This is a genomic window from Pseudomonas sp. P7759 (assembly GCF_013386445.1).
In the GTDB taxonomy this organism is placed as follows: domain Bacteria; phylum Pseudomonadota; class Gammaproteobacteria; order Pseudomonadales; family Pseudomonadaceae; genus Aquipseudomonas; species Aquipseudomonas azotoformans_A.
On the sequence record NZ_JACART010000037.1, the window covers coordinates 1 to 57,671 of the forward strand.

General features: G+C 60.0%; 49 protein-coding genes (1 of these 49 running past the window's edge). 28 read left to right on the forward strand and 21 right to left on the reverse strand.

Annotation, left to right across the window (positions count from 1 at the left end; all coding sequences use genetic code 11):
* Positions 1-62 precede the first annotated feature (62 nt).
* From cysG to HX823_RS23205, 7 genes are read right to left on the reverse strand one after another with little or no spacing between them, the layout of a single operon-like run.
* Complete coding sequence (cysG, locus tag HX823_RS23175) at positions 63-1,457, reverse strand: siroheme synthase CysG (protein WP_177076917.1); 1,395 nt, start codon at positions 1,455-1,457, stop codon at positions 63-65.
* Positions 1,458-2,738: a serine--tRNA ligase gene (gene serS / locus HX823_RS23180; protein WP_177076919.1), complete on the reverse strand. Its 1,281-nt coding sequence runs from the start codon at positions 2,736-2,738 to the stop codon at positions 1,458-1,460.
* A gap of 16 nt (positions 2,739-2,754) precedes the next feature.
* Positions 2,755-3,129 carry a fluoride efflux transporter CrcB gene (crcB, locus tag HX823_RS23185; protein ID WP_012724934.1) on the reverse strand — a complete coding sequence of 125 codons (375 nt, stop codon included), beginning with the start codon at positions 3,127-3,129 and terminating at the stop codon, positions 2,755-2,757.
* Complete coding sequence (locus tag HX823_RS23190) at positions 3,129-4,451, reverse strand: replication-associated recombination protein A (RefSeq protein ID WP_016975526.1); 1,323 nt, start codon at positions 4,449-4,451, stop codon at positions 3,129-3,131. Before HX823_RS23190 ends, crcB begins: the two co-directional genes overlap by 1 nt.
* Positions 4,452-4,461: 10 nt before the next feature.
* Complete coding sequence (gene lolA, locus HX823_RS23195) at positions 4,462-5,085, reverse strand: outer membrane lipoprotein chaperone LolA (protein WP_016975527.1); 624 nt, start codon at positions 5,083-5,085, stop codon at positions 4,462-4,464.
* Between the two features lie 54 nt (positions 5,086-5,139).
* Entirely contained in the window at positions 5,140-7,548 is a 2,409-nt protein-coding gene (locus HX823_RS23200) for a DNA translocase FtsK (RefSeq protein ID WP_033896820.1), read from the reverse strand.
* Complete coding sequence (locus tag HX823_RS23205) at positions 7,523-7,732, reverse strand: hypothetical protein (RefSeq protein ID WP_134743074.1); 210 nt, start codon at positions 7,730-7,732, stop codon at positions 7,523-7,525. The genes HX823_RS23200 and HX823_RS23205 overlap by 26 nt, the downstream gene beginning before the upstream one ends.
* A 311-nt stretch (positions 7,733-8,043) precedes the next feature.
* Here HX823_RS23205 and aat point away from each other — a divergent pair, with 311 nt between their 5' ends.
* The 3 genes from aat (at position 8,044) to infA (ending at position 9,806) form a co-directional block, all read left to right on the forward strand.
* The gene (gene aat, locus HX823_RS23210; protein ID WP_033896821.1) at positions 8,044-8,724 is read left to right on the forward strand and encodes a leucyl/phenylalanyl-tRNA--protein transferase; all 681 of its coding nucleotides are present in this window, start codon (positions 8,044-8,046) and stop codon (positions 8,722-8,724) included.
* A gap of 55 nt (positions 8,725-8,779) precedes the next feature.
* Positions 8,780-9,487 carry an arginyltransferase gene (locus HX823_RS23215; protein ID WP_016975530.1) on the forward strand — a complete coding sequence of 236 codons (708 nt, stop codon included), beginning with the start codon at positions 8,780-8,782 and terminating at the stop codon, positions 9,485-9,487.
* A gap of 100 nt (positions 9,488-9,587) precedes the next feature.
* On the forward strand, positions 9,588-9,806 hold the full coding sequence (gene infA / locus HX823_RS23220) for a translation initiation factor IF-1 (protein WP_002553999.1): 219 nt from the start codon (positions 9,588-9,590) through the stop codon (positions 9,804-9,806).
* A gap of 126 nt (positions 9,807-9,932) precedes the next feature.
* Here the strand turns inward: infA and clpA are convergent, their stop codons facing one another.
* Both clpA and clpS read right to left on the reverse strand, forming a co-directional pair.
* Positions 9,933-12,203 carry an ATP-dependent Clp protease ATP-binding subunit ClpA gene (gene clpA / locus HX823_RS23225; RefSeq protein ID WP_033896823.1) on the reverse strand — a complete coding sequence of 757 codons (2,271 nt, stop codon included), beginning with the start codon at positions 12,201-12,203 and terminating at the stop codon, positions 9,933-9,935.
* A gap of 29 nt (positions 12,204-12,232) precedes the next feature.
* Positions 12,233-12,601: an ATP-dependent Clp protease adapter ClpS gene (gene clpS, locus HX823_RS23230; protein ID WP_005789091.1), complete on the reverse strand. Its 369-nt coding sequence runs from the start codon at positions 12,599-12,601 to the stop codon at positions 12,233-12,235.
* A gap of 224 nt (positions 12,602-12,825) precedes the next feature.
* On the opposite strand from clpS, the gene cspD reads away from it, so the two are divergent.
* Entirely contained in the window at positions 12,826-13,095 is a 270-nt protein-coding gene (cspD, locus tag HX823_RS23235) for a cold shock domain-containing protein CspD (RefSeq protein WP_235165472.1), read from the forward strand.
* A gap of 63 nt (positions 13,096-13,158) precedes the next feature.
* Here cspD and icd read toward each other — a convergent pair whose 3' ends face one another.
* Positions 13,159-14,415 carry an NADP-dependent isocitrate dehydrogenase gene (gene icd, locus HX823_RS23240; protein ID WP_038847898.1) on the reverse strand — a complete coding sequence of 419 codons (1,257 nt, stop codon included), beginning with the start codon at positions 14,413-14,415 and terminating at the stop codon, positions 13,159-13,161.
* A 493-nt stretch (positions 14,416-14,908) separates the two neighbouring features.
* On the opposite strand from icd, the gene HX823_RS23245 reads away from it, so the two are divergent.
* Entirely contained in the window at positions 14,909-17,134 is a 2,226-nt protein-coding gene (locus HX823_RS23245; protein WP_038847886.1) for an NADP-dependent isocitrate dehydrogenase, read from the forward strand.
* Positions 17,135-17,195: 61 nt separating this feature from the next.
* Here the strand turns inward: HX823_RS23245 and HX823_RS23250 are convergent, their stop codons facing one another.
* The 5 genes from HX823_RS23250 to HX823_RS23270 all read right to left on the reverse strand — a co-directional run bounded on the left by HX823_RS23250 (position 17,196) and on the right by HX823_RS23270 (position 22,837).
* On the reverse strand, positions 17,196-18,074 hold the full coding sequence (locus HX823_RS23250) for a LysR family transcriptional regulator (RefSeq protein WP_177076921.1): 879 nt from the start codon (positions 18,072-18,074) through the stop codon (positions 17,196-17,198).
* 140 nt (positions 18,075-18,214) lie between these two features.
* Complete coding sequence (locus HX823_RS23255) at positions 18,215-19,771, reverse strand: FAD/NAD(P)-binding protein (protein ID WP_177076923.1); 1,557 nt, start codon at positions 19,769-19,771, stop codon at positions 18,215-18,217.
* An 85-nt stretch (positions 19,772-19,856) separates the two neighbouring features.
* Positions 19,857-21,380 carry an acyl CoA:acetate/3-ketoacid CoA transferase gene (locus HX823_RS23260; RefSeq protein ID WP_177076925.1) on the reverse strand — a complete coding sequence of 508 codons (1,524 nt, stop codon included), beginning with the start codon at positions 21,378-21,380 and terminating at the stop codon, positions 19,857-19,859.
* Positions 21,377-21,820 (reverse strand): cupin domain-containing protein, encoded by a 444-nt coding sequence (locus HX823_RS23265; RefSeq protein WP_177076927.1) that lies wholly within the window; start codon positions 21,818-21,820, stop codon positions 21,377-21,379. Before HX823_RS23265 ends, HX823_RS23260 begins: the two co-directional genes overlap by 4 nt.
* A 39-nt stretch (positions 21,821-21,859) precedes the next feature.
* Positions 21,860-22,837 (reverse strand): DMT family transporter, encoded by a 978-nt coding sequence (locus HX823_RS23270; RefSeq protein ID WP_218169980.1) that lies wholly within the window; start codon positions 22,835-22,837, stop codon positions 21,860-21,862.
* Positions 22,838-23,003: 166 nt separating this feature from the next.
* Here HX823_RS23270 and HX823_RS23275 point away from each other — a divergent pair, with 166 nt between their 5' ends.
* The 23 genes from HX823_RS23275 to HX823_RS23385 all read left to right on the forward strand — a co-directional run bounded on the left by HX823_RS23275 (position 23,004) and on the right by HX823_RS23385 (position 47,705).
* Complete coding sequence (locus HX823_RS23275; protein ID WP_177076929.1) at positions 23,004-23,450, forward strand: NUDIX hydrolase; 447 nt, start codon at positions 23,004-23,006, stop codon at positions 23,448-23,450.
* 59 nt (positions 23,451-23,509) lie between these two features.
* Positions 23,510-24,634: a tRNA 2-thiouridine(34) synthase MnmA gene (gene mnmA / locus HX823_RS23280; protein ID WP_033896831.1), complete on the forward strand. Its 1,125-nt coding sequence runs from the start codon at positions 23,510-23,512 to the stop codon at positions 24,632-24,634.
* On the forward strand, positions 24,631-25,254 hold the full coding sequence (hflD, locus tag HX823_RS23285) for a high frequency lysogenization protein HflD (RefSeq protein ID WP_033896832.1): 624 nt from the start codon (positions 24,631-24,633) through the stop codon (positions 25,252-25,254). The genes mnmA and hflD overlap by 4 nt, the downstream gene beginning before the upstream one ends.
* A 125-nt stretch (positions 25,255-25,379) precedes the next feature.
* On the forward strand, positions 25,380-26,750 hold the full coding sequence (purB, locus tag HX823_RS23290) for an adenylosuccinate lyase (RefSeq protein WP_010209589.1): 1,371 nt from the start codon (positions 25,380-25,382) through the stop codon (positions 26,748-26,750).
* Positions 26,751-26,834: 84 nt separating this feature from the next.
* A complete protein-coding gene (locus HX823_RS23295; protein WP_038847892.1) occupies positions 26,835-28,001 on the forward strand; it encodes a cupin domain-containing protein in 1,167 nt (388 codons plus the stop codon).
* Complete coding sequence (locus tag HX823_RS23300; protein WP_177076931.1) at positions 27,994-28,416, forward strand: GNAT family N-acetyltransferase; 423 nt, start codon at positions 27,994-27,996, stop codon at positions 28,414-28,416. The genes HX823_RS23295 and HX823_RS23300 overlap by 8 nt, the downstream gene beginning before the upstream one ends.
* A 219-nt stretch (positions 28,417-28,635) precedes the next feature.
* A complete protein-coding gene (locus HX823_RS23305; protein WP_177076933.1) occupies positions 28,636-29,373 on the forward strand; it encodes a secretin N-terminal domain-containing protein in 738 nt (245 codons plus the stop codon).
* Between the two features lie 491 nt (positions 29,374-29,864).
* Positions 29,865-31,190: an isocitrate lyase gene (aceA, locus tag HX823_RS23310; protein WP_003174717.1), complete on the forward strand. Its 1,326-nt coding sequence runs from the start codon at positions 29,865-29,867 to the stop codon at positions 31,188-31,190.
* Positions 31,191-31,847: 657 nt separating this feature from the next.
* Positions 31,848-32,261, forward strand: a complete 414-nt coding sequence (locus HX823_RS23315; protein ID WP_003219575.1) for an NADH-quinone oxidoreductase subunit A — start codon at positions 31,848-31,850, stop codon at positions 32,259-32,261.
* 10 nt (positions 32,262-32,271) lie between these two features.
* A complete protein-coding gene (locus HX823_RS23320; RefSeq protein WP_016975544.1) occupies positions 32,272-32,946 on the forward strand; it encodes an NADH-quinone oxidoreductase subunit B family protein in 675 nt (224 codons plus the stop codon).
* A 73-nt stretch (positions 32,947-33,019) separates the two neighbouring features.
* On the forward strand, positions 33,020-34,804 hold the full coding sequence (gene nuoC, locus HX823_RS23325) for an NADH-quinone oxidoreductase subunit C/D (protein WP_033896875.1): 1,785 nt from the start codon (positions 33,020-33,022) through the stop codon (positions 34,802-34,804).
* A gap of 2 nt (positions 34,805-34,806) precedes the next feature.
* Positions 34,807-35,304 carry an NADH-quinone oxidoreductase subunit NuoE gene (gene nuoE / locus HX823_RS23330; RefSeq protein ID WP_033896837.1) on the forward strand — a complete coding sequence of 166 codons (498 nt, stop codon included), beginning with the start codon at positions 34,807-34,809 and terminating at the stop codon, positions 35,302-35,304.
* Positions 35,301-36,656 carry an NADH-quinone oxidoreductase subunit NuoF gene (gene nuoF, locus HX823_RS23335; RefSeq protein ID WP_003174722.1) on the forward strand — a complete coding sequence of 452 codons (1,356 nt, stop codon included), beginning with the start codon at positions 35,301-35,303 and terminating at the stop codon, positions 36,654-36,656. The genes nuoE and nuoF overlap by 4 nt, the downstream gene beginning before the upstream one ends.
* A 135-nt stretch (positions 36,657-36,791) precedes the next feature.
* Positions 36,792-39,506, forward strand: a complete 2,715-nt coding sequence (gene nuoG / locus HX823_RS23340; protein WP_177076935.1) for an NADH-quinone oxidoreductase subunit NuoG — start codon at positions 36,792-36,794, stop codon at positions 39,504-39,506.
* Complete coding sequence (gene nuoH / locus HX823_RS23345; protein ID WP_017137518.1) at positions 39,503-40,510, forward strand: NADH-quinone oxidoreductase subunit NuoH; 1,008 nt, start codon at positions 39,503-39,505, stop codon at positions 40,508-40,510. The genes nuoG and nuoH overlap by 4 nt, the downstream gene beginning before the upstream one ends.
* A gap of 11 nt (positions 40,511-40,521) precedes the next feature.
* Positions 40,522-41,070 carry an NADH-quinone oxidoreductase subunit NuoI gene (gene nuoI, locus HX823_RS23350; RefSeq protein WP_003174725.1) on the forward strand — a complete coding sequence of 183 codons (549 nt, stop codon included), beginning with the start codon at positions 40,522-40,524 and terminating at the stop codon, positions 41,068-41,070.
* A gap of 9 nt (positions 41,071-41,079) precedes the next feature.
* On the forward strand, positions 41,080-41,583 hold the full coding sequence (nuoJ, locus tag HX823_RS23355; RefSeq protein ID WP_016974946.1) for an NADH-quinone oxidoreductase subunit J: 504 nt from the start codon (positions 41,080-41,082) through the stop codon (positions 41,581-41,583).
* Between the two features lie 2 nt (positions 41,584-41,585).
* Positions 41,586-41,894, forward strand: coding sequence for an NADH-quinone oxidoreductase subunit NuoK (gene nuoK / locus HX823_RS23360; RefSeq protein WP_003174727.1), 309 nt, complete (start codon positions 41,586-41,588; stop codon positions 41,892-41,894).
* On the forward strand, positions 41,891-43,744 hold the full coding sequence (gene nuoL, locus HX823_RS23365) for an NADH-quinone oxidoreductase subunit L (RefSeq protein WP_038850297.1): 1,854 nt from the start codon (positions 41,891-41,893) through the stop codon (positions 43,742-43,744). The genes nuoK and nuoL overlap by 4 nt, the downstream gene beginning before the upstream one ends.
* Positions 43,745-43,808: 64 nt before the next feature.
* Positions 43,809-45,341: an NADH-quinone oxidoreductase subunit M gene (nuoM, locus tag HX823_RS23370; RefSeq protein ID WP_010209575.1), complete on the forward strand. Its 1,533-nt coding sequence runs from the start codon at positions 43,809-43,811 to the stop codon at positions 45,339-45,341.
* 7 nt (positions 45,342-45,348) lie between these two features.
* Entirely contained in the window at positions 45,349-46,812 is a 1,464-nt protein-coding gene (gene nuoN, locus HX823_RS23375) for an NADH-quinone oxidoreductase subunit NuoN (protein WP_028616809.1), read from the forward strand.
* 238 nt (positions 46,813-47,050) lie between these two features.
* Positions 47,051-47,401, forward strand: a complete 351-nt coding sequence (locus tag HX823_RS23380; RefSeq protein ID WP_038850296.1) for a toxin — start codon at positions 47,051-47,053, stop codon at positions 47,399-47,401.
* Positions 47,391-47,705: a DNA-binding transcriptional regulator gene (locus HX823_RS23385; RefSeq protein ID WP_033896843.1), complete on the forward strand. Its 315-nt coding sequence runs from the start codon at positions 47,391-47,393 to the stop codon at positions 47,703-47,705. Before HX823_RS23380 ends, HX823_RS23385 begins: the two co-directional genes overlap by 11 nt.
* Positions 47,706-47,740: 35 nt before the next feature.
* Here the strand turns inward: HX823_RS23385 and tagF are convergent, their stop codons facing one another.
* The 6 genes in view from tagF to HX823_RS23415 are tightly spaced (at most 27 nt apart) and all read right to left on the reverse strand, a layout consistent with a single transcriptional unit that may run on beyond the window.
* On the reverse strand, positions 47,741-48,286 hold the full coding sequence (gene tagF / locus HX823_RS23390) for a type VI secretion system-associated protein TagF (RefSeq protein ID WP_177076937.1): 546 nt from the start codon (positions 48,284-48,286) through the stop codon (positions 47,741-47,743).
* 9 nt (positions 48,287-48,295) lie between these two features.
* Positions 48,296-51,859, reverse strand: coding sequence for a type VI secretion system membrane subunit TssM (gene tssM, locus HX823_RS23395; RefSeq protein ID WP_177076939.1), 3,564 nt, complete (start codon positions 51,857-51,859; stop codon positions 48,296-48,298).
* A 2-nt stretch (positions 51,860-51,861) separates the two neighbouring features.
* The gene (icmH, locus tag HX823_RS23400) at positions 51,862-53,133 is read right to left on the reverse strand and encodes a type IVB secretion system protein IcmH/DotU (RefSeq protein ID WP_177076941.1); all 1,272 of its coding nucleotides are present in this window, start codon (positions 53,131-53,133) and stop codon (positions 51,862-51,864) included.
* Between the two features lie 15 nt (positions 53,134-53,148).
* Positions 53,149-54,480 carry a type VI secretion system baseplate subunit TssK gene (gene tssK / locus HX823_RS23405; protein ID WP_177076943.1) on the reverse strand — a complete coding sequence of 444 codons (1,332 nt, stop codon included), beginning with the start codon at positions 54,478-54,480 and terminating at the stop codon, positions 53,149-53,151.
* Positions 54,481-54,507: 27 nt separating this feature from the next.
* Positions 54,508-55,926: a type VI secretion system-associated FHA domain protein TagH gene (gene tagH / locus HX823_RS23410; protein WP_177076945.1), complete on the reverse strand. Its 1,419-nt coding sequence runs from the start codon at positions 55,924-55,926 to the stop codon at positions 54,508-54,510.
* 18 nt (positions 55,927-55,944) lie between these two features.
* On the reverse strand, positions 55,945-57,671 hold the 3' portion of the coding sequence (locus tag HX823_RS23415) for a type VI secretion system Vgr family protein (RefSeq protein WP_177076947.1). 235 nt of this gene lie beyond the right edge of the window; the window shows 1,727 of its 1,962 coding nt (coding positions 236-1,962); its start codon lies beyond the right edge, outside the window; it ends in the stop codon at positions 55,945-55,947.

A 57,671-nucleotide genomic window follows, 5' to 3' on the forward strand; every position in this document is an offset into this window, starting at 1 on the left:
CAAGCCCGCTCACCACAGAAAGACAGCTCACCACAGCAAGCCCACCAGCCACAGTAGCGTTGTCAAACTTGGGACTGTGCGCCTTCAAACCACTTGAGCTTCTCGCGCAACACCACCACCTCACCGACGATCACCAGTGTCGGCGCATGCACTTCATGCTCCGCCACCATGCGCGGCAGGTCCGCAAGCGTGCCGGTAAACACGCGCTGGTTGGACGTGGTGCCCTGCTGGATCAACGCTGCAGGGGTATCCGATGCTCGGCCATGCTTGATCAGCTGTTCGCAGATGATCGGCAAACCAATCAAACCCATATAGAACACCAGGGTCTGCGAGGGCCCCACCAGGTCATCCCAGGGCAGGTCCGACGTCCCGTCCTTTAAATGCCCGGTAATGAAACGTACGGACTGCGCATAGTCTCGGTGAGTCAACGGAATCCCGGCATACGCCGCGCAACCGCTGGCCGCCGTGATCCCCGGCACCACCTGGAACGGGATGCCGTGGGCCGCCAATTCCTCGATCTCTTCGCCACCCCGTCCAAAGATGAACGGATCGCCACCCTTGAGGCGCAGCACGCGCTTGCCTTGCTTGGCCAGGTCCACCAGTTGCTGGTTGATCTGGTCTTGCGGCACGGCGTGGTCGGCGCGGCGTTTGCCGACGTATACACGTTCGGCGTCACGGCGGCACAGTTCGAGAATCGCGGGGGCTACGAGGCGGTCATACAGCACCACATCGGCTTGCTGCATCAGCCGCAGTGCACGGAAGGTCAGGAGGTCCGGATCACCCGGGCCTGCGCCCACCAAGTAGACTTCGCCGGGTGCATTCGGCGGCGCGCCGTTGACCTTTTCGATCAACAGGCGCTCGGCTTCAGCACCCTGCCCGGCCAATTGACGGTCGGCAATCGGGCCCTGGAACACGTCTTCCCAAAATGCGCGGCGCTGCTGCACATCCGGGTACAAACCTTTGACCTGAGCACGAAACCGCGCCGCCAACCCGGCCAACTGGCCGTAAGTAGACGGAATCCAGGTTTCCAGCTTGGCGCGGATCAGGCGCGCCAGCACCGGCGCATCGCCGCCGCTGGACACCGCGATCACCAAAGGTGAACGGTCGACAATCGCGGGGAAGATCACGCTGCACAAGGCCGGTGCATCCACCACGTTGACCGGCACGCAACGACGCTTGGCATCGCTGGACACTTGCGCGTTCAACGGCTCATCGTCCGTGGCCGCGATGATCAGGGTGCAGCCGTCGAGGTCCGCCTCCTGATAACCACGCAAAATCAGTTCCCCGCCACTGCCCAGTACCAGTTCACGCAACTGGTCCTCGATCTGGGGAGCAACCACCCGCAGCAACGCACCGGCATCGGCCAGCAGCCGGGATTTGCGCAAGGCAATCTCCCCGCCACCGACGACCAACACACGACTGCCGCGCAGGTTATGAAACAGCGGCAGAAATTCCATTTAGCGGATGACCTCGACGCCCGCCATGTAAGGCTTGAGCACTTCCGGTACGCGGATCGAACCGTCCGCCTGCTGGTAGTTTTCCAGCACCGCCACCAGAGTACGACCTACGGCCAAACCGGAACCGTTGAGGGTGTGCACCAGCTCGGGCTTGCCGGTTTCCGGGTTACGGAAACGCGCTTGCATGCGACGGGCCTGGAAATCACCGCAGTTGGAGCACGACGAAATCTCGCGGTATTTGTCCTGGCTCGGCACCCACACTTCGAGGTCGTAGGTCTTCACGGCGCTGAAGCCCATGTCGCCAGTGCACAGCGCCAGCACCCGGTACGGCAGCTCCAGCAGTTGCAGGACGCGTTCGGCGTTGGCGGTCAGGCCTTCCAGGGCTTCCATGGAAGTCGACGGCTCGACCACCTGTACCATCTCGACCTTGTCGAACTGGTGCTGGCGGATCATGCCGCGGGTGTCACGACCCGAGGCACCGGCTTCGCTGCGGAAGCACGGGCTGTGGGCCACGAACTTCAACGGCAGCTCTTTAGCGTCGAGGATCTCACCAGACACGATGTTGGTCAGCGACACTTCAGCGGTCGGGATCAGGTACAGGTCGGCTTCGCCGTCGCGGCTGATCTTGAACAGGTCTTCTTCGAACTTCGGCAACTGGCTGGTGCCCATCAGCGCCGGCGCCTGCACCAGGTATGGGGTGTAGGCTTCTTCGTAACCATGTTCGCCGGTGTGCAGGTTGATCATGAACTGCGCCAGGGCACGGTGCATGCGCGCGATCGGGCCGCGCAGCAAGGCAAAACGCGCGCCGGACATCTTGGCGGCAGTTTCGAAATCCAGGCCGCCAGTCAATTCGCCCAGGGCAACGTGGTCCTTGATCTCGAAATCAAACGCGGCTGGCGTGCCCCAGCGACGTACTTCGACGTTGCCGTCTTCGTCTTCGCCAATCGGTACCGACTCATGCGGGATGTTGGGGATGCCCAGCAGGATCGAATCCAGCTCGGTCTGGATCTTGTCCAGCTCGACCTTGCCGTCGGACAGCTCGGTGCCCATACGCTCGACATCCGCCATCAGCGGGGCGATGTCTTCGCCGCGCTGCTTGGCCTGACCGATGGATTTGGAACGCGCATTACGCTCAGCCTGCAGTGCTTCGGTGCGGGTCTGGACGGTCTTGCGCTGTTCTTCCAGCGCTTCGATGCGCGCAACATCCAAGGCAAAGCCACGGGATGCCAGGCGGTCCGCTACGTCCTGAAGGTTGCTACGTAACAGTTTGGAATCGAGCATGTCGGTCTCTCGTTTATCAAAGTTTGGTCAAGGACAGGCCGGCCCAGGTGGCGAGCAGCCCGCCGAACACGCTGATGCCCAAGTACCCGAAGGCTATCAGGGCCTGCCCGCTTTCCAGCAGGCGCAGCGTATCCAGTGAAAAGGATGAAAAGGTCGTCAGACCGCCTACAAAGCCGACAATCAAGCCGGCGCGAATTTCAATCGGTACTTCCGGGCGCAACAGGAACCAGCCGTACAAAAGCCCGATGATCAGGCAACCGACCAGGTTGACCGCCAGGGTCGCCGCATAAAAATGCTTCGGCCAGTTGGCGCTGACCCATGTGCCAGCGGCGAAACGCAATAATGTACCAGCGATGCCGGCTGCGGACACGGCAAGAATCGTCTTGAACACTACTTTCTCCGCTGTCTGGGGCTGAGTCGATCGAGTTGGGCGAGATGATTGAGCTTTTCGCCGATCTTCAGCTCCAGGCCACGGGGCACCGGCTGATAGAGCGGGAGTGGCTCAAGGTCATCGGGGAAGTAGTCTTCACCGGCCGCATAGGCGTCCGGTTCATCGTGGGCGTAGCGGTATTCATCTCCGTAGCCTAACTGTTTCATCAGCTTGGTCGGCGCGTTGCGCAGGTGCATCGGCACTTCGAGGGAGCCGTATTCGGCGGCAGCGCGCAGGGCCGACTTGAAGCCCATGTACACCGCGTTGCTTTTCGGCGCACAGGCCAGGTAGGTGATGGCCTGGGCCACCGCCAACTCGCCTTCCGGGCTGCCGAGGCGCTCCTGCACATCCCAGGCGGCGAGGCACAGGCTCAAGGCACGCGGGTCGGCGTTGCCGATGTCTTCGCTGGCCATGCGCACCACACGGCGGGCGAGGTACAGCGGGTCGCAGCCGCCGTCGATCATGCGCGCGAACCAGTACAGCGCGCCGTCCGGGTTGGAGCCGCGCACGGATTTATGCAGCGCCGAAATCTGGTCGTAGAAGGCTTCGCCGCCCTTGTCGAAGCGCCGGCGCGTGTCGCCGAGCAGGCTTTGCAGGAGGTCGACGCCAATCTCGCTGCCGTCTTCGGCCAGGTCGGACGCGTTCTCCACCAGGTTGAGAAAGCGGCGCCCATCGCCATCGGCGGCGGTGAGCAGAATCTTGAAGCCCTCTTCGCTCACACTCAGTTGCCGCTTGCCCAGCCCTTTGTCTTCACTCAGGGCGCGGTGCAGCAGCTTCTGCATCGCTGCTTCGTCCAGGCTTTTGAGCACATAGACCCGCGCCCGCGACAGCAAGGCGTTGTTCAATTCAAACGAAGGGTTTTCCGTGGTGGCGCCGATAAAAATCAGCGTGCCGTCTTCCACATAAGGCAGGAACGCATCCTGCTGCGACTTGTTGAAGCGGTGCACTTCATCGACAAACAGGATGGTGCGCTTGCCATACTGCCCGGCCTGCTGCTTGGCGACTTCCACCGCCTGGCGGATCTCCTTGACCCCCGCCAATACCGCCGAGACCGTTTCGAAGTGCGCATCCGAGACCTTCGCCAGCAGCCGCGCCAGGGTAGTCTTGCCCACCCCCGGCGGCCCCCAGAAAATCATCGAGTGCAGCGCACCCTGCTCCAGGGCTTCGCGCAACGGCTTGCCGCGAGCGAGCAGGTGTTCCTGACCGACGTACTCATCCAGGTTGGTCGAACGCAAGCGCGCGGCCAGGGGCTGGGCAATCGGGTCACTTCGAAACAGGTCCATGGGCAGCGATTTATTCCTGAATCACATCGGCACCCTTGGGGATGTCGAACTTGAACTTGGAGGCAGGCACCGGCTGGTTGGCCTTGACCCCGGAAAACAGGATGTCGGTGCGTTGGCCGACGCTGTCGACCAGGCGCATGTTGTTGATCACGCCATTGCCAAACGACAGGGACAGCGTGTCGAACAGCGTGTCCTTGGATTTCGGCTTGAGGGTGAACTCGATCACGTTGCTGGTTTGCTTGGAGGTGATGTCGAAGCTGTCATTGATCTTCGACACATCACCCGACAGCAGCAGCGCCGGAGTCTGGTTCAGGCGCGGGTCGAGCTTCTTGATGGTGGCTTGTTCCAGGTCCGGGTCCCACAGGGTGACCTTCTGGCCATCAGACACGATGGTCTGCTCAGCCTTGCCTTCGGTGTGCCAGTAGAACAGGCCAGGACGCTGCACGGCCATTTCGCCTGCGGTTTCCTGCAACTGGGTGCCGCCGGCATCCAGGGTCAGCTGGGAGAAGCGCGCGGTCAGGGTCTGGGATTTGTCCAAAAGGTTCTTCAGGCTGGCCACGGAAGCCGGGTCAGCGTGGGCCGAAACAGCGGTCAGGGCCAGAGCTGGCAACAACAGCATGCGGATAAGGCGCATGGGAGTCCTCATTGAGTGTTCAGGGCGTGCCGCGTGTTGCCACGCGGCACGGGATCAGTCGCGCATCTGCCCGGGGGCGATGACTTCACGCGAGCCGTTGGTGTTCATTGCGGTCACGACGCCGGCCATTTCCATGGCTTCGATCATGCGGGCGGCGCGGTTGTAGCCGATTTTCAATTTACGTTGCACCGCGGAAATCGACGCGCGACGGCTTTCCAGCACGAAGGCCACGGCCTCGTCGTACAGCGCGTCAGTTTCAGCATCGTCGTCACCACCGCCGCCGCCGTTTTCAAAGCCGCTGCCGGCTTCTTCGACGCCGTTAAGGATGTCGTCGTTGTACTCGGGTGCGCCACGCAGTTTCCAGGCTTCAACGACACGGTGCACTTCATCATCGGACACGAAGGCGCCGTGGACCCGGATCGGCAGGCTGGTGCCCGGTGGCATGTAGAGCATGTCACCGTGGCCGAGCAGTTGTTCGGCGCCGCCCTGATCGATGATGGTCCGCGAGTCGATCTTGCTCGATACCTGGAACGCCATTCGCGTAGGAATGTTGGCCTTGATCAACCCCGTGATCACGTCCACCGATGGACGCTGGGTGGCGAGGATCAAGTGGATACCGGCGGCACGGGCTTTCTGGGCAATACGTGCGATCAGTTCTTCGACCTTCTTGCCGACGATCATCATCATGTCGGCAAATTCGTCGACCACCACCACGATGGTCGGCAGCTTGGTCAGCTTCGGTGCTTCGTCATGGATGCTTTCGCGCTTGTACAGCGGGTCATCAATGGTCTCGCCACGCTCTTGGGCTTCCTTGATCTTGGCGTTGAAGCCCGACAGGTTACGCACGCCCATCTTCGCCATCAGTTTGTAGCGGCGCTCCATCTCGGCCACGCTCCAGCGCAGGGCGTTGGCGGCGTCCTTCATGTCGGTGACCACCGGGCACAGCAAATGCGGAATGCCTTCGTAGATCGACAGTTCCAACATCTTCGGGTCGATCATGATCAGCTTGGCGTCTTCCGGGCCGGACTTGAACAGGATCGACAGGATCATCGCGTTCACACCCACCGACTTACCGGAACCGGTGGTACCGGCCACCAGCAGGTGAGGCATCTTCGCCAGGTCGGTGATCACCGGCTTGCCGCCGATGTCGTGGCCTAGGGCCAGGGTGACCGGCGATTTGAAGTTGTCGTATTCCGGGGTCGACAGCACCTCGGAGAAGCGCACGATCTGGCGGTCTTCGTTGGGAATCTCGATACCCACGGTGGTCTTGCCGGGGATGACTTCCACCACGCGCACGCTGGTCACGGCCAGAGAACGGGCCAAGTCCTTCGCCAGGTTGGAAATACGGCTGACCTTGACGCCGGCGGCCGGCTGGATTTCGTAACGGGTAATCACCGGGCCGGGATGGATCGAGTCCACCGACACCTCGACGCCGAACTCCTTGAGCTTGATTTCCAGCAGGTGGCCGACGGCCGCCAGGGATTCCGGGGAATAGTTGAGTTGTTTCTTTTCGGCCGGGTCGAGGATCGAGATCGGCGGCAAGGTGCCTTCGACGGCACTGTCGACGAACAGCGGCGCCTGTTTCTCTTTCTGTACACGATGGCTGGGCTCAGGAGCCTTGGGCGGTGCCGGGGCGATCACCGGCGGCACCTGCTTCTCGCGGTCCGACATGTGTTTGCTCAGGGCCTGCTCGCGCTCAATGAGGCGCTCCTTGACCTTGGCCTGTTCGCGCCGGTCCGGCGTGGTCGGGGCCACCACTTCGTTGACGCGGGTGTCCACCTCACGCAGTTGGGCAACCATGCGCTTGCGGTCGACACGAGCCGCCCACCAGCGGTTGGCGGCGCCCTGGAACAGCTCCAGCAGGTCGAGGGTGATCTTGCCGGTCACGTCCATCACCTTGAACCACGACAGGTCGGTGAACACGGTGAGACCGAACAGGAACAAGGCAATGAACATCAGGGTGCTGCCCTGGATGTTCAGGGTCCTGCGTGCCAGATCACCCAGGCTTTCGCCCAACGCCCCGCCCGCGCCCGCCGGCAAGCCGGTCGGTGCATGAAAATGGATATGCGCCAGCGCCGCGCCGGACAGCACCAGAAACACCAGGCCAATCAGACGCCAGGAGAACAACCAACCGCTCCACTGCCACGGCTCATGACGCTGGCGGAAGATCTGCCAGGTCTTGATCGCCAGCAGCAACGGGAAGATATAGGCGAAGTAACCCAGCACCATGAACAGGATATCGGCGCTGTAGGAACCGGCAGGCCCACCGAAGTTCTGCACGTCTTCGATCTTGCTATTGTGGCTCCAGCCCGGATCGTCCTTGCCGTATGTGAGCAAGGCCATCATCAGGAACAGGCACAGGGCGCCGATGGCGATCAGCGCGCCTTCCTTGAGGCGATAATGCAGGTGCTGGCGCCAGGCCGGCACGACTGCTGCTTTAGGTGTTGCGGCGGATTTCTTCAAAACGGGTCTTTTCCTGCGCCTTTAGCGCGTCCATCTGTTGAATGACTGCAAATACTGCCCAATCCGAGCAGCTGAAAAATGAACGTGCGTCGTTGAATCTACTTTTAACATTGGGCGCTTGCTGGATGAAATGACGAAAGCGCCACAATGCCCGCATTGTACGGGTTTGTGCCGGCGATGCCACGCCCCTGCCCTTCACTCGGCAGCATAGCCAATTTAGTGTCACAACATGTTCAATTTGAGCATGCATTGTCTTTGCTGACAAAGGCTTATGCGCTGTTTTTATCAATCCAGGCAAGCTTGGCAAATGGCCTGCATGGCACAGACCCGATTACGACCACGCCGCCGAGGCAGAGTTGCAGAAACACCTGCTCACGCTAATCCACCTCGATAGCCGATTCGGGCTGGCCCGATGGCGCCATGTCGACAATAATCAGCACTGCGCAAGCAGGTGTCATACCTGCCACCCCCTCCCCTTCCGTAAGCCTGGATGCCATGCTGACCTGGTTACAACGCGACTCACTGACATTCCCTCCCCTGGCCAAGGCCATGCGCGAACCCAATGGCCTGCTGGCTGCCGGCGGCGACCTTTCGGCGGAACGCTTGGTACACGCCTATCGCCATGGCTGCTTTCCGTGGTTTTCGGAGGGCCAGCCGATCCTCTGGTGGTCGCCCGACCCGCGCACCGTCATATTCCCCGACGAACTGCATGTCTCCCGCAGCCTGGGCAAGCTGTTGCGCCAACAGCGCTACACCGTGACCTTCGATCAGGACTTTGCCGCCGTCATCCAGGCCTGCGCAGCACCGCGCGCCTATGCCGACGGCACCTGGATCACCGAAAGCATCCAGAGCGCTTACCTGGAGTTGCACCAGCGCGGCTACGCGCATTCGGTCGAGGTGTGGGACGACGGCAAACTGGTGGGTGGCTTGTATGGCTTGGCGATGGGCCAGCTGTTTTTTGGTGAGTCCATGTTCAGCCGCGCCGACAACGCCTCGAAGTTCGGCTTTGCCACGCTGACCCGCCAGCTACAGGAATGGGGTTTTGTATTGATCGACTGCCAGATGCCCAACGATCACCTCCACAGCCTGGGCGCCCGCGCCATATCCCGCAGCGACTTCGCAGGTTTCCTGCGCGACCATCTGGATCAGCCCAGCGCTGGACCGTGGGTTTCCTAGGCGACTTCCGCGCTCCTGGCTTACACTTATTTCAAAGCTTATCCGAGGGTTGATCATGACCGAGTTGGCGCGTTTGAAGTTTTATGCCACTCAACCCCACTCTTGCAGCTATCTGCCCGACGAGCAGGCCACCACACTGTTCCTCGACCCCAGCCAGCCTATGGACGTGCATGTGTATGCCGACCTGTCGGAGATGGGCTTTCGGCGCAGTGGCGATCATCTGTACCGGCCTCATTGCCAGAACTGTAATGCCTGCGTCCCGGCACGTATTCCCGTGGCGCAGTTTCTGCCGGACCGTAACCAGAAACGCATCCTCAAGCGCAATGCCGACCTGACAGTGATGCCGGCCAAGCCACGCTTCACCGAAGAGTATTTCGACCTTTACCAGCGCTACATCGAAGAGCGCCACGCCGACGGCGATATGTTTCCGCCCAGTCGCGACCAATTCTCCACGTTCCTGGTACGCGACCTGCCCTTTTCACGCTTCTATGAATTTCGCGCCGACGGCCGGTTGGTGGCAGTGGCCGTGACCGATTTGCTGCCTAACGGCCTGTCGGCGGTCTACACCTTCTACGAGCCTGCCGAGGAGCGCCGCAGCCTGGGACGCTTTGCAATCCTGTGGCAAATCGGCGAAGCACTGCGCCTGGAACTGGAGGCGGTGTACCTCGGCTACTGGATCAAGAACTGCAAAAAGATGAACTACAAGACCCAATATCGGCCCATAGAACTGCTGATTAATCAAAGATGGGTCGTGCTTAACTAGAACCCCTTGGCTTAAACACCCTTTTTCGGGCACAATGCACGCCGCTTTTGCCTGGCGCAGTTGCACCGGGCCATTCACTGGATACCGAGGGCTTTACTGCATGTCGAAAGAAGACAGCTTCGAAATGGAAGGCACTGTCGTCGACACCCTGCCCAACACCATGTTTCGTGTGGAGTTGGAAAATGGGCACGTCGTAACCGCGCATATCTCCGGCAAGATGCGCAAGAACTACATTCGTATTCTTACCGGTGACAAAGTGCGCGTCGAGCTGACGCCCTATGACTTGAGCAAAGGGCGCATCACTTACCGCGCTCGCTAAGCAAGTCAATACAAGACGCCCGGTTATGCCGGGCGTTTTTGTGTGTGCGCTATTTGACAATCACCACAGTCCCCACAGACAGCAAAAAGGCGCCTTTCGGCGCCTTTGCTTTATTGCAGCTATCGATCAGGCCATTTCAGCCGTGGTTTCGAACTCGAAGGTCAGCTCGCCATCCTTCAGGTCGATATGCACCACGCCGCCATGGTCGGAAAGTTCGCCGAACAGGATCTCTTCGGCCAATGGCCGCTTGATCTTGTCCTGGATCAGACGCGCCATTGGGCGTGCACCCATTGCCGCATCGTAGCCACCCTCGGCGATCCAACTGCGCGCCGCTTCCGTGACATCCAACTGCACGCGCTTGTCTTCCAACTGCGCCTGAAGCTCGGTGAGGAACTTGTCCACCACGCTTTTGATGACCTCATGACTGAGGCGACCAAACTGGATAATGGTGTCCAGACGGTTGCGGAACTCCGGCGTGAAGCTCTTCTTGATCACTTCCATTGCATCGGAAGAGTGATCCTGATGGCTGAAGCCGATCGAAGCCCGCGCGGCCGTTTCGGCACCGGCGTTGGTGGTCATGATCACGATCACATTGCGGAAGTCCGCCTTGCGCCCGTTGTTGTCGGTCAGGGTGCCGTGGTCCATCACCTGCAACAGCAGGTTGAAGACTTCCGGGTGAGCCTTCTCGATTTCATCGAGCAGCAGCACGCAATGCGGTTGCTTGGTGATCGCCTCGGTCAACAGGCCGCCCTGGTCGAAACCGACATAGCCCGGAGGCGCACCGATCAGGCGCGACACGGTGTGGCGCTCCATGTACTCGGACATGTCGAAACGTACCAGCTCAATGCCCATGGCCTTGGCCAACTGCCGCGCCGCTTCGGTCTTGCCGACGCCGGTCGGACCAGCGAACAGGAACGAACCAACCGGCTTGTCCGGCGACTTGAGGCCCGCACGCGACAACTTGATCGCGGTGGACAGCGCATCGATGGCCGCATCCTGACCGAACACGGTCAGCTTGAGGTCACGCTCCAGGTTACGCAGCAGTTCCTTATCGGAACTGTTGACGTGTTTAGGCGGAATGCGTGCGATCTTCGCCACGATGTCCTCGACCTGAGGCACGTCGATGCGCTTCACACGCTTCTCGACCGGCTGCAGGCGCTGGTAGGCACCCGCCTCGTCGATCACGTCGATGGCCTTGTCCGGCATGTGCCGGTCGTTGATGTAGCGCGACGCCAGCTCAGCCGCCGAACGCAGGGCTTCATCGGTGTACTCGATGCCATGGTGCGCTTCGAAACGCCCCTTAAGCCCACGCAGGATGCCGATGGTGTCTTCAACCGAAGGCTCGGACACGTCGACCTTCTGGAAGCGACGCGCCAGGGCACGGTCTTTTTCGAAGATGCCGCGAAACTCCTGGAACGTGGTCGAACCAATGCAACGGATATCACCCGACGACAGCAGCGGCTTGAGCAGGTTGGAGGCGTCCATCACCCCACCGGACGCCGCACCGGCGCCAATGATGGTGTGGATTTCGTCGATGAACAGGATCGCCTGCGGGCGTTTTTTCAGCTCGCCGAGCAGCGCCTTGAAGCGCTTCTCGAAATCGCCACGGTACTTGGTCCCGGCGAGCAACGCGCCGAGGTCCAGGGAGTAGACGACGCTGTTGGCCAGCAGGTCCGGCACCTGGTTGTCCACGATGCGCTTGGCCAGGCCTTCGGCAATCGCGGTTTTACCCACGCCCGCCTCACCCACCAGCAACGGGTTGTTCTTGCGACGACGTGCAAGGATCTGCGCCACGCGCTCAACTTCAAGCTCACGCCCCACCAGCGGATCGATCCGCCCCTGGCGCGCCAGTTCGTTGAGGTTGCTGGCATAGGCATCCAGTGGATTGCCCGAAGAAGAAGACTCACCGCCCTCGTCGTCCTGCATATCCTGCTCACCCTCGGAATGATCGCCGTGCCCAGGCACCTTGGAGATACCGTGGGCGATGTAGTTGACGACATCGATACGGGCAACGCTCTGCTGTTTGAGCAGGAACACTGCCTGGCTTTCCTGTTCGCTGAAAATCGCCACAAGCACATTGGCGCCTGTGACTTCACGCTTACCGGAGCTCTGAACATGGAACACGGCACGCTGGAGCACCCGCTGGAAGCCCAGGGTTGGCTGGGTTTCACGGTCTTCATCGTGGACTGGAATAAGTGGCGTCGTGGAGTCGATAAACTCCTGCAGGTCATGCTTGAGTTTGTCGAGGTTGGCGCCGCACGCACGCAAAACGGTGGCGGCAGCTTCATTGTCCAAAAGTGCCAACAGCAGGTGTTCGACGGTCATGAATTCATGACGCTTCGAACGAGCCTCCTTGAAGGCAAGATTGAGGGTGACTTCGAGCTCGCGGTTTAACATAGCTTCACCTCATACCCAAGTGGTCGGCGTTAACCGTCCTTCTCGATTTCACAGAGTAGCGGATGCTGGCTTTCCCTGGCGTACTGGTTGACCTGCATGGCCTTTGTCTCGGCGATGTCGCGGGTAAACACTCCACATACTGCCCGTCCTTCTGTGTGAACGGCCAGCATTACCTTGGTCGCCAACTCGCGGTTCAGGTTAAAAAACACCTCGAGTACTTCGACCACGAAATCCATCGGTGTGTAGTCATCATTGAACAAAACCACCTTGTACATCGGCGGCGCCTGTAAAGCAGGCTTGGCCTCCTGAACAGCAATGCCTGCAGAACCGTCGTCATCATGTTCCTGATCCGGTCGATCCTGATTGAATGTTAGTCGAATCTGGCTGTTTGCATGCATGGAAAGAAAGGTTCGTCAGTGGTTCAAATACAGTGGTGGGGGCGACCTGTCAGAATTTCAACTCTGACCGACTGGTCGCCTTGACTATCGGCGAAACGGTGTTACAACCAATAGAACCCACAGTGGGTAAAAAAGGTCCGCGCAGTCAACCTTATTTATTCGGGTTAGGACGGATAAACTGGATGATACTCCAGTGATGGAGTCTGGTGCAGAGGGATATGGGCATGGCAAGCGGTAAGGTCAAGTGGTTCAACAATGCCAAAGGGTACGGCTTCATTATTGAAGACGGCAAGGATGAAGACCTTTTTGCGCATTACTCAGCGATCAAAATGGACGGTTATAAAACGCTGAAAGCGGGGCAGCCGGTCTCCTTTGACATTATTCAGGGGCCCAAAGGCAAGCACGCAGTCGAAATCAGTGCGCCAGTCACCATCGGCACAACCAAAGTCGCTCATAATTCAAAAGAGCAATTAGCCTATTCGGCTACCGAATAGACGCCCAATAAAAAACCGGCCATTCCGTTTACGGTATGGCCGGTTTTTTTACCCCCCGTCGCCTTACATATGCGAGATCAGCGCATCCCCGAAGCCAGACGAAGAAACCAGGGTGGCACCGTCCATCAGACGCTCGAAGTCATAGGTCACCGTCTTGGCCGAAATCGCGCCATTGGTGCCCTTGATGATCAAATCCGCCGCCTCGGTCCAACCCATGTGCCGCAGCATCATCTCGGCCGACAAAATCAACGATCCCGGATTCACCTGATCCTTGCCCGCATATTTAGGCGCAGTACCGTGGGTCGCCTCGAACATCGCCACGGTGTCCGACAGGTTCGCGCCCGGCGCAATACCGATACCGCCCACCTCCGCCGCCAAGGCGTCAGACAGGTAATCACCATTCAGGTTAAGCGTCGCGATCACATCATACTCGGCCGGACGCAGCAGGATTTGCTGGAGCATGGCATCAGCAATCGCATCCTTGACCACCACGTTCTTGCCGGTCTTGGGGTTCTTGAACTGCATCCACGGGCCGCCATCCAGCAGCGTCGCGCCAAATTCTTCAGCTGCCACTTCATAGGCCCACTCCTTGAAGGCCCCTTCGGTGAACTTCATGATGTTGCCTTTGTGCACAATGGTCAGCGAGTCGCGGTCGTTATCCACTACATATTGCAGGGCTTTACGCGCCAGACGCTGGGTCCCCTCTTTAGAGACCGGCTTCACGCCAATTCCGCAATCCTGGTCGAAACGGATCTTGGTCACGCCCATTTCTTCCTTGAGAAACTTGATCACCTTGATCGCCTCGGGCGAACCGGCCTTCCACTCGATCCCGGCGTAAATGTCTTCGGAGTTTTCACGGAAGATGGTCATGTCCACATCGCCAGGCTTCTTGACCGGGCTGGGTACGCCTTCGAACCAACGCACCGGGCGCAGGCATACATAAAGGTCGAGTTGCTGACGCAGGGCCACGTTCAGCGAGCGGATGCCGCCGCCGACAGGGGTGGTCAGCGGCCCCTTGATGGAAACCACGTAATCCTTGACCGCATCCAGGGTTTCCTGGGGCAGCCAGGTGTCCTGGTCGTAGACTTGAGTCGCCTTTTCGCCGGCATATACCTCCATCCAGGAGATTTTGCGCTTGCCGCCGTAGGCCTTTTCAACAGCTGCATCGACTACCTTGATCATCACCGGACTGATGTCGACGCCGATACCGTCACCTTCTATATAAGGGATGATCGGTTGGTCAGGAACATTGAGAGAATGGTCTGCATTGACGGTGATTTTGTCGCCGACTGCCGGAACCTGAATCTTCTTGTATCCCATGCTGAACTCCATCTATGGATTGAACATCTGGCTGCGTTCGAGCCTACTCCAGATAAATGGCGACTGAAACCTCACGCCATGCTCATTTGCATCGAAAACAGCATAATTTGTCGCCTACAAGCCTGAAAGCAAAGGCAAAATCGCCAATCTTGAGCACATCGTGCGACTTTGGTAGCAACCTCTGCCCTGCGACCTTTAGACCAATGGACGACACACCTTTTGTATGAAGGCTCGGCGTAAGCATAGCGACCTATGTATAATGCCGCCGCTGACCAAAGAGTCACGACGGTTGACCGCTCTAGACAGAAGCCCTCAGCCAGAAAGCAGGACTATTACAATAGTCCAAACGCTTGACGCTCGACTGATGCAACCCAACATCACCGCGAAGAAACCTCGACATTTCGCTCATGGATGACTTTGAACGAACGCGCTCCACCCGGCGCATCTCGAGTTTCTGCGCACGCTTTCAGCAAAGAAGAGAGTTAATCCGAATATGCCCACCCGCTCGAAGATCATCTACACCTTCACCGACGAAGCCCCGGCCCTCGCCACCTATTCACTGCTGCCTATCGTAGAGGCCTTCACCGCTTCCGCTGATATTGCCGTGGAAACCCGCGACATCTCCCTCGCCGCGCGCATCCTCGCAAGCTTCCCCGAGCAACTGGGCGCCAAGGCTATCCCGGACCACCTCGCCGAACTGGGCGACCTGGCCGTTACGCCTGAAGCCAACATCATCAAGCTGCCTAACATCAGCGCCTCGACCCCGCAGCTGCAAGCCGCGATCAAGGAACTGCAGGCCCAGGGCTACGCCCTGCCGGACTACCCGGAAACCGTAACCACCGACGCGGAAAAAGAAACCCGTGCACGTTACGACAAGGTCAAGGGCAGCGCCGTGAACCCGGTACTGCGCGAAGGCAACTCCGACCGCCGCGCACCGCTGTCGGTCAAGAATTACGCACGCAAGCACCCGCACAAGATGGGCGCCTGGGCTGCCGACTCCAAGTCGCACATTGCCCACATGAACAGTGGCGATTTCTACGGCAGCGAAAAAGCCGTGCAAATCGAAGCCGCTGACGCTGTCAAAATCGAGCTGATCGCTCAAGACGGCACCGCGACTGTCCTGAAAGAAAAGACTTCGGTACAGGCCGGCGAAATCATCGACACCGCCGTACTGAGCAAGAAAGCCCTACGTGCGTTCATCGCCGCTGAAATCGAAGACGCCAAGAAGCAAGGCGTGCTGCTGTCGGTTCACCTGAAAGCCACCATGATGAAGGTCTCCGACCCGATCATGTTCGGCCAGATCGTTGCCGAGTTCTATAAAGACGCCCTGACCAAGCACGCTACCGTGCTGGAGCAGATCGGCTTCAACCTGAACAACGGCATCGGCGACCTGTACGCTCGTATCAAGGCCCTGCCGGCCGACCAGCAAGCGCAGATCGAAGCTGACATCCAGGCCGTATACGCGGCTCGCCCTTCCCTGGCGATGGTCAACTCCGACAAAGGCATCACCAACCTGCACGTGCCGAGCGACGTCATCGTCGACGCCTCGATGCCGGCCATGATCCGTGACTCCGGCAAGATGTGGGGCACCGACGGCCAGCTGCACGACACCAAGGCCGTGATCCCGGATCGCTGCTACGCCACTATCTACCAAGCGGTCATCGAAGACTGCAAGGCCAATGGCGCCTTCGACCCAACCACCATGGGCAGCGTGCCGAACGTTGGCCTGATGGCGAAAAAAGCCGAAGAGTACGGCTCCCACGACAAGACCTTCCAGATCAAGGCTGACGGCGTAGTCCGCGTCACCGACAGCAAGGGCAACCTGCTGATGGAACAGAAAGTCGAAGCCGGCGACATCTTCCGCATGTGCCAGACCAAAGACGCGCCGATCCAGGACTGGGTCAAACTGGCCGTCAACCGTGCCCGCGCCAGCAACACCCCGGCTATTTTCTGGCTGGACCCTAAGCGTGCTCACGACGGCGTCGTGGTCGAGAAAGTTCAGGCTTACCTGAAAGACCACAACACCGAAGGCCTGGACATCCGCATCATGTCGCCGGTCGACGCGATGAAGTTCACCCTGGAGCGTACCCGCAAGGGCCTGGACACCATCTCGGTGACCGGCAACGTACTGCGCGACTACCTGACCGACCTGTTCCCGATCATGGAACTGGGCACCAGCGCCAAGATGCTGTCGATCGTGCCGCTGATGAACGGCGGTGGCCTGTTCGAAACCGGCGCCGGCGGTTCGGCTCCAAAGCACGTGCAGCAACTGGTGGAAGAGAACTTCCTGCGCTGGGATTCCCTGGGCGAGTTCCTGGCCCTGGCCGCTTCCCTTGAGCATTTGGGCGTGACGTACAACAACCCGAAAGCCCTGGTACTGTCCAAGACCCTGGACCAGGCCACCGGCCAGTTCCTCGACAACAACAAGTCGCCATCGCGCAAAGTCGGCAACATCGACAACCGCGGCAGCCACTTCTACCTGGCGCTGTACTGGGCTCAAGCCCTGGCCGCCCAGAGCGAAGACACTGCACTGCAAGCGCAGTTTGGCGAACTGGCAAAAACCCTAACCGCGAACGAAGCGACCATCGTCGCCGAGCTCAACGCTGTACAGGGCAAGCCAGTGGACATCGGTGGCTACTACGCGCCGAACCCAGAGCTGACCAGCAAGGCCATGCGCCCAAGCAACACGCTCAATGCGGCGATTGCCAAGTTGAAGTAAGGTTGTGAGGTGACATCATAAACCCCGGCCTGGTGCCGGGGTTTGTGTTTTCAGGCCTTAATCAAAGGGGGCCATCGACATACTCAGAAGCCCATGCCGTGCGGATCAAGTCCAGCATCTGCTGCCGACAACCAGGATTCCAACCTGCTCGCTCCCTCAGCATCACGGCAAACTCGGGCAACCTCGGCAGATCAGAGACACCCTCGAGGCTTCTCAGCCCCACCACTTGTGCAACATAAGGAAGTAACGTCACCCCCACTCCCGCTTGCACCGCAGAGCGTAACGACATCAAGTCCTCCGACTCATAGACGCAGTGCCATTTGAGTCCACACGCCTCCAAACTCCTGATCGCCAAACTGCGGAATCCACAAGGGGGTTTGAACAACACTAAGGGTACATCTTCCAAATCATTGCCTATGCCGACTTGCGCACTAGCGAACCATTTTACCGATAACGTATGCCAAGGCGGCTCGTTCGCGATATCCAGTTCATCTATAACCAGACACAGGTCGATCTTACCGCCCTTTACGGCCTCCAATAACGCGCCAGACCTTGCGACCTTTACCACTATCTGCGTAGATGGAAATTGGATGGACATATTAGAAATTATGTGCGGAAGCACACGCTCACAAAAATGTTCAGGCATACCCAGTACAACTGTTTCTCTTCTTTTTTCCTTCTCAAACAGCCCGCCTATCTTGTCATTGCAAGCAACGATATCCATGGCATAGCCAATTAGCTTTTCACCCTCGAGAGTAAGCAGCACCCGACCCCGTCCCCTTACGAAGAGCTCTACACCCAGTAAGTCTTCGAGGCGCCTGATCTGCTGGCTGATCGCAGGCTGAGTCAAACTCAACGCTTGCGCAGCACGCGTAAAGCTTTTGGTTTCACCCACCTTGATAAAACTACGTAAGGACTGAACATCAAGATTGACCCTCATAACACACCACCCACCGAGGAATACATTTCGAAGTGTGGCAAATTCCTGCAGCAATCACCACTGGCTGTTCGGCTAGGTAACGATGTTACTCGCGTAGAAAGATCAAACTTAACGTGTATCCCCGTATATTTTCCTACGCCCTATGCAAACAAACGCGTCGCTAAACTGTAGGAACCTCTATCATGAACAAGTGACAGCCTCGATAGAATATCGTTAGCTCGACTCGCCGAATGACGGGAATTGATATCCAGCGCGCTGGTAAAAAAGAATGCGCCGCTCGTGAGCTCACCTAGCACTGTAATTCTATCGTCCACACAACCTAGCTGATTAATCAGTCCGCCGGTTTTAGCAGAAATCCTTACACCCCCAAACGGATCAATACAAGCGAGACCTTGATTAAGCATATTTTGCACAAGAGGGTTGTCGAACATTCTGACGTCGCGAGGCGTACCAGTCGCAATGACCACTGCGTCATACTCGCAGCGGCGAACGTCTGAACAATCACCCACTACCAAGGTAAACCTTGCGCCACACTCCACTGTTTTAAGCTCACCCTTGCAGATCGACAACTGTTCCGTCTCTAGCAACACCTTTATCTTTATTGCATTCTCAACCGGGATGGAAACGCGGTAAGCCATCCACCAACGTGAATATCCTAAAAATCTTCGCCTGTCCTCATCAGGCATTGCAGGCCAAATCAGATCAAGTACCGCATTCGTAGAATAAAGCACCGACTGCCAGAATCGGGGGTGTTGTGCCTGTGCGATTTCATCCGTCAGAAACTCAATGGCGGGCTTCTGGGCGCACTTGGACGACCAATCAATCGCGCCAGTTGCCTCTCCGCCTAAAGCTAACTCCTGCAACGTCCAGCGCGCCACATCTTCAAGTCGGACCACCCCATAGCTGGAAATGCAAGACTTGACCGTCTCAGGCGCCAGGATTTTCGGTTTGTAGCGTGCCTGAGTTCCCCGAACATAGGGCAATGCGCCTGTACGCGAATGCAATGTGATCGGCCCCACATGCCCATTGGTCGTGAGCCCGATCAGTGTATCAATGGCGCTCAGCTTTGAGCCGACAATGGCCACACTTGCGTGCTTTGGAATCAAGCGACATGTACGCCTTAGAGGATAAGGACTGTTGAAAAAGCCCTCTGACGTCGCCAGATGCTGATATTCCAGACTGCGAGCATTGCCGCAACTGAGCACCACGTGATCACTAGGAAAGGAAAGATTTCCTCTGGTTAAAACCACAACTTTTCCGTCGTGAGCGAAACTCAGGCTGACCGCCTCATCATGAACCTGAATCAACTGGCAGCCGAGTGCCACCGCCCTATTAACCAGACACCGAACCATATGCGCAAGGTAAAGCCCGAACAGCGGCCTTGGCAGAAAGGCTTGAGGCAATAATTCAATACCGGGAAAGGCATCCTCCCAAACATCCCGATTATCCGACAACCATTTATAGAAACGTCCAGGCTGATCGGCGAAAGGCGAGATGAACTCGGCCCGAGTATTTAAAAGATTAGTGATACAGTCCTCTGAATAGGCGAGCCCGCACCCACACTGGGACTGCCTGTCGATTAAAAACAAAGAGAGACTCGAGTGACAACCCGATCTACTCAGACCCTCCAATAGGGAGTAGATAAACGCGACGCTTGATGCGCCACCGCCAATGACTGTAATCACGGTATTTGCCATAACAGCCTCCTCGCAATCGAATTGATCACCCCACTCGACACCTCACATTTCCAACTAAACTTAAACCTTACGATGACACATAAACCTAAACTAAAAAAACATCATCTTTCATGCGCTTGCAATTAGCCGAGATCACAAATCCGCCTTCGATGCACGGCGCAATGTCGCGTGCGACATCAATACCCGGCGCTACCTCATCCAAATAGAGCACGCCATTACGCAACGAAAAAACGGCGCGCTCTGTAATAAACATTACGCGCTGACGCAACAATTCAGAGTAGCCACCATTAAATGTCAGGTGCGAAACTTGACGAATAAATTTTTTAATGCGCCCCTCCTGGACGATTCTCAGCCCCTCTGGACCCATTTTCACATCTAGCCCAAGCGTCGTTAAAGTTCCACAAAATATAACGACCCGTGCGGACTGAGAGATATTTATAAAGCCGCCAGCCCCCTGCAACTTGCTGCCAAACTGCGAGACATTGACATTACCAAAAGCGTCAACCTCAGCAAAACCCAAGCACGCCACATCAATGCCTCCACCCTCATAAAAATCAAACAAGGCTGCCTGCTCGATCACAGCACTTGGTCGATAGCTGGCTCCAAACGACAATCCAAAAGCCGGTCTGCCCCCCATGACTCCAGACTCAACAGTAAAAGTCTCACTCCCTAGTAAGCCGCTCTCTTCAGCCATTCGACCAATAACAGTGGGCATACCAATACCGAGATTGATTACTTGAGCCTTTTCCTCGCGAATTTCCTGGAGCGCGCGCTTAGCAATAATTCGCTCGGCACAGGAAATCGCCTCCCTATCGAGCACCGGAACTCCCGGACTTAAGAATGCAGAGTTGTAGGCTTCCGCATAGGTTTGAGGATGCTCTCCAGGGCGAGATACGGTGACGTAGTCCACTAATACACCCGGGATCTTTACATGGTGTGGCTCTATCTCGTGCAGCCCTACCAAACTTTCAACTTGCACTATTACAGTACCGCCGCAATTCTTGACAGCCATTGCCTGCGCCAGCGAGTCACTATAAGAAACCTCCCTTTCCATTGAGATATTTCCATCAGGATCGCAGCAGGTACCTCTCAGCAACGCACAATTAACATCAAGCGAGGGATAGAAAAGTGTCGTCACCCCCTTTATATCAACTCTTTGAACAAGCGGACCGCCCCCTTGATCATTTAAACGGCCCCCGTCATTATTGGGATCAACGAAAGTATTGAGCCCGATACTGGATATTACTCCAGGCTTTTTGGCTGCTATCGCACGAAAGAGCTGACTGATGACACCTTGCGGCCAGTTATGCGCCTCTATTTCGCTGCGTCGCGCCATCTCGCCCAGTCGCGGAACCAGCCCCCAAAAACCGCCAATCACCTTGGCCACCAACCCTGGCTGAGCAAATAGATCGACACCTCGCCCCTTTAGGTCCCCGGAGGCCGATGCAAAGAGCAGACCAATTTGGCGCGGTCGCCCTTCGCGCTTGAAGCGCTCACTGATTGCGCGCGTGAGACCATCCGGATGCCCGCAACTTCCAAAGCCACCGGGGATGATTGTCCAACCGTCTTCGATCAAGTCCGCCGCTTGTTGCTCGCTAATGACTTTCATAGGTCCGCCTCAGCAGTTGAGGCAGCGCCCGCTCTGCCTTCGGGCGACGTAACAACCTGAACGGGTTGTTCCCAAACAACCAGGAACGTACAGCCGGCCACCGAAGAGAGCTCATGTGAAGAACCTGGCGGATAAACCTGCAACACACCCTCCGCATGACGCCCCCTATCATCAAGCAGCTCGCCCTTTAACACCAAAACCAACTCCCACCCCAAGTGCATATGTCTTGGGGTGAAGGCCCCCGCGTTGTAACGAACCAAGGCCGCAACGGGCCCCCGATCATTTTGCCGGGCGTCATACAGATGAAATATCGAAACGCCCTCCCGACCATCAATTTGATAAGGTTCAAACTTCAAACGCTCGAGATCGTCTGTAGATAATCCACCGCCCAACTTGCTCATCTGAATATCAAATATTCCGCTGCCGCTTATTGTATGCATGGCCGTTCTCCGCCTTGTCACGAATGAACTATTTATCAATCACTTCGCACGGGCATGATTCATCAAATAAACCCCAACCGCCGACACAACAAACCCCACAATCGCCACCGCACTCGGCACTTCACCCAACACTAGCGACGCCATGATCTGCGTGACCGCCGGAATAACATGAAACAAGTTAGTCGCCTTACTTGCCTCCCCCCGGCGAATCATCAAATACAGCAGCGTCAGCGCCCCAACGGAGTTCATCAACGTGATCCAGGCTATCGACGCTGCAAATGGCGCCCATTCGGTCACGCGCATGGTTTCGGTGGTGTAGGCCAGCAGCAACATAACCAGCGACGCGACAACCATCTGAATGAAGCAGCCCACCCACAGGTTCACGCCACCTAGAAAACGCTTCTGATAGAGCGTGCCTAACGTGATGCCCAACAACGCCAGGCCCACTGCGCCATACCCGCCTAATGACGCCTCGGTGCCGAAAAGGCTGCTGGCCACGACAATAACCACACCGCCGACTCCCAGGATGGACCCCGGCAGGTCGCGCCAACTCAATTGCTCACCTAAAAAGAAAAAAGCACCGATCACGACAAATACCGGCATCAGCCCGACGATCAGCGCGGCCTGCCCTGCTGGAACGCCCTGACTGATGCCGGTGTACAAGCCACCGAACTGCAACGCCTGCAGAAGCAACCCAACTGCAGCAGCGTGAAGGTAAGGCGTAAGCTTTTTCGGCCATTGCGCATTAATCGCGAGAGCAACTCCCAGGAAAACCAGCGCCGCCAGGGCAAATCGGTAGAACGTCATGGTGAACGGCTCGCCATAACGCACGCCGAAGGCGCCGCCGATATAACCGGAACTCCACAGCAGAATGAAGGCAATGGGTAGCGGCGAGGTGAGACGTACTTCGTAGCTTTTGTGGGCAACCGGACTCATGACACTCTCCAAATCGACTTGAAGAGGTAAACTGCGCCAGGCCCTGGCATCCGTAAAATCATAAAATGTCAGGCGCATCATGCAGAACGCTTATGCAGACTTCCTGAAGAACCCAATCAAAATGTGGGAGCTGGCTTGCCTGCGATAGCTGTCTGCCAGCCGATATAGCTGCAACTGACCCACCGCCATCGCAGGCAAGCCACACATTGACCAAGTTTCTCCAGCCACATCATCCTTGAGGCCGCTTATGACCTGGCAACCCCACATCACCGTCGCCACTATCGTCGAAGACAACGGCCGCTTCCTGATGGTCGAAGAACTCAAAGGCGGCCGCGCCGTGCTCAACCAGCCCGCCGGCCACCTCGACCCGCATGAAACCCTCACCGAAGCCGCCGTGCGCGAAACCCTCGAGGAAACCGGCTGGGACATCGAGGCCACCGGCATCGTCGGCATTTACCTCTACACCGCCCCCAGCAACGGTGTGACTTATCAACGTGTCTGTTTCATCGCCAAGGCCTTGAAACACCACCCAGACTATCAACTCGACGAAGGCATTCTGCGGGCCCGCTGGCTGACCCGCGACGAGCTGATGGAGCTGCGCAACGACTGGCGCAGCGAACTGATCATCCGCTGTATCGATGATTATCTGGCCGGCCAGCGCCACAGTCTCGAATTGATCCGCCCTTCTCTTTAGCCTTGAAGGCCTGAGCCTGATAGAATCGCGTCCTTTTTCAAGACACCCGTTGAAACCCTATGCGTGATCCAGCCCCTTCTGACACACAAAAGAAGCGCGTCATCGTCGGCATGTCCGGCGGCGTGGATTCTTCCGTTTCCGCCGTTCTGCTCATGGAGCAGGGTTATGAGGTGGAAGGCCTGTTCATGAAGAACTGGGAAGAAGACGATGGAACGGAATACTGCACCGCCATGGACGACCTGGCGGACGCCCAGGCCGTGTGCGACAAGATCGGTATCAAGCTGCACACCGCCAACTTCGCCGCCGAGTATTGGGACAACGTGTTCGAGCACTTCCTGGCCGAATACAAGGCCGGCCGCACGCCGAACCCGGACATCCTGTGCAACCGTGAAATCAAGTTCAAGGCGTTCCTCGACTACGCCATGATGCTCGGCGCGGACCTGATTGCCACTGGCCACTATGTGCGCCGCCGCGACATCGATGGCCGTACCGAACTGCTCAAGGGCCTGGACCCGAACAAGGACCAGAGCTATTTCCTGCACGCCGTCGGCGGTGAACAGATCGCCAAGACCCTGTTCCCGGTGGGCGAGCTGGAAAAACCCGAAGTGCGCAAGATTGCCGAGAAACACGGCCTGGCCACCGCCAAGAAAAAAGATTCCACCGGGATCTGCTTTATCGGCGAGCGCCGCTTCAGCGACTTCCTCAAGCAGTACCTGCCAGCGCAACCGGGCGAAATCCACACCACCGAAGGTGAAGTCATCGGCCGTCACCATGGCCTGATGTATCACACCATCGGCCAACGCCAGGGCCTGGGCATCGGCGGCTTGAAAGACGCCGGTGAAGAGCCGTGGTACGTGCTGGTCAAGGACCTGGAAAACAACGTGCTGATCGTCGGCCAAGGCAACGAGCATCCACTGTTGTTCTCCGGCGCCCTGCTCGCTTCGGAAATCTATTGGGTCAACCCGATTGACCTGAGCACCCCGCGCCGCCTGACTGCCAAAGTGCGCTATCGCCAGAGCGACCAGCCCTGCACCCTGGAAAAAACCGCCACCGGCTACCGCGCCACCTTTGATGACCCGCAACGCGCGGTCACGCCTGGCCAGTCCGTGGTGTTCTACGACGGCGAAATCTGCCTGGGCGGCGGCGTGATTGAAGTGGCCGAAGCCTGGAGCAACCCGGCATGAGCCCGACCCAGGAGCAATTGACGGCACTCGGCGGGGTTTTCCTCGCCGCTGTCTTGGTGGACAAGATCGCCAAGACCGGCCAGGTCACCGAGGCGGGCCTGACCTGCATGCTCGGCAGCCTGCTGATCCGCGACCCCAAGGACACGCTGGAAGTCTACGGCGGCGACGATATCGCGCTGCGTGAAGGTTACCGCGCACTGATCGGCGCCCTGGAGCGCGACCCAAGCACGTTGCAGCGCGAGCCGTTGCGCTATGCCTTGTCAATGCTTGGCCTTGAGCGTCAGTTGGCCAAGCGCGACGACCTGCTGGAGGTCATCGGCAAGCGTTTGCCACAGATTCAATCCCAGGTGGAACACTTCGGCCCGGCCCACGAAAACGTGATCGCGGCCTGTGGCGCGCTGTACCAGGACACCCTGAGCACCTTGCGCCAACGCATCCAGGTGCACGGCGACATGCGCAACCTGCAGCAACCGAACAACGCCTCGAAAATCCGCGCCCTGCTCCTGGCCGGTATTCGTTCGGCGCGGTTGTGGCGTCAGTTGGGCGGTCATCGTTGGCAGCTGGTGATCAGCCGCCGCAAATTGCTCAAAGAGCTTTACCCGTTGATGCGCAACGAATAAGTCGCACCGACAGGCTATTTTCAAGCCGTTACGCGTAATACGCCGGTCAGTTGGCGACGGACCGGCGGATTTTTTCATGTATGATACGCGCCCCATTTCGTTGCCCGACTGTCCGAGAACACCCCATGCAGCTCTCTTCGCTCACTGCGGTTTCCCCTGTTGACGGCCGCTACGCCGGCAAAACCCAGGCCCTGCGCCCTATTTTCAGCGAATACGGCCTGATCCGTGCTCGCGTGCTGGTTGAAGTGCGCTGGCTCCAACGCCTGGCCGCTCACCCTGCCATCAGTGAAGTGCCGGCGTTTTCCGCCGAAGCCAACGCTGTATTGAACACCCTGGCGGAAAACTTCTCCCTGGAGCACGCCGAGCGTGTGAAAGAGATCGAGCGCACCACCAACCACGACGTAAAAGCCATCGAATACCTGCTCAAAGAGCAAGCGGCCAAGCTGCCGGAACTGGCCCAGGTCAGCGAGTTCATCCACTTTGCCTGCACCAGCGAGGACATCAACAACCTGTCCCACGCCCTGATGCTGCGCGAAGGCCGTGATGACGTGATGCTGCCGCTGATGCGCCAGACTGCCAACGCTATCCGCGAACTGGCCATCCGCTTCGCCGACGTGCCAATGCTGTCGCGCACCCACGGCCAGCCGGCGTCGCCGACCACCCTGGGCAAAGAATTGGCCAACGTGGTGTACCGCCTGGAGCGTCAGATCGCTCAAGTGGCGGCCGTGCCGCTGCTGGGCAAGATCAACGGCGCCGTAGGCAACTACAACGCCCACCTGTCGGCCTACCCTGAGATCGACTGGGAAGCCAACGCCCGCGCCTTCATCGAAGACGAGCTGGGCCTGGGTTTCAACCCGTACACCACGCAGATCGAACCGCACGACTACATCGCCGAGCTGTTCGACGCCATTGCGCGCTTCAACACCATCCTGATCGACTTTGATCGCGATATCTGGGGCTACATCTCCCTGGGCTACTTCAAGCAGCGCACCATTGCCGGTGAAATCGGTTCGTCGACCATGCCGCACAAGGTCAACCCGATCGACTTCGAAAACTCCGAAGGCAACCTCGGTATCGCCAACGCCCTGTTCCAGCACCTGGCCAGCAAGCTGCCGATCTCCCGCTGGCAGCGCGACCTGACCGACTCCACCGTACTGCGCAACCTCGGCGTGGGCTTCGCTCACAGCGTGATCGCGTACGAAGCCAGCCTCAAGGGCATCAGCAAGCTGGAACTCAACGAGCAGAAGATCGCCGCTGACCTGGACGCGTGCTGGGAAGTCCTGGCCGAGCCGATCCAGACCGTGATGCGCCGCTACAACATCGAAAACCCGTACGAGAAGCTGAAAGAGTTGACGCGCGGCAAGGGCATCAGCCCTGAAGCACTGCAGACTTTCATCGACGGCCTGGACATGCCAGCCGCGGCCAAGGCCGAGCTGAAACTGCTGACCCCGGCCAACTACATCGGCAACGCTGTAGAGCAAGCCAAGCGCATCTGATCGCTGCTTGACCCTTTGAAACGCCCGGCCGCGCCGGGCGTTTTTATTCCAGTCTGAAAAGTGCTTTTTTTCAATAGGTTACACATGAATCCTGATATCCCTCTTCAACTTCTGGGCGGCATCACGGCACGGGAATTCCTGCGCGACTACTGGCAGAAAAAGCCGCTGCTGATCCGTCAGGCCATCCCTGACTTCGAAAGCCCGATCGACGCCGACGAACTGGCCGGCCTGGCCCTGGAAGAAGAAGTCGAATCGCGCCTGGTGATCGAACACGGCGAGCGCCCGTGGGAATTGCGTCGCGGCCCGTTTGCTGAAGATGCCTTCAGCACCCTGCCTGAGCGCGAGTGGACCTTGCTGGTGCAGGCTGTCGACCAGTTCGTACCGGAAGTGGCCGAACTGCTGGAGCAGTTCCGCTTCCTGCCAAGCTGGCGCATCGACGATGTGATGATCAGCTTCGCCGCACCCGGTGGCAGCGTCGGTCCGCACTTCGACAACTATGACGTGTTCCTGCTGCAAGCCCAGGGCAAGCGCAACTGGAAGATCGGCCAGATGTGCAACTCGGAAAGCCCGCTGCTGCAACACGCCGACCTGCGTATCCTCGCCGAATTCGAAGAAAGCGCCGAGTGGGTCCTGGAACCGGGCGATATGCTCTATCTGCCGCCACGCCTGGCGCACTTCGGCATTGCCGAAGATGACTGCATGACCTACTCCGTGGGTTTCCGCGCACCGAGCGCTGCTGAAGTGCTGACCCACTTCACCGACTTCCTCAGCCAGTACCTGACTGACGAAGAACGCTACACCGACGCCGACGCCCAGCCGGTCAGCGACCCGCACCAGATCCAGGGCGACGCGCTGGACCGCCTCAAGAGCCTGCTGGCCGAGCACATGAGCGACGAGCGCATGCTGCTGACCTGGTTCGGCCAGTTCATGACCGAACCACGCTATCCTGAACTGGTAGCCGGCGAGGAACTGGGCGAAGAAGACTTCATCAGCGCCCTGCAAGACGGCGCGATCCTGGTGCGCAACCCGAGCGCGCGCATGGCTTGGTCGGAAGTCGACGACGACGTGCTGCTGTTCGCCAGCGGCCAGAGCCGCTACCTGCCGGGCAAGCTGCGCGAACTGCTCAAGCTGATCTGCGCCGCCGACGCCCTGCACGCCGAAAACCTCGGCCCATGGCTGGCGGACGAAGACGGTCGCGACCTGCTGTGCGAATTGGTCAAGCAAGGAAGCCTGGGATTTGCCGATGAATAAGATTCACGTAAGTGTCGCGGACTGGCAAAAGGATATCGCCGAGATTCGGCGCATTCGTGAAGCGGTGTTTATCGCTGAACAATCGGTTCCGCCAGAGCTGGAGTGGGACGCGGACGACGCCGGCGCGGTGCATTTCCTTGCATTCGAAGGTGATTTTCCGATTGGCACCGCGCGCCTGCTGCCCAGTGGCGAGATCGGACGCGTGTCGGTACTCAAGGACTGGCGCGGACTGAAGGTCGGCGACAAGCTGATGGAAGCGGTGATCGGCGTGGCCGAGCAACGCGGCCAGGCCAAGCAGTTCCTGAGTGCGCAGGTGTATGCGGCGCCGTTCTATGAGCGACTGGGCTTCAAGATCGTCAGTGACGAATTCCTTGAAGTCGGGATTCCGCATGTGGACATGGTGCGCGAGCACTGAGCTGTCTCGTTCGCGAGCAAGCCCGCTCCCACATTTGACCGAGTGCACTCTTTGGAATGCGGTCGAATGTGGGAGCGGGCTTGCTCGCGAAGGCTACTTCAGCAACACCCAAAATGCCCTGCACTGCCAGGGCATTTTGCCGTCTACGATTCAATTTGCGACCTGCCAGGCCGACAAACTGGCACTATCCAGCCTAAATGACTCGCAGAGATAACGGACATGTCCCTACGCACCCTGCTCACCGCCCTCCTCCTGACCGCCAGCGTCTCGGCCATGGCCGACACTGAAGTCGTCAACCTGAGCAACCGCACCAGCGCCGACCTGCTGCCCGTGGCGCAGAACTTTATCGGCAAGGACGGCACCGTCAGCGCCTACGGCAACCAACTGGTTATTAACGCTGACCCAGCCAAGATCCAGAATCTGCGCGCCCTGCTCTCTCAACTCGACACACCCGCCAAGCGCCTGCTGATCACCGTCGACACCAACGAAAACAACCAACAGAACAGCGGCGACAGCCAGACCCGCATCATCAGCTACGGCACCGCCAGTCGTGACGGTGGCATCCAGCAGATCCAGGCCAGCGAAGGCGTGCCCGCGCTGATCCAGGTCGGCCAGAGCGTGCCGCTGACCACCACCCAGCAAGACAGCTACGGCCGCCTGCAGAACCAGACCCAGTATCGCAACGTCACCCAGGGGTTCTACGTGACGGCCAGCGTCACTGGCGAAACCGTGCACCTGGCGATCAGTACCAACCGTGACCGCATGAGCCAGGAACGTCCCGATGTAGTGAATGTGCAAAGCACCGACACAACTGTCAGCGGGCGACTGGGCGAGTGGATTCCCCTGGCTGGCATCAATCGTGAAACCCAGGCCGACAAATCCTCTACAACCCGCAGCTACTCTACTCAGGGACGCGATGACCTGACTGTGCGGGTCAAGGTCGACACCCTGAACTGAAGCACCAAAAACTGACTGATGAGTCGTATTAGACTAAAGATGTAGTGCTTTAAAAAAAGCACTACAAAACATTTGACGATCCAAAAAAGCATGGGCATGATGGCCTCGCTCCCGCTAATCAGGGGCCCTGGCAAGGGCCTTCGGATCGCGCTCCAAGCTACCCACCTGAGCCGATTCGTGTCTGTACCGCCCACAAGGCGTGTTTGACTTTGGTTGCGACTGGAACGAAGTTGTCCCGAGGGACGGAAGCTAACCAGGTAACCCGGCAACACGCTGCTGAACAACCAAGGGCCCACGACGCCTGAAGACTGTTCTCGGCCCGCCTTTACCTAATCCACCCTCTCGCCAATCGTTCATCCCGTCGCATTCCCCGCCAGACCCGACATGACCGCCTAAGCTTCTGGTCAGCGAGCAGCCCTGCCCCAGCATTTGAATGCAGGGCTGGCAAATGGATTTTTCCACCACAAGAAGACGCGACGAGGTTTACTTCCATGGCACTGACACGCGAACAGCAAATTGCAGCCCTCGAAAAAGACTGGGCTGAAAACCCACGCTGGAAAGGCGTGACCCGCGCTTATTCCGCTGCTGACGTCGTCCGCCTGCGTGGCTCGGTTCAACCTGAGCACACCTTTGCAAAACTCGGCGCCGAGAAGCTGTGGAACCTGGTGACCCAAGGTGCCAAGCCTTCCTTCCGTCCCGACAAAGATTTCGTCAACTGCATGGGCGCCCTCACTGGCGGCCAGGCAGTGCAACAGGTGAAAGCCGGTATCCAGGCGATCTACCTGTCCGGCTGGCAAGTGGCAGCGGACAACAACTCCGCTGAATCCATGTACCCCGACCAATCGCTGTACCCGGTGGACTCGGTCCCAACCGTGGTCAAGCGCATCAACAACTCGTTCCGTCGTGCCGACCAGATCCAGTGGAAAGCCGGCAAGAACCCAGGCGACGAAGGCTACATCGACTACTTCGCGCCGATCGTGGCCGACGCGGAAGCCGGTTTCGGCGGCGTGCTGAACGCCTACGAACTGATGAAGAGCATGATCGAGGCTGGCGCTGCCGGCGTGCACTTCGAAGACCAGCTTGCTTCTGTGAAGAAATGTGGCCACATGGGCGGCAAAGTATTGGTACCAACCCAGGAAGCCGTACAGAAGCTCACCGCTGCACGTCTGGCGGCTGACGTTGCCGGTACTCCGACCATCATCCTGGCCCGTACCGACGCCAACGCTGCTGACCTGCTGACTTCGGACTGCGACCCGTACGACCAGCCATTCGTGACCGGCGAGCGCACCCAGGAAGGTTTCTACAAGGTACGTGCCGGCCTGGACCAGGCGATTGCCCGAGGCCTGGCCTACGCGCCGTACGCCGACCTGATCTGGTGCGAAACCGCCAAGCCGGACCTGGACGAAGCCCGTCGTTTCGCCGAAGCGATCAAGAAGGAATACCCGGACCAACTGCTGTCCTACAACTGCTCGCCTTCCTTCAACTGGAAGAAGAACCTGGACGACGCGACCATCGCCAAGTTCCAGCGTGAACTGTCCGCCATGGGCTACAAGCACCAGTTCATCACCTTGGCCGGCATTCACAACATGTGGCACAGCATGTTCAACCTGGCGCACGACTACGCCCGCAACGACATGACCGCCTACGTGAAGCTGCAAGAGCAGGAGTTCGCTGACGCCGCCAAAGGCTACACCTTCGTGGCGCACCAGCAGGAAGTGGGCACCGGCTACTTCGACGACATGACCACCGTGATCCAGGGCGGCACCTCGTCCGTGACCGCACTGACCGGCTCGACCGAAGAAGAGCAGTTCCACTAAGCACCGCGTACACGGCCACTGCGGCCCCAAGGAAGACCTAACCGCAGTGCCGCACAACAATCACGCCCCGACTGGTTCGGGGCGTTTTTTTGGGCGATAAGAAGCCTCCTGACACAATGAAGATCAAAATGTGGGAGCGGGCTTGCTCGCGAATGTGGTGTATCAGTCACTGATGTGCTGATTGACCCACCGCATTCGCGAGCAAGCCCGCGCCCACAAGGGGAATGCATTCAGCCTGAGGGTTTTGCGCAAAACATTGATCCAGAGCGGTGTTCGCGTGGATCAGTTCGGTTAAAAGATCCCCGTCAGCAACTAAGCGGCACTCTAGCAAGTAACGGCAACTTCCCTCGCCACACGAGAAACATTCGCTTAAACCCCACGCAAACAATATTCATTATCATTTGGCGCATGAAAACTTCGTTACAGGATAAACAAAACACATTTGATTAAATGCCCGCTAATGCCCACCACACAAGGGCTACAGCCCCACGAAGGTGCACTATGTCCTTATTCCATCGAATAATTTCGCTATAGGAATTTTACTTGCCCGGTGTTTAGCCATAAAATCACCGCGATTGATTGCAGTGCGACATATCGTCACTGCATCGTTACTTTTTCGAGCTCAGAGACCTTTGCTCTCTGTTAAGGATTTCCAGCATGACCGAAGCGACAGGACTCATGGCCCACAACTGGGGCTTTGCCATTTTCCTCCTCGGTGTTGTCGGCCTCTGCGCCTTCATGCTCGGTGTCTCCAGCCTCCTCGGGTCAAAAGCCTGGGGCCGCAGCAAAAATGAACCGTTCGAGTCCGGCATGCTGCCTACAGGTGGCGCCCGCTTGCGGCTCTCAGCCAAATTCTATCTGGTCGCGATGCTGTTCGTGATCTTCGATATCGAAGCCCTTTTTCTCTTTGCCTGGTCTGTGTCCGTCCGCGAAAGCGGCTGGACCGGATTCGTCGAAGCTCTCGTTTTCATAGCAATTCTGTTGGCAGGCCTTGTCTACCTATTCCGAGTGGGCGCCCTTGACTGGGCTCCGGAAGCTCGTCGTAAGCGGCAAGCGAAGCTGAAACAATGAGGCTTTGGCGATGCAATACAATCTCACCAGGATCGACCCGGATGCTCCTAACGATCAGTACCCCATCGGCGAACGGGAAACCGTCTCCGATCCGTTAGAAGATCAAGTCCACAAAAACATCTACATGGGCAAGCTTGAAGACGTGCTGAGTGGCGCGGTCAACTGGGGGCGTAAAAACTCCCTGTGGCCGTACAACTTCGGCCTTTCGTGCTGCTACGTGGAAATGACCACCGCCTTCACGGCGCCCCACGACATCGCGCGCTTTGGCGCCGAAGTTATCCGGGCATCGCCGCGCCAGGCGGACTTCATGGTTATCGCCGGCACCTGCTTCATCAAGATGGCGCCGATCATCCAGCGTCTCTACGAGCAAATGCTCGAACCGAAGTGGGTTATCTCCATGGGTTCGTGCGCCAACTCCGGTGGCATGTACGACATCTACTCCGTCGTTCAGGGGGTGGACAAGTTCCTGCCCGTGGACGTCTACGTGCCTGGCTGCCCGCCCCGCCCTGAAGCGTTCTTGCAAGGCTTGATGCTGTTGCAGGAATCGATTGGCAAGGAGCGTCGCCCGCTGTCCTGGGTCGTTGGCGATCAAGGCGTGTACCGCGCCGAGATGCCTTCGCAAAAGGAAGAGCGCCGCGAACAGCGAATCGCAGTCACCAACCTGCGCAGCCCTGACGAAGTCTGATCCAGCCCGCTTCTTTAAATAGAACGAACACCTGGCTTCATTCTTTACGTTGACCGAAAGCGATAAAAAAACCATGACTACAGGCAGCGCTCTGTACATCCCGCCTTATAAGGCAGACGACCAGGATGTGGTCGTCGAACTCAATAACCGTTTTGGCCCTGACGCCTTCACCGCCCAGGCCACACGCACCGGTATGCCGGTGCTGTGGGTGGCGCGTGCCAAGCTCGTCGAAGTCCTGACCTTCCTGCGCAACCTGCCCAAGCCGTACGTCATGCTCTATGACCTGCATGGCGTGGACGAGCGTCTGCGCACCAAGCGTCAAGGGCTGCCGAGCGGCGCCGACTTCACCGTGTTCTACCACCTGATGTCGCTGGAACGTAACAGCGACGTGATGATCAAGGTCGCACTGAGCGAAAGCGACCTGAGCATCCCGACCGTCACCGGTATTTGGCCCAACGCCAGCTGGTACGAGCGTGAAGTCTGGGACATGTTCGGTATCGACTTCCCAGGCCACCCGCACCTGACGCGCATCATGATGCCGCCAACGTGGGAAGGTCACCCGCTGCGCAAGGACTTCCCTGCCCGCGCCACCGAATTCGATCCGTTCAGCCTCAACCTCGCCAAGCAACAGCTTGAAGAGGAAGCCGCACGTTTCCGTCCGGAAGACTGGGGCATGAAACGCTCCGGCACCAACGAGGACTACATGTTCCTCAACCTGGGCCCGAACCACCCTTCGGCTCACGGTGCCTTCCGCATCATCCTGCAACTGGACGGCGAAGAAATCGTCGACTGCGTGCCCGACATCGGCTACCACCACCGTGGTGCCGAGAAGATGGCCGAGCGCCAGTCGTGGCACAGCTTCATCCCGTACACCGACCGTATCGACTACCTCGGCGGCGTGATGAACAACCTGCCGTACGTGCTCTCGGTCGAGAAGCTGGCCGGCATCAAGGTGCCCGACCGCGTCGACACCATCCGCATCATGATGGCCGAGTTCTTCCGGATCACCAGCCACCTGCTGTTCCTGGGTACGTATATCCAGGACGTCGGCGCCATGACCCCGGTGTTCTTCACCTTCACCGACCGTCAGCGCGCCTACAAGGTCATCGAAGCCATCACTGGTTTCCGCCTGCACCCGGCCTGGTACCGCATCGGTGGCGTGGCCCACGACCTGCCGAATGGCTGGGAGCGCCTGGTCAAGGAGTTCATCGACTGGATGCCCAAGCGTCTGGACGAGTACCAAAAGGCCGCGCTGGATAACAGCATCCTAAAGGGTCGTACCATTGGCGTCGCCCAGTACAACACCAAAGAAGCCCTGGAATGGGGCGTCACCGGTGCTGGCCTGCGTTCCACCGGTTGCGACTTCGACCTGCGTAAAGCGCGCCCGTATTCCGGCTACGAAAACTTCGAATTCGAAGTCCCGTTGGCGGCCAATGGCGATGCCTACGACCGTTGCATCGTGCGCGTCGAAGAAATGCGCCAGAGCCTGAAGATCATCGAGCAGTGCATGCGCAACATGCCGGCCGGACCGTACAAGGCGGATCACCCGCTGACCACGCCGCCGCCGAAAGAGCGCACGCTGCAGCACATCGAAACCCTGATCACGCACTTCCTGCAAGTTTCGTGGGGCCCGGTCATGCCGGCCAACGAATCCTTCCAGATGATTGAAGCGACCAAGGGTATCAACAGTTATTACCTGACGAGCGATGGCGGCACCATGAGCTACCGCACCCGGATCCGTACCCCAAGCTTCGCCCACTTGCAGCAGATCCCTTCGGTGATCAAAGGCGAGATGGTCGCGGACTTGATTGCGTACCTGGGTAGTATCGATTTCGTTATGGCCGACGTGGACCGCTAAGCATGAACAGCACGCTTATCCAGACAGACCGTTTCACCCTGAGTGAAACCGAGCGCTCGGCCATCGAGCACGAGCTGCATCACTACGAAGACCCGCGCGCGGCGTCGATCGAAGCCTTGAAGATCGTCCAGAAGGAACGTGGCTGGGTGCCGGACGGCGCCCTCTACGCCATCGGCGAGATCCTCGGCATCCCTGCCAGCGACGTTGAAGGCGTGGCCACGTTCTACAGCCAGATCTTCCGTCAGCCGGTTGGCCGCCACATCATTCGCGTGTGCGACAGCATGGTCTGCTACATCGGTGGCCACGAGAAAGTGGTTGACGCGATCCAGACCAAACTGGGCATCGGCCTCGGCCAAACCACCCCGGACGGCCGCTTCACGCTGCTGCCGGTGTGCTGCCTGGGCAACTGCGACAAGGCGCCGGCGTTGATGATCGACGACGACACATTCGGTGACGTGCAGGCAACTGGCGTGACCCAATTGCTCGAGGGCTACCCATGACCCTGACTTCTTTCGGCCCGGCCAACCTGATCAAGCGTTCGCCTGAAACCCACCCGCTGACCTGGCGCCTGCGTGACGATGCCGAGCCGGTATGGCTCGACGAATACCAGGCCAAGAACGGTTACGCGGCGGCGCGCAAAGCCTTTGCCGACATGGCCCAGGACGATATCGTCCAGACCGTGAAAGACGCAGGCTTGAAAGGTCGCGGCGGTGCAGGCTTCCCCACTGGCGTTAAGTGGGGCCTGATGCCAAAAGACGAATCCATCAACATCCGCTACCTGCTGTGCAATGCGGATGAAATGGAGCCGAACACCTGGAAAGACCGCATGCTGATGGAGCAACTGCCCCATCTGCTGATCGAAGGCATGCTGATCAGTGCCCGTGCGCTGAAAACCTACCGTGGCTATATCTTCCTGCGTGGCGAGTACACCACCGCCGCCAAGCACCTCAACCGTGCGGTAGAAGAAGCCAAGGCAGCAGGCCTGTTGGGCAAGAACATCCTGGGTTCCGGTTTTGATTTCGAACTGTTCGTACACACCGGCGCCGGGCGTTACATCTGCGGTGAAGAAACCGCACTGATCAACTCCCTCGAAGGCCGCCGCGCCAACCCGCGCTCCAAGCCGCCCTTCCCTGCCGCCGTCGGCGTGTGGGGCAAGCCGACCTGCGTGAACAACGTTGAAACCCTGTGCAACGTGCCGGCAATCATCGCCGACGGCGTGGACTGGTACAAATCGTTGGCCCGCGAAGGCAGCGAAGACATGGGCACCAAGCTCATGGGCTTCTCCGGCAAGGTCAAGAACCCTGGCCTGTGGGAACTGCCATTCGGCGTGACCGCCCGCGAGCTGTTCGAGGACTACGCCGGTGGCATGCGCGACGGCTACACCTTGAAAGCCTGGCAGCCAGGCGGTGCCGGTACTGGCTTCCTGCTCCCTGAGCACCTCGACGCACAGATGTATGCCGGCGGCATCGGCAAGGTCGGCACCCGGATGGGTACGGGCCTGGCGATGGCGGTGGACAACACCGTGAACATGGTCTCGCTGCTGCGCAACATGGAGCAGTTCTTTGCCCGTGAATCCTGCGGCTTCTGCACCCCATGCCGCGACGGTCTGCCGTGGAGCGTGAAGCTGCTGATGGCCCTGGAAAATGGCGAAGGCCGTGAGGGTGATATCGAAACCCTGCTCGGCCTGGTCGGTTTCCTCGGCCCAGGCAAGACCTTCTGTGCTCACGCACCGGGCGCCGTGGAGCCATTGGGCAGCGCCATCAAATACTTCCGCTCGGAGTTCGAAGCCGGCATCGCGCCTACCAGCGCCGCCGTCCCGCCTCTGGCAAGGCCGATCGTAGTCGGCGCGTAACGCTTTAAAAGGCGAAGGGTCCGTGCCCTTCGCTTTCTCATGGGCTGACGCCGTAAAGGCTGTGTTGATGCTCATGAATAACAAGATTCCATTAGCCACGCCCGCTGACAACGGGCCAACGAAGAACTTTGAACCATGGCCACTATCCACGTAGACGGCAAAGCGCTCGAAGTCGATGGGGCAGACAACCTGTTACAGGCATGTCTCTCACTAGGCCTCGACATCCCGTATTTCTGCTGGCACCCCGCGCTTGGTAGCGTCGGTGCCTGTCGCCAGTGCGCGGTCAAGCAATACACCGACGAGAACGACACCCGTGGTCGTATCGTCATGTCCTGCATGACCCCAGCCACCGACAACACCTGGATCTCCATCGACGATGAAGAATCCAAGGCGTTCCGCGCCAGTGTCGTTGAATGGCTGATGACCAACCACCCCCACGACTGCCCGGTCTGTGAGGAAGGCGGTCACTGCCACCTGCAAGACATGACGGTGATGACCGGCCACAACGAGCGCCGTTATCGCTTCACCAAGCGTACCCACCAGAACCAGGACCTCGGCCCGTTCATTTCCCACGAAATGAACCGCTGCATCGCCTGCTACCGTTGCGTGCGCTTCTATAAAGACTACGCCGGCGGCACCGACCTGGGCGTATTCGGCGCCCACGACAACGTGTACTTCGGTCGCGTTGAAGACGGCGTGCTCGAAAGCGAGTTCTCCGGCAACCTCACCGAGGTCTGCCCGACCGGTGTGTTCACCGACAAGACGCACTCCGAGCGCTACAACCGTAAGTGGGACATGCAGTTCGCCCCGAGCATCTGCCATGGCTGCTCCAGCGGTTGCAACATCTCCCCGGGCGAGCGCTACGGCGAACTGCGTCGCATCGAAAACCGCTTCAACGGTTCGGTCAACCAGTACTTCCTGTGCGACCGTGGCCGTTTCGGCTATGGCTACGTGAACCGCGAAGACCGCCCGCGCCAGCCGTTGCTGGCCAATGGCGGCAAGCTGAGCCTGGACGACGCGCTGGATAAAGCCGCCGACCTGCTACGCGGCCGCAACATCGTCGGTATCGGTTCGCCTCGCGCCAGCCTCGAAAGCAACTTCGCGTTGCGTGAACTGGTCGGTGCCGAGCACTTCTACTCCGGAATCGAAGCCGCTGAGCTGGAGCGCATCCGCCTGGTCCTGCAAGTGCTGAACGACAGCCCGCTGCCGGTTCCGAACATGCGCGACATCGAAGACCACGACGCCATCTTCGTCCTCGGTGAAGACCTGACCCAGACCGCCGCGCGCATCGCCCTGTCCCTGCGCCAGTCGGTCAAAGGCAAGGCCGAAGACATGGCCGACGCCATGCGCGTACAACCGTGGCTCGACGCCGCGGTGAAAAACATCGGCCAGCACGCGCTGAACCCGCTGTTTATCGCAAGCCTGGCTGAAACCAAGCTCGACGATATCGCCGAAGAATGTGTGCACGCAGCCCCAGACGACCTGGCCCGCATCGGTTTCGCCGTGGCCCACGCCCTCGACGCCAGCGCGCCTGCCGTCGAAGGCCTGGACGCTGAAGCCGTTGAACTGGCTCAGCGTATCGCCGACGCCCTGCTGGCCGCCAAGCGTCCACTGATCATCGCCGGCACCTCGTTGGGTTCCAAGGCGTTGATCGAAGCCGCTGCCAACATCGCCAAGGCCTTGAAGCTGCGCGACAAGAACGGTTCCATCAGTCTGGTCGTGCCGGAAGCCAACAGCCTTGGCCTGGCCATGCTCGGTGGCGAGTCCCTGGACGCTGGCCTGCAAGCGGTGATCGACGGCAATGCCGACGCCATCGTGGTGCTGGAAAACGACCTGTACACCCGCACCGATGCCGCCAAGGTTGACGCTGCGCTCAACGCCACCAAAGTGCTGATCGTTGCCGACCACCAGAAGACCGCCACCAGCGAACGTGCCGACCTGGTCCTGCCAGCCGCCACCTTCGCCGAAGGCGACGGTACCCTGGTCAGCCAGGAAGGCCGCGCCCAGCGCTTCTTCCAGGTGTTCGATCCGAAGTACATGGACGCCAGCATCCTGGTTCACGAAGGCTGGCGCTGGCTGCATGCCCTGCGCGCCACCCTGCTGAACCAGCCGATCGACTGGACCCAGCTCGACCACGTCACTGCCGCCACCGCCGCGAGCGCGCCGCAACTGGCCCGTATCGTCGACGCAGCACCGTCCGCCGCGTTCCGCATCAAGGGCATGAAACTGGCCCGTGAACCGCTGCGTTATTCCGGTCGTACCGCCATGCGCGCCAACATCAGCGTGCACGAACCGCGTACTCCACAAGACCCGGACACCGCGTTTGCCTTCTCCATGGAAGGTTACTCGGGCTCCGCCGAACCGCGCCAACAGGTGCCGTTCGCCTGGTCGCCGGGCTGGAACTCGCCACAAGCCTGGAACAAGTTCCAGGACGAAGTCGGTGGTCACATCCGCGCTGGCGACCCAGGCACCCGCCTGATCGAAAGCACCGGTGACGCGCTGAACTGGTTCGCTGCCGTACCGCGTCCGTTCAACCCGGCCCAGGGTACTTGGCAGGTTGTGCCGTTCTTCCACCTGTTCGGCAGCGAAGAGAACTCTTCCAAAGCCGCGCCGGTTCAAGAGCGCATCCCAGCCGCCTACGTTTCCCTGGCCAAGTCCGAAGCCGACCGCCTGGGCGTCAACGACGGTGCCTTGCTCAGCCTGAACGTGGCCGGCCAGACCCTGCGTCTGCCGCTGCGCATCAACGACGAGCTGGGCGCTGGCCTGGTTGCACTGCCGAAAGGTTTCGCCGGCATCCCAGCGGCGATCTTTGGCAAAACCGTTGACGGTCTGCAGGAGGCAGCGCAATGACTTGGTTCACGCCGGAAGTAATTGACGTGATCATTTCGGTGGTCAAGGCCATCGTGATCCTGTTGGCCGTGGTCGTCGCGGGCGCCCTGCTCAGCTTCGTCGAACGTCGCCTGCTGGGCTGGTGGCAGGACCGTTACGGTCCGAACCGCGTTGGCCCGTTCGGTATGTTCCAGATCGCCGCCGACATGCTGAAAATGTTCTTCAAGGAAGACTGGACCCCGCCGTTTGCCGACAAGGTGATCTTCACCCTGGCACCGGTCGTGGCCATGAGCGCCTTGTTGATCGCCTTCGCGATCATCCCGATCACCCCGACCTGGGGCGTGGCGGACCTGAACATCGGCTTGCTGTTCTTCTTCGCCATGGCCGGTTTGTCGGTCTATGCGGTGCTGTTCGCCGGTTGGTCGAGCAACAACAAGTTCGCCCTGCTGGGCAGCTTGCGGGCTTCGGCCCAGACCGTGTCCTATGAAGTGTTCATGGGCCTCGCGCTGATGGGCATTGTGGTGCAGGTCGGCTCGTTCAACATGCGCGACATCGTCGAGTACCAAGCGCAGAACCTGTGGTTCATCATTCCGCAGTTCTTCGGCTTCTGTACCTTCTTCATTGCTGGCGTCGCCGTGACTCACCGTCACCCGTTCGACCAGCCGGAAGCGGAACAGGAACTGGCCGACGGTTACCACATTGAATACGCCGGCATGAAATGGGGCATGTTCTTCGTTGGCGAGTACATCGGCATCATCTTGATCTCGGCCCTGCTGGTCACGCTGTTCTTCGGCGGCTGGCATGGTCCGTTCGGCATCCTGCCGCAGTTGGCGTTCTTCTGGTTCTTCCTGAAGACCGCGTTCTTCATCATGTTGTTTATCCTGCTGCGCGCGTCCATTCCGCGTCCACGATACGACCAGGTGATGGATTTCAGCTGGCGCTTCTGCCTGCCACTGACCCTGATCAATTTGCTGGTGACGGCTGCCGTTGTGTTGTTGAACACGCCAGCCGGCGCGGTTCAGTGAGGATTTGACCCATGTTCAAATATATTGGCGACATCGTTAAGGGTACCGGTACCCAGTTGCGAAGCCTGGTGATGGTTTTCGGCCATGGCTTTCGCAAACGCGACACCCTGCAATACCCGGAAGAAGCGGTGTACCTGCCGCCGCGTTATCGCGGCCGTATCGTGCTCACCCGCGACCCCGATGGCGAAGAGCGTTGCGTAGCCTGCAACCTGTGCGCCGTGGCGTGCCCGGTGGGTTGCATCTCCCTGCAGAAAGCTGAAACCGAAGACGGTCGCTGGTACCCGGACTTCTTCCGCATCAACTTCTCGCGCTGCATTTTCTGCGGCCTCTGCGAGGAAGCTTGCCCGACCACTGCGATCCAGCTCACGCCGGATTTCGAGATGGCCGAGTTCAAACGTCAGGACCTGGTGTACGAGAAAGAAGATCTTTTGATCTCTGGTCCCGGTAAAAACCCTGATTACAACTTCTATCGTGTTGCAGGTATGGCCGTTGCCGGTAAGCCGAAAGGCGCCGCACAAAACGAAGCCGAGCCGATCAACGTGAAGAGCTTGCTGCCTTAAGGAAGAAAGATGGAATTCGCTTTCTATTTCGCGTCCGGTATTGCAGTGGTGTCCACGCTTCGCGTGATCACCAACACCAATCCTGTGCACGCCTTGCTCTACCTGATCATTTCGTTGATCGCCGTGGCCATGACCTTCTTCGCACTCGGCGCCCCGTTCGCCGGCGTGCTGGAAGTGATCGCCTATGCGGGCGCCATCATGGTGCTGTTCGTGTTTGTGGTGATGATGCTCAACCTGGGGCCGGCTTCGGTCGCCCAGGAGCGCGTCTGGCTCAAGCCCGGCATCTGGCTCGGCCCGGTCATCCTGGCAGCGCTGCTGCTGGGTGAACTGCTGTATGTGCTGTTCGCTCACCAGAGCGGTCAGGCCATCGGCCACACCACCGTAGACGCGAAAGCCGTGGGCATCAGCCTGTTCGGCCCGTACCTGCTGGTGGTCGAACTGGCTTCGATGCTGCTGCTCGCTGCAGCCATCACCGCCTTCCACTTGGGCCGCAACGAAGCCAAGGAGCAATGACGATGCCTGCTATCCCTTTGGAGCATGGTCTGGCGGTCGCCGGCATCCTGTTCTGCCTTGGCCTGGTCGGCCTGATGGTTCGCCGTAACATTCTGTTCGTGTTGATGAGCCTGGAAATCATGATGAACGCCGCTGCACTGGCGTTTATCGTTGCGGGTGCACGTTGGGGCCAGCCGGATGGACAAGTCATGTTCATCCTGGTGATCAGCCTGGCAGCCGCCGAGGCCAGTATCGGCCTGGCGATCCTGCTGCAACTGTATCGTCGCTTCCACACGCTTGATATCGACGCTGCCAGTGAGATGCGCGGATGAACATGATCTTTCTGACTTTCGTATTCCCCCTGATCGGTTTCCTGCTGCTGTCGTTCTCTCGCGGACGCTGGTCGGAAAACCTCTCGGCCCTGGTCGGTGTGGGCTCCATTGGCCTTTCGGCCATCGTGACCGCCTACGTCATCTGGCAATTCAACGTGGCGCCGCCGGAAGGCGGTCACTACACCCTGGTGCTGTGGCAGTGGATGTCGGTGGAGGGCTTCAAGCCCAACTTCGCCCTCTACGTCGACGGCCTGTCGATCACCATGCTCGGCGTGGTGGTGGGTGTGGGCTTCCTGATCCACCTGTTCGCGTCCTGGTACATGCGCGGTGAAGCCGGTTACTCGCGCTTCTTCTCGTACACCAACCTGTTTATCGCCAGCATGCTGTTCCTGGTGCTGGGCGATAACCTGTTGTTCCTGTACTTCGGCTGGGAAGGCGTGGGCCTGTGCTCGTACCTGTTGATCGGTTTCTACTACAGCAACCGCAACAACGGTAACGCCGCACTCAAAGCCTTTATCGTGACCCGTATCGGTGACGTGTTCATGGCCATCGGCCTGTTCATCCTGTTCCAACAGGTGGGCACGCTGAACATCCAGGAACTGCTGGTGCTGGCACCGCAGAAATTCCAGGTTGGCGATTTCTGGATCACCCTGGCTACCCTGATGCTGCTGGGCGGCGCTGTCGGTAAATCCGCGCAACTGCCGCTGCAAACCTGGCTGGCGGATGCGATGGCCGGTCCTACCCCGGTGTCGGCATTGATCCACGCCGCAACCATGGTAACCGCCGGTGTCTACCTGATTGCCCGTACCCACGGCCTGTTCACCCTGGCGCCGGACATCCTGCACCTGGTGGGCATCGTCGGTGGCGTGACCCTGGTGCTGGCCGGTTTTGCTGCCCTGGTACAGACCGACATCAAGCGTATCCTCGCCTACTCGACCATGAGCCAGATCGGCTACATGTTCCTGGCCCTGGGCGTTGGCGCCTGGGACGCGGCGATCTTCCACCTGATGACCCACGCTTTCTTCAAGGCCCTGCTGTTCCTCGCTTCCGGTGCGGTGATCGTTGCCTGCCACCACGAGCAGAACATCTTCAAGATGGGCGGCCTGTGGAAGAAACTGCCACTGGCCTACGCCAGCTTCATCGTCGGTGGTGCCGCACTCGCAGCCCTGCCGCTGGTGACCGCCGGTTTCTACTCGAAAGACGAAATCCTCTGGGAAGCCTTTGCCAGCGGTAACCAGAACCTGCTGTACGCAGGCCTGGTGGGTGCGTTCATGACCTCGCTGTACACCTTCCGCCTGATCTTCATCACCTTCCACGGTGAAGCCAAGACCGAAGCACACGCAGGCCATGGCATCTCGCATTGGTTGCCGTTGTCGGTGCTGATCATCCTGTCGACCTTCATCGGCGCCCTGATCACCCCACCGCTGGCCGGTGTCCTGCCAGAAAGCGCCGGCCATGCCGGTGGCGCTGCCAAGCACAGCCTGGAAATCGCCTCGGGCGCCATTGCTATCGCCGGTATCCTGCTGGCGGCCCTGCTGTTCCTCGGCAAGCGTCGCTTCGTGACCGCCGTGGCCAACAGTGGCATTGGCCGTTTCCTGTCGGCCTGGTGGTTCGCTGCCTGGGGCTTCGACTGGATCTACGACAAACTGTTCGTCAAGCCTTACCTGGCCATCAGCCATGTACTGCGCAAAGACCCGCTCGACCAGACCATCGGTTTGATCCCGCGTGCCGCCAAGGCCGGTCACACCGCCCTGAGCCGCAGCGAGACTGGCCAGTTGCGCTGGTATGCAGCGTCCATGGCTGCCGGTGCGGTACTGGTGATCGGCGCCATCGTCGTGGTAGCGGCCTGACCATGTCTATGAACCTTGCGAACATTGCCAACTTTGCGAACTTGCGAAAGGAAACGAGCCTGTCATGATTCTGCCCTGGCTAATCCTGATCCCCTTTATCGGCGGCCTGCTCTGCTGGATGGGTGAACGCTTCGGCGCCACCCTCCCCCGCTGGATTGCGTTGCTGACCATGTCCCTGGAACTCGCACTCGGCCTCTGGCTGTGGGCCCATGGCGACTATTCATTTGCTCCGGCACCGGGTGTCGATCCAACCTTCGCGCTTGAATTCAAGCACGTGTGGATCCAGCGCTTCGGCATCAACGTGCACCTGGCCCTCGACGGCCTGTCGCTGTTGATGATCCTGCTGACCGGCCTGCTGGGTATTCTCTCGGTACTCTGCTCCTGGAAAGAGATCCAGCGTCACGTGGGCTTCTTCCACCTGAACCTGATGTGGATCCTGGGCGGCGTGGTTGGCGTGTTCCTCGCCCTCGACCTGTTCATGTTCTTCTTCTTCTGGGAAATGATGCTGGTGCCGATGTACTTCCTCATCGCGCTCTGGGGTCACAGTTCTTCGGACGGCAAGAAAACCCGGATCTACGCGGCGACCAAGTTCTTCATCTTCACCCAGGCTTCCGGCCTGATCATGTTGGTGGCGATCCTGGGCCTGGTACTGGTCAACTTCAACAACACCGGCGTGATTACCTTCAACTACGCCGACCTGTTGAAAACCAAGATGTCCCTCACCACCGAGTACATCCTGATGCTGGGCTTCTTCATCGCGTTTGCGGTGAAGCTGCCGGTGGTGCCGTTCCACTCCTGGTTGCCTGACGCTCACGCCCAGGCGCCGACCGCAGGTTCCGTGGACCTGGCCGGTATCCTGCTGAAAACCGCTGCCTACGGCCTGCTGCGTTTCGCCCTGCCGTTGTTCCCGAATGCCTCGGCCGAGTTCGCGCCGATCGCCATGACCCTGGGTCTGATCGGGATCTTCTACGGTGCGTTCCTGGCGTTCGCACAAACCGACATCAAGCGTCTGATTGCCTTCTCCTCCGTCTCCCACATGGGTTTCGTGCTGATCGGCATCTACTCCGGCAGCCAACTGGCGCTGCAAGGCGCCGTAATCCAGATGCTGGCCCACGGTGTCTCGGCCGCTGCCCTGTTTATCCTGAGTGGCCAGCTGTACGAGCGCCTGCATACCCGTGACATGCGTGAAATGGGTGGCGTGTGGTCGCGCATCGCGTACCTGCCGGCGATCAGCCTGTTCTTCGCCGCCGCGTCCCTGGGCTTGCCGGGCACCGGCAACTTCATCGGCGAGTTCCTGATCCTGATGGGTGCATTCGTGCAAACACCGTGGATCAGTGCGATTGCTACCTCCGGCCTGGTGTTTGGTTCGGTCTACTCGCTGATCATGATCCACCGCGCCTACTTCGGCCCGGCCAAGTCCGACACCGTCCTGCAAGGGATGGATGCTCGCGAACTGATCATGGTGCTCGGCCTTGCGGTGCTGCTGATCTACATCGGCGTGTACCCGCAACCGTTCCTGGACACTTCTGCCGCAACGATGCATGGCGTGCAGCAGTGGTTCGGCACCGCCTTCTCTCAACTCGCTTCGGCCCGGTAAGAGCGCTATGGAATTCACGATCCAACACTTTATCGCGCTTGCGCCGCTGCTGATTACCAGCCTCACCATCGTGGTGGTGATGCTGGCAATCGCCTGGCGCCGCAATCATTCGCAAACGTTCCTGCTGTCCTGTGCGGGTCTGAACCTGGCCCTGCTGTCGATCATCCCGGCCCTCAAGGTCGCGCCATTGGCGGTCACGCCGTTGATGATGGTGGATGACTTCGCCCTGCTGTATATCGCGCTGATCCTGGTCGCGACGCTGGCGTGCGTCACCCTCGCCCACGCCTATATGGGCGAAGGCGGCACCGGCTACCCAGGCAACAAGGAAGAGCTGTACCTGCTGATCCTGCTGGCAGCGGCCGGCGGTATCGTGCTGGTCAGCGCACAGCACCTGGCGGGCCTGTTCATCGGCCTGGAACTGCTGTCGATCCCGACCTACGGCCTGGTGGCCTACGCCTTCTTCAACAAGCGCTCCCTGGAAGCCGGCATCAAGTACATGGTGCTGTCGGCCGCCGGTTCCGCGTTCCTGCTGTTCGGTATGGCCCTGCTCTACGCCGAAGCCGGCAGCCTGAGCTTCACCGGTATCGGTCACGCCCTGGCCACTACCAACATGCCTGCGCCAATCGCCCAACTGGGCCTGGCCATGATGTTGATCGGCCTGGCGTTCAAGCTGTCGCTGGTGCCCTTCCACCTGTGGACACCGGACGTGTACGAAGGCGCCCCGGCGCCGGTGGCGGCGTTCCTGGCCACCGCGTCGAAGGTTGCTGTGTTTGCGGTGATGGTGCGTCTGTTCCAGATCTCCCCTGCTGCCAACACCGGTGTGCTGAGCACCGTGCTGACCGTGATCGCCATCGCGTCGATCCTGTTCGGTAACCTGCTGGCCCTGACCCAGAACAACCTCAAGCGTCTGCTGGGTTACTCCTCCATCGCGCACTTCGGCTACCTGCTGATCGCCCTGGTGGCGAGCAAAGGCCTGGCCGTGGAAGCCATGGGCGTGTACCTGGTCACCTACGTGATCACCAGCCTGGGTGCGTTCGGCGTGATCACGTTGATGTCCTCGCCATTCAAAGGCCGTGACGCCGACGCCCTGTACGAATACCGCGGCCTGTTTTGGCGCCGTCCGTACCTGACCGCCGTACTGACCGTGATGATGCTGTCCCTGGCCGGTATCCCGCTGACCGCAGGCTTCATCGGTAAGTTCTACATCGTCGCCACCGGTGTTGAAGCCCATGAATGGTGGCTGGTTGCCTCGCTGGTACTGGGCTCCGCGATTGGCGTGTTCTACTACCTGCGCGTGATGGTCACCCTGTACCTGATCGAGCCAAACCTGCGCCGTGTGGACGCCGAGCTGCATTGGGAGCAGAAGGCAGGCGGCGTGATGCTGCTGGCCATCGCCCTGCTCGCGTTCTTCCTGGGCGTGTACCCACAACCGTTGCTCACCCTGGTGCAGCACGCGGTACTGGGCGTTTGATCGCTTAGCGGGATGCAGTCAACAAAACGGTGCCTTCGGGCGCCGTTTTGCGTTTCTGGGGGAGTGGCTTTTACCCTCCCCTATTCACGGAAATTTCCTCAGCCATCTGCCTCCTCATCCGGCATCTACTCGATGAAGGCCGCCGTATGGTGTCTGCGTTTTAGGAAAGTTCCCACAGCAGGGTCACTTGACCCATCGCGGGTGGGCCACCAAACTATACGCAGGCTACGTACAGAACATGGATGCTCTATTTATCGAACTGCCGGCCTTCGAGCGGCATCGCAAGGACTATCTGAGTGACGAGCTTTTCCAGGGTTTTCAACAAGAGTTGATGAAAAACCCGGAAGCAGGAGATGTGATCGAGGGAACAGGCGGACTGCGCAAGGTTCGCTTCGTCGATGAGCGACGCAACAAAGGCAAGCGCGGCGGCCTGCGGGTCATTTACTACTGGTGGTCGGGCGGCACGCAGTTCTGGCTGTTCACCCTGTACGGCAAGCACGAACAGGATGACCTGACACCACAGCACAAAAAAGCCCTAAAACACCTGCTGGACAGGGAAATCAAAGCGAGAACACATCATGAAACGTGAAATCTTTTCCGAACTGGTCGAAGGCTTCGACGCCCTGGCAGACGAACGCCAAGGCAAAGTCACCCTGCGAACCCACAAGGTTCACCTCAAAAACCTGGCGCCACTCACCGCCGAGGAAGTGGTCGCGGTGCGCCAACAACTCAACCTCTCCCGGTCGGTGTTCGCCATGTACCTGCGCACCAACACCCGCACCCTGGAAAACTGGGAGCAAGGCCGGGCCAAGCCGAACGCCCAGGCTGCTACGCTGATCCGCCTGGTGGCACGTTTCCCGGAAACCGTGGCGCAACTTGCTGCATTGGGTTGATCAGCAAAGCCCCGACAGGTTCGGGGCTTTTTCATTCAGGGCCATGGGCCGCCGAGCATGTCGGCATAGGTCCCAGCATCGGGCAATCCCTCCCCTTCCCAACGCGTCGGCGCAACGTGGGGGGAACCTTCGCTCCAGAACAACACCCGCATGGCGGGATCTGCTCGTTCGATAAGCATGGGCAATGGCAACGCCTGTACTGACTCATCAAATACTTCGAGGGAAAACGCCTCGCTCAAGGCTGACAACGCCAAGCGCTCCACCTCACCATGCCAGGTCGCATCCAACAGCAGCCCGTCTCCAACTGCCGCAGCAACGGTCAGTGGAAAATAGCGCCCCACCCGATCCACACTGGGAATCATCACCCCGGCCCAGCCTTGTTCACCACATACACCCGCCGCCAACGCAAAGTGCCAGATCGGACTGCACAGATACACCTCCAGCCATTGCTCGCCCAGACGCTCATGACTGCACTGCAAACCGGCCTGCAACCAGGCGTCCCACGGGCCAAGGAATTCCGGTGCCAAGCGACGACTGACAAAGTCTCCCAGGGTGGGAACCTTGCCGAAAAATCCATTCATGGTGGTTTCCTAAAAGCTGCCCGGGCAATGGAACGGCTCGAAGCTGTCGCGGCGGAATGGGTTGATCACACTGCTAGCGCGCAGCAGATACGCCACCCGATGGCCTTCCAGGTTGAAGGTCAGTTGCAGCTGTTCGCCCTGGGTGTTCACCACAGCCTTGTCCATCATGCGCAGCCAACCCCAGGGGCCGTCGCTGCGCAGTGGGCTGGCCAGCCCTGGCGTGGCGTCCAGACGCACCAGGCCGCCGGACTTGCCGCTGGGCAGCGAGATACTGGCAAAGTCGGGCACAGTCCCGGCGTCAAACACCACCGGCTGGCCATCGATATCCAGCGTGACCTTGCTCAGTGCCGGGTCTGCCCCCAGGGGTTTCAAGTCAAAACGCATGGACGGCTGGCGCGCACCGGCCACGAAGAACATATCGCGCAACCTGGCGCCACGCTGGAATTGATTGAGTACATCCTGGGAGATATTCAGCGGCGTCACGCCAGTTGAACGCCAGCGCCACTGGCTGCCGCTCATGTCGACATACGCTGCAAGGTTCTTGCTGAAAAAATCGTCCATCAACCCACCTGGGCCGAAAAACTTGCCGAAGTCATCGGCGGTGGCATCGCGGGCTGAGCTGCGCACCAGCGGATAACGCCCATCGATGGCCGCCCGACAGAACGGTGCGCCGCTCGCCTCCCATAGTGCATTCAACCGGGCTTTTTCATTGCCAAGGGTCAGCGCCGTGCCCCCCGATTCCACATCCCGCAGCAGCGTCGACAACGGCGCAGGCTGCGTGTCACCCGAGCGTTTCAAGCGCCCCAACACCTCGTTGGAAGGTGCCGGCGCAGCACTGCGGCGCGCAGCGTCAGCGCTGTCGAAGAATTGCCCGGCGTCCTTCAACGACGCCAACACCTCATCCACCGGCTGCGGGCCGGTGCCGTTGCCCACCAAGCGATGCAGCGCGGCGAAATGCTGGTCCACCGGGTTGGCCGACGCGTCCGCCACCGGTGCCGGGCTATCGCCACCCAGCGCCGATTGCAGCTTTTGCGTGGCCGCAGCGATCTTGTCGCGCACGCGCTGATCGGTGTCCTTGACTGTGGTCGAGGTCAACGCCCCCTCCAGCGTGGTCTCCTTCGACACCGCCACCAGCAACGCGCGCAACGGTGAATCATTGGCGGCGAGCACATTGGTCACCAACGAGGCCTGGCCAAGGCTGGTCAACGGTGCCAGGTGCACATCCGCGAGGAAACTGTCCCATTGGCGGATGTAATCGGCGTAGTAAAGCTCCAGCACCGCCGCCTGCATGGCCGGGTTGGCGCCGGCAATCTGCGCCGACTCCTGGCGGTCCAGCACCCAACTGTCCTTGGCCATCTCGGCCACGGCCTGCGGGGTCTTGCGAGTCAGTTCCCGGTAGCCGGCGATGCTGTAGACGCCACTCACCCCACGGGACAACGGCTCGCCACTGGCACGGGTCATCAGCGACGAAACATCCCGCCCCACCGCACTGTTCACACTCAGCTCGGGCAGGTGTTGCTGGTCGACCTGGCGCTTCACCCGGTTATAGATGCGCTGGGATAACGGCATACTCGCCAACGCCAGGCGCACCGTGGCCACCAACGCGCTGTCCAGTTGCACCGGCTCGGCCTCGTCGTCGGCTTCCAGCAACGCCGCAACGTGGTCCGACAGCTGCTGCAACTGCGCAGGCGTGGCCTGGGGCAGTTCGCGACGCCAGTCCACATCGACCCAGGCCTGCACCGAAGGCGCGTCGAAGAACTGCCGCTCGCCGAGCATCAAGTAGGCGCGCAAGGTTTCGTAAAGAAACTCCTGATTGCTCGCATCGCCACGGCGCAAGGCGTTTTCCAGGTTGGCGACGATATGCGGCAACAAGGTGCTGCGCAGCAAGCGCCGATACAACGTGACTGCGCCCGCACCGAGCTTGTTGCCCTGGTACAGGCCCATGCGGCTGAGCAACGGCACACTGCGGTCGTCGTCGCTGTAGCCGCTGGGCAAGGCACGCGCGGCATTCAGCAGCGACAGGGTAACCAGCACATCGCCTTCGGCCGGCAGTGCCTTGGCCAACTGCGCGACGTTGGTGGCGGCACTGGACGCATCGGCGATCAGTTGCAGGTTGCGGGTATAACTGATGGTCATGCCGACCAGCAGCAGGACGAACGCCACACCCGCAGCTATGCGCCCCGCCCGGCCGAGCAGACGTCGGCGCCGTTGCTCCTGGTGATTGACCCCAGCGAGCCCGGCTTCCTTGAAGATCACCTCGCGCAGCAGGCGGGTGATGAAGTAACTGCGCCCACTGGCGACATTCGGTGCCAACACCTTGCGGCCGAGGCCGAAGGACGCCGCCAGCGAGGTCAGCACCCGATCGATCGGACTGCCCTCCTGGGTGCCACTGGTGAAATACACACCCCGCAGCAGTGCCGGTTCCTGGTAGCGATTGGCTTCAAAGACTGTATTGAGAAAACGCGTGAGGCCGTCGCCCAGGCTGGCGAACTGTTGCGGGAAGCTGTAGAGCAACGCGCGTCGTGACAAGTCACGCTCCTGTTGCAAACGCTCCAGCACACGCCGTTGCAACTGACGCTCCAGGGCATCGAACTCGCCCGGGAACGACGCCAGGCCCGTTTCCACCTGGGGTGGCTGGGCCAATGGAAAAGTCACACCCCACACCTGCGCGCGTTCGTCGCGGCCGAAGGTTTCGAAGAACTCCGAAAAGCCCGCGAGCAAGTCGCACTTGGTGATGATCACATACACCGGGAAGCGCAAGCCCAGGCGCTCGTACAGCTCATTGATGCGCGCGCGGATCGCCACGGCCTGGGCCTGGCGCTGGGCGTCGGTCTGTTGCAGCAAGTCGCTGACGCTCAAGGCCACGATCACACCGTTGACCGGGCGTTGGCGGCGGTACTTTTTCAGCAAATCGAGGAAGCCGCCCCATGCGGCCTTGTCGACTTCGGTGTAGCTGTCCTGGGTGGTGTAGCGCCCGGCAGTGTCGAGCAGCACCGCTTCATCGGTGAACCACCAATCGCAATGCCGCGTGCCGCCGACACCGCCGATGGCACCGCTGCCCATGGCCTCGCGCAGGGGAAATTGCAACCCGGAATGGGTCAGTGCCGTGGTCTTGCCGCTGCCCGGCGCGCCAACAAACATGTACCACGGCAATTGATACAGGTACTGCCCGCTCATCTTCCAGCCAGGATTGGCCTTGCGCAGCACCGCCATGGCCGAACGCATGCGTTCGCCCAACTCGGCCACTTCGGCCTGGGACTCACGCACGCCGGGCGCCACCGTTGGCGCATCGGCCACGCCCGCCATCAAACCACGGTTGGCACGCCAGGCCCGCCACAGGCGCCAGGCAAAATAGCCGGCCCACACCAGCACGAACAAACCGATCAAACCCCAGCGCCGCGACTCCGGCGCCAGTGGCTCGCTGCCGTTGAACGCCAGCAACGGGCCCTCGTACCACACCAGCAGGGACAGCAAGGCCACACCGATCAGCGACAACAACCAGGGCTTGAGCAGCCACAGGATGAAGCGCTCCACCGGGGACCATAACAACGAAAACAGCGTCGAAAAATTCATGGCTATTGCGCCTGGGAAGGGATCAATACGGTGATATCGACGCGGCGGTTACGCGCGCGATTCGCCGCTGAATCGTTGGGCACCAAGGGTTCGGTTTCGCCACGGCCTTCGCTGCGGTAACGCTCCACCGGCCCGGCCCGCTGCGCCAGCAAGCGTGCGACGGTCTTGGCCCGCGCCTGGGACAGGTCAAAGTTGGAGCCCAGTCGTGAGGTCGCCGAGGGCCGCACGTTGTCGGTATGCCCGACCACCACCACATCCCCCGGCACCGTAGCCAGGGCATCGCCGATGCGCGTAAGCAAGCCGTCGAAGTTGCTCGACACTTCGGCACTGCCGGAGGCGAACACCCCATCGCCGCGCAGGGTGATTACCGAGCGATCAGCGCTGTCTTTCACCGCCACTAGCCCCTGGGCCACTTCCGGCGCGAGGAACCCGGCCAGGCGCACGGGCGCAGGCGTGGCCGGCACCGCCACCTTGAGCGGCGAAGCCACACGGATCGCACCCAGCTGGGCAAACACCGGGTCGGACGCGCGATTGAGCAACCAGCTGTAGGTCAGTTGCACACTCAACAGCAGCACCGCCGCCACCGACGCCAACACCCACAGCGGCACCCGCCGCAGCATCGAGGCCTGCGGCGCTTCGGCACCGCGCCAACGCGGTGACAAGTCTTGTTCCTGATTGCCACGTTGCTGGTTGATCAAGTGCAGCAGGCGTTCACGCAACAACCCCAACTGATCCAGGCCGCGATCCAGCACGCGATAACGTCCTTCCAGGCCCAGCGCCATGCACAGGTACATCAACTCCAGCACATCGATATGGGTGCGCAGGTCCTGGCTCAGGCGCTGCAGGATCATGAAGAACTTCTCGCCGCCCCATGCCTCGTTGTGGAAGGTCACCAACAGGCTGCGGCTGCCCCACACTCCGGCGCCCCACGGGGTGCTAGCGATGGTTTCGTCGACCAGGGTGCACAACGCGTAGCGCGCGGCGGCCACGGTTTCCACGTCGACCTGGCTGGCGCGGGCCTGGGCTTCGAAGGCCTGCACCGCCTGGATCAGGCGTTGGCGCAGGCTTTCCATATCCGGCATGGCCGTGAGACTGCGCAACGGCACCACCAGGTCCAGCAGCGGGTTGGCTGCACGCACCAGCGGGTTGAGCCCCTGGCCCTGCAACACCATGGCTTCGCGCTGTACCGGTGTTACCGGCGGTGCTGCCCTGCGTCCGCCTGGAGTGGGGATCAGCAGGGTGCGATCCGGGTCGCCTTCAAAAGTGTCGTTCACGTCAGTCACCTTGCCTTAGTTGCGGATCGCCCAGAACTGCATGTCCAGCCCTGGGAACACCCCGGCGATATGCAGGGCAAAGCCGGCCGACTGGCTCAGCAATTGCCAATATTCGCTGCTGCGATCGAGTTCGAAATAGGTAAAACCGGCGTGAAACGGCAACTGCCGTGGCGCCACCGGCAAGGGGCGCAGACCGATGCCCGGCAGTTGCAGGTTGACCAAGTCGCGAATCTTCTCCACCGAGCCGATCTTCACCTGCGGCGGGAAGCCGTTGCGCACGCTCTCGGCGGACATCTGCGCCTGCACCGCCAGGATAAAGGTGGCCGAACGCAGCAACTCCTGGTCGGGCAGCACCGCCACACGAATGCCGTACTGGCGCTCTTCCAGCGGGATCGCGATGGCGCGCGCATCCATCACCGTCGACAGTGCGCGGCGCAGGTCGAGCATCACCGGGGCGTAGGTTTCCGCCAGGGCCGCATGGCGGTACGCCGGGTAGGCAGAGGCACGCTTGTCATCGCGGGTAAAGGTCGCCAATTCACCGGCCAGGCTCGCAAGGTCGCGGTACAACTGCTCGGGATGCAGGCCAGTCATCGCGGCCAAGTGGCGCACCAACGGCAGGCTGCGATTGAGTACCTGCAACAGCAGGAAGTCGGCGATTTCTGCGGCGCCGCTGCCATCGGGTTGAGTCAGGCGCGACGCCAGCGCCTCGACCCGCTGCTGCACCAGGCCCAGCAGCTCATCGACAAACGCCCCCAGGCGTTCGGCGGCACGGATGTCCAGGCACGGCGGGCAGTAAGTGCGGTCGAGCACCACGCTTTTGTCGGCACGTTTTTCCACCACATGGGCGATGCCCAGGGTGGTGTAGGCATCCGCTACATCGCCTTCAAACGCCAGGCGCAGGCGCAGTTTGCCGATGCTCATCAAGGCGCTGCTGTCCAGGCCATTGCTGTCCCAGGCTTCGTACTCGCTGCTGCGATGGCGGGCGAAGTTTTCAAAACCGGGGTTGTCATCCACCTCCGACACGCCAGGACGCAGGCTGGGCAGCGCCAACACCACTTTCAGGTCGCGGGCGTCGCTAGGGATCTCCAGGGGCAACGGCATTTCATCGCCGAAAGGCAGGCCAACCGGCGTGCCGTCAGGCAACACGCCGCTGAACGACAACAAGGACAACTTGCCCATGGCCAACTGCTGCGGGTCGATTTCCAGCGTGGAAAACCCCCAGCTGTAAGCACGCAAGGCACTGACGCGGGCTTCCAACTGGGCCTGCAGGAAACGGTCATGTTGTTGCAGGTGTTGAGGCTGCAACAGCATGCCTTCAGACCAGACGACTTTGTTATTCCAGGACATGAATTCTTCTCAATAAAAGGGCTGGAGTCAGGAGCGCATCCGCGCGACCTGTTCCTCATAAGCCTTGGAAAACAGCTCACCAAACAACCGCTGCAAATCCTCATCGGCATCCCGTGCCAGGTCTTCGTAGCGCTCCACCAAGCGGTCCCACAACCGCGCCTTGCGCCGCGCCGGCATCCACTTGTCCAGCGCGCCATGGGTGGTGCGGCGTTGCTCGACCCGTGCCGGATCAAAGCGCTGCACCACCGCGCCAAGGGCCGCGCGCATGCCGGCGATCACCGCCAGTTCATGGGCCTTGAGGTCGTCGAACGAGGCGTTCATCGCCTTGACCGGGCGCATATAGGCCGGCGAGTCGCCACCGAGCATCTGGGTCAGCGCGCTGTCGGCGTCGGGGAAGAATTTGAGTGGGTTGTTGGAATAGGCACCGATCATGGTCATGTCGATATGACTTTCGCGCTTGGTCAGCGCGCGGGCCATGAGCACATCCATGGTGCCGGTGGTGGTGGCGCGGAGCATTTCGCCGACCAACTGGGCCAGCTCCGTGGGGGTACGGGTGGTGTGCAGGTCGGGGAGGCCCAAGCCTTGGAGCAACGCATGCAACACAGCGTCATCACTGTTGGACGCGGTCAATGTGGGAGCGGGCTTGCTCGCGAAGGTCTCCAAGACGATCGGTTGTTCCTGGATGACCGCGTTATCGTTCTTCGCGAGCAAGCCCGCTCCCACATGGGGTTCCGGGGCAACCGTGGGTTGGGTGGACAGGCCAAACAACGGGTCGTAATCCTCCGGAATCACCTGCGGCTCCGCTTGCCACAACGGCGCGTTGAACGCCTGCAACTGCGGCGCCACGTGGTCACTCTCAGTGCCGCGAAACGCCGGCGTCAGCGATGGATTCAACCCCAACGGGTCCGACAACGGCATGGCCCCGTCAAACAACGAGCCGCCCTCCAGGATGCGCGCACCGGCCAGGTCATCATGCAGCAGCACCGGCACCACCACTTCAGGGTTGCGCACCAACGGCTGGGGCACTTCCAGGGGTGGCAGCGGCGCGGCCACGGGCGGCGGTGGAGGCACAAACAACGGCGGCAGGATCCGCGTCGCCAGGGCATCGTCTTCGGGTTCGACGGCGGCTGGCTGCTCCAGGCGTACTTCCAGGGCGTAATCACCGATCACCAGGCGATCGCCCTCCTCCAGCACGCGCTCGCGCCCGTTACCCAGCGGACGCTCATTGACCAGGCTGGGATTGCTGCCGGTGTCAGTCAGGTAAAACTCGACGCCACGCAGCTCGATGCGCGCATGCACCCGCGAAATGTACTTGCCTGGGTCGTCCAGGGTCAGGTCATTGTCCGGCCCTCGGCCGATGGAGCCACCCACCTCGGTAAACCGGCAGATCACGTCACCGGGCATCGGTTGGTCGCGGTAGCTTTTGACCAGCAGGATCAGGTTCATAGCGGGCTCCTGTAAGGGTTATTTGCCATCGTCGGCCTCCTTGGGCGGCAACGGCACGCCGGCAGGTCCGGTGGCGGCCGACAGCGCCAGCGCGGTCGCGGCAGTGCCGGCCTGGGGCAAGGGGATGGGAATGGTCGAGGCGAGAATCATCGCCGGGGTGATCGTGAGAAAGGTCGTGCCGACCTTCATGGTGATGGTCGCCCCGGCTTCGATCACCACGTTCATGCCACCCTTGATATGCACGTCGAGGCCGGCAGTGACGCCGGTCTTCAACTTGCCATCGATGATCATCTGGGTGCCGGCAGTCATCGACACCGCGCCCGTGGCTTTCTCATTGCGATTGCCGCCCACCGAGGAATGCCGGTCACCGCCGACTTTCTCGCGCAGGTCGTTGTCGACTTTTGAATGGCGGTCACCGCCGACCCAGTCCAGGGAGTCCTTGAGCACCCGCTGGTCGAGGTTCTTCTGGGCGTGCAGAAACACTTGCTCCGCGCCTTTCTTGTCTTCGAAACGCAGCTCGTTGTAGCCACCGCCGCCCTTGGATGAGTTGCTTTTGATCGTCGAACGCGTGGCATTTTCCGGCAGCGCATAGGGCGGCAGGGTGTCGGCGTTGTAGACACTCCCGGTCACCAGCGGTTGGTCGGGGTCGCCTTCCAGAAAACTCACCACCACCTCCTGGCCGATACGCGGCGTGTACAACGCGCCCCAGCGTTTGCCGGCCCAACCCTGGGCCACACGAATCCAGCACGAACTGTTTTCATCGCGCTTGCCTTCGCGGTCCCAGTGGAACTGCACCTTGATGCGCCCGTATTTATCGGTCCAGATTTCCTCGCCTTGCTTGCCCACCACCATGGCCGTCTGCGGGCCGTGCATCAGCGGCTTGCGCGACACACACGGCGCACGGAATTGCTGCTGGCGCGACAGGGCCACGAACTCGCAGGTGAGCACCGGCTCAGGATGGTCCGGCGGCGTCGGCTCGTAGGTGTCCGAGGACAAGCGATAGCGCGCCTCCAGCAACAGGAATTGCGCGTTCTGCTCGCTGCGCGGGTGTTCGGTCAAGGTCATCAGCGCGCCCGGAAACAACCCGCGCGCGCGGGTGGCGCCAGTGACACGCTGGGTGCCGGTGTGCAGCGACTCGATCAGCGTGCGCGCGTAGGTTTCGCCCTGTTTGCGCTCGGTGTACTTGCCGGGGTAGTCGTAACGTTCATGACGCGACTGCGGGTAACTGCCGGCCAGGGTCGACTTGGCCAACAGGTTGGCGCTGGGCTTTTCGAAGTCGAAGTCCTGCAGGGTGTAGCCGCCCGGCTCCACCTCGCCACTCATGCGCCAGTCGTAGATCACTTCGCTTTCGCGCATGGCGTGGTCTTCGGCGGGCATGAAACGCACCTGGGCGTACCCCGGCGCGGGCGAATGGGCACCGTAAGAATCAGCCAGTACCAAAGTGTGACGCCCGGCCGCGCTCTTGAAGAAGTAGTAGATGCCCTGCTGTTCCATCAAGCGGCTGACAAAATTGAAGTCGCTCTCGCGGTACTGCACACAGTAGGTCAGCGCCTTGTAGCTGGCGCTCAAGCCCGAGGTGTCGACATCCGCAATGCTGTAGGGCGCGAACACCTGCTTGAGGATGTCCGGCACGCTCAGTTCCTGGAAAATCCGGCAATCGCTGGCCAACGTCAGGAACCACAGCCACGGTCGCAACACCGCCGTGTAAGTGGCGTAACGCCCCTGGCGACCGGTGAACGCGAAGT

Excerpts from the sequence above, each read along its gene's own strand:
- cysG (WP_177076917.1), bottom strand. The coding sequence starts at position 1,457 with ATGGAATTTCTGCCGCTGTTTCATAACCTGCGCGGCAGTCGTGTGTTG.
- serS (WP_177076919.1), bottom strand. The coding sequence starts at position 2,738 with ATGCTCGATTCCAAACTGTTACGTAGCAACCTTCAGGACGTAGCGGAC.
- HX823_RS23190 (WP_016975526.1), bottom strand. The coding sequence starts at position 4,451 with ATGGACCTGTTTCGAAGTGACCCGATTGCCCAGCCCCTGGCCGCGCGC.
- lolA (WP_016975527.1), bottom strand. The coding sequence starts at position 5,085 with ATGCGCCTTATCCGCATGCTGTTGTTGCCAGCTCTGGCCCTGACCGCT.
- aat (WP_033896821.1), top strand. The coding sequence starts at position 8,044 with ATGCTGACCTGGTTACAACGCGACTCACTGACATTCCCTCCCCTGGCC.
- HX823_RS23215 (WP_016975530.1), top strand. The coding sequence starts at position 8,780 with ATGACCGAGTTGGCGCGTTTGAAGTTTTATGCCACTCAACCCCACTCT.
- infA (WP_002553999.1), top strand. The coding sequence starts at position 9,588 with ATGTCGAAAGAAGACAGCTTCGAAATGGAAGGCACTGTCGTCGACACC.
- clpA (WP_033896823.1), bottom strand. The coding sequence starts at position 12,203 with ATGTTAAACCGCGAGCTCGAAGTCACCCTCAATCTTGCCTTCAAGGAG.
- clpS (WP_005789091.1), bottom strand. The coding sequence starts at position 12,601 with ATGCATGCAAACAGCCAGATTCGACTAACATTCAATCAGGATCGACCG.
- cspD (WP_235165472.1), top strand. The coding sequence starts at position 12,826 with ATGGCAAGCGGTAAGGTCAAGTGGTTCAACAATGCCAAAGGGTACGGC.
- icd (WP_038847898.1), bottom strand. The coding sequence starts at position 14,415 with ATGGGATACAAGAAGATTCAGGTTCCGGCAGTCGGCGACAAAATCACC.
- HX823_RS23245 (WP_038847886.1), top strand. The coding sequence starts at position 14,909 with ATGCCCACCCGCTCGAAGATCATCTACACCTTCACCGACGAAGCCCCG.
- HX823_RS23250 (WP_177076921.1), bottom strand. The coding sequence starts at position 18,074 with ATGAGGGTCAATCTTGATGTTCAGTCCTTACGTAGTTTTATCAAGGTG.
- HX823_RS23255 (WP_177076923.1), bottom strand. The coding sequence starts at position 19,771 with ATGGCAAATACCGTGATTACAGTCATTGGCGGTGGCGCATCAAGCGTC.
- HX823_RS23260 (WP_177076925.1), bottom strand. The coding sequence starts at position 21,380 with ATGAAAGTCATTAGCGAGCAACAAGCGGCGGACTTGATCGAAGACGGT.
- HX823_RS23265 (WP_177076927.1), bottom strand. The coding sequence starts at position 21,820 with ATGCATACAATAAGCGGCAGCGGAATATTTGATATTCAGATGAGCAAG.
- HX823_RS23270 (WP_218169980.1), bottom strand. The coding sequence starts at position 22,837 with ATGATGCGCCTGACATTTTATGATTTTACGGATGCCAGGGCCTGGCGC.
- HX823_RS23275 (WP_177076929.1), top strand. The coding sequence starts at position 23,004 with ATGACCTGGCAACCCCACATCACCGTCGCCACTATCGTCGAAGACAAC.
- mnmA (WP_033896831.1), top strand. The coding sequence starts at position 23,510 with ATGCGTGATCCAGCCCCTTCTGACACACAAAAGAAGCGCGTCATCGTC.
- hflD (WP_033896832.1), top strand. The coding sequence starts at position 24,631 with ATGAGCCCGACCCAGGAGCAATTGACGGCACTCGGCGGGGTTTTCCTC.
- purB (WP_010209589.1), top strand. The coding sequence starts at position 25,380 with ATGCAGCTCTCTTCGCTCACTGCGGTTTCCCCTGTTGACGGCCGCTAC.
- HX823_RS23295 (WP_038847892.1), top strand. The coding sequence starts at position 26,835 with ATGAATCCTGATATCCCTCTTCAACTTCTGGGCGGCATCACGGCACGG.
- HX823_RS23300 (WP_177076931.1), top strand. The coding sequence starts at position 27,994 with ATGAATAAGATTCACGTAAGTGTCGCGGACTGGCAAAAGGATATCGCC.
- HX823_RS23305 (WP_177076933.1), top strand. The coding sequence starts at position 28,636 with ATGTCCCTACGCACCCTGCTCACCGCCCTCCTCCTGACCGCCAGCGTC.
- aceA (WP_003174717.1), top strand. The coding sequence starts at position 29,865 with ATGGCACTGACACGCGAACAGCAAATTGCAGCCCTCGAAAAAGACTGG.
- HX823_RS23315 (WP_003219575.1), top strand. The coding sequence starts at position 31,848 with ATGACCGAAGCGACAGGACTCATGGCCCACAACTGGGGCTTTGCCATT.
- HX823_RS23320 (WP_016975544.1), top strand. The coding sequence starts at position 32,272 with ATGCAATACAATCTCACCAGGATCGACCCGGATGCTCCTAACGATCAG.
- nuoC (WP_033896875.1), top strand. The coding sequence starts at position 33,020 with ATGACTACAGGCAGCGCTCTGTACATCCCGCCTTATAAGGCAGACGAC.
- nuoE (WP_033896837.1), top strand. The coding sequence starts at position 34,807 with ATGAACAGCACGCTTATCCAGACAGACCGTTTCACCCTGAGTGAAACC.
- nuoF (WP_003174722.1), top strand. The coding sequence starts at position 35,301 with ATGACCCTGACTTCTTTCGGCCCGGCCAACCTGATCAAGCGTTCGCCT.
- nuoG (WP_177076935.1), top strand. The coding sequence starts at position 36,792 with ATGGCCACTATCCACGTAGACGGCAAAGCGCTCGAAGTCGATGGGGCA.
- nuoH (WP_017137518.1), top strand. The coding sequence starts at position 39,503 with ATGACTTGGTTCACGCCGGAAGTAATTGACGTGATCATTTCGGTGGTC.
- nuoI (WP_003174725.1), top strand. The coding sequence starts at position 40,522 with ATGTTCAAATATATTGGCGACATCGTTAAGGGTACCGGTACCCAGTTG.
- nuoJ (WP_016974946.1), top strand. The coding sequence starts at position 41,080 with ATGGAATTCGCTTTCTATTTCGCGTCCGGTATTGCAGTGGTGTCCACG.
- nuoK (WP_003174727.1), top strand. The coding sequence starts at position 41,586 with ATGCCTGCTATCCCTTTGGAGCATGGTCTGGCGGTCGCCGGCATCCTG.
- nuoL (WP_038850297.1), top strand. The coding sequence starts at position 41,891 with ATGAACATGATCTTTCTGACTTTCGTATTCCCCCTGATCGGTTTCCTG.
- nuoM (WP_010209575.1), top strand. The coding sequence starts at position 43,809 with ATGATTCTGCCCTGGCTAATCCTGATCCCCTTTATCGGCGGCCTGCTC.
- nuoN (WP_028616809.1), top strand. The coding sequence starts at position 45,349 with ATGGAATTCACGATCCAACACTTTATCGCGCTTGCGCCGCTGCTGATT.
- HX823_RS23380 (WP_038850296.1), top strand. The coding sequence starts at position 47,051 with ATGGATGCTCTATTTATCGAACTGCCGGCCTTCGAGCGGCATCGCAAG.
- HX823_RS23385 (WP_033896843.1), top strand. The coding sequence starts at position 47,391 with ATGAAACGTGAAATCTTTTCCGAACTGGTCGAAGGCTTCGACGCCCTG.
- tagF (WP_177076937.1), bottom strand. The coding sequence starts at position 48,286 with ATGAATGGATTTTTCGGCAAGGTTCCCACCCTGGGAGACTTTGTCAGT.
- tssM (WP_177076939.1), bottom strand. The coding sequence starts at position 51,859 with ATGAATTTTTCGACGCTGTTTTCGTTGTTATGGTCCCCGGTGGAGCGC.
- tssK (WP_177076943.1), bottom strand. The coding sequence starts at position 54,480 with ATGTCCTGGAATAACAAAGTCGTCTGGTCTGAAGGCATGCTGTTGCAG.
- tagH (WP_177076945.1), bottom strand. The coding sequence starts at position 55,926 with ATGAACCTGATCCTGCTGGTCAAAAGCTACCGCGACCAACCGATGCCC.